Annotated in this window: 51 protein-coding genes (1 of these 51 running past the window's edge); 32 read left to right on the top strand and 19 right to left on the bottom strand. The window is 72.4% G+C overall.

Going from position 1 to position 57,671, the window contains the following annotated elements:
- On the bottom strand, nt 1-341 hold the 5' portion of the coding sequence (gene wrbA / locus ACXR2U_RS05810; protein ID WP_458823990.1) for an NAD(P)H:quinone oxidoreductase. It extends 280 nt beyond the left edge of the window; the window shows 341 of its 621 coding nt (coding positions 1-341); its start codon is at nt 339-341; its stop codon lies beyond the left edge, outside the window.
- A gap of 119 nt (nt 342-460) precedes the next feature.
- On the opposite strand from wrbA, the gene ACXR2U_RS05805 reads away from it, so the two are divergent.
- Nucleotides 461-1,120, top strand: a complete 660-nt coding sequence (locus ACXR2U_RS05805; RefSeq protein WP_458823989.1) for a hypothetical protein — start codon at nt 461-463, stop codon at nt 1,118-1,120.
- Nucleotides 1,117-1,677 (top strand): DNA-3-methyladenine glycosylase I, encoded by a 561-nt coding sequence (locus tag ACXR2U_RS05800; RefSeq protein ID WP_458823988.1) that lies wholly within the window; start codon nt 1,117-1,119, stop codon nt 1,675-1,677. The genes ACXR2U_RS05805 and ACXR2U_RS05800 overlap by 4 nt, the downstream gene beginning before the upstream one ends.
- A gap of 50 nt (nt 1,678-1,727) precedes the next feature.
- Here ACXR2U_RS05800 and ACXR2U_RS05795 read toward each other — a convergent pair whose 3' ends face one another.
- A complete protein-coding gene (locus tag ACXR2U_RS05795) occupies nt 1,728-2,528 on the bottom strand; it encodes an enoyl-CoA hydratase-related protein (RefSeq protein ID WP_458823987.1) in 801 nt (266 codons plus the stop codon).
- 144 nt (nt 2,529-2,672) lie between these two features.
- On the opposite strand from ACXR2U_RS05795, the gene ACXR2U_RS05790 reads away from it, so the two are divergent.
- Nucleotides 2,673-2,840: a DUF3117 domain-containing protein gene (locus ACXR2U_RS05790; protein WP_458823986.1), complete on the top strand. Its 168-nt coding sequence runs from the start codon at nt 2,673-2,675 to the stop codon at nt 2,838-2,840.
- Nucleotides 2,841-2,907: 67 nt separating this feature from the next.
- Complete coding sequence (locus ACXR2U_RS05785) at nt 2,908-4,407, top strand: leucyl aminopeptidase family protein (RefSeq protein WP_458823985.1); 1,500 nt, start codon at nt 2,908-2,910, stop codon at nt 4,405-4,407.
- A 12-nt stretch (nt 4,408-4,419) separates the two neighbouring features.
- On the opposite strand, the gene glgA is transcribed toward ACXR2U_RS05785, so the two are convergent.
- Nucleotides 4,420-5,586, bottom strand: a complete 1,167-nt coding sequence (gene glgA, locus ACXR2U_RS05780) for a glycogen synthase (protein WP_458823984.1) — start codon at nt 5,584-5,586, stop codon at nt 4,420-4,422.
- 71 nt (nt 5,587-5,657) lie between these two features.
- On the opposite strand from glgA, the gene glgC reads away from it, so the two are divergent.
- The 16 genes from glgC to ACXR2U_RS05700 all read left to right on the top strand — a co-directional run bounded on the left by glgC (nt 5,658) and on the right by ACXR2U_RS05700 (nt 26,261).
- Entirely contained in the window at nt 5,658-6,878 is a 1,221-nt protein-coding gene (gene glgC / locus ACXR2U_RS05775; RefSeq protein ID WP_458823983.1) for a glucose-1-phosphate adenylyltransferase, read from the top strand.
- A gap of 151 nt (nt 6,879-7,029) precedes the next feature.
- Nucleotides 7,030-7,959 carry an ABC transporter substrate-binding protein gene (locus tag ACXR2U_RS05770; RefSeq protein WP_458823982.1) on the top strand — a complete coding sequence of 310 codons (930 nt, stop codon included), beginning with the start codon at nt 7,030-7,032 and terminating at the stop codon, nt 7,957-7,959.
- Between the two features lies 1 nt (nt 7,960).
- Nucleotides 7,961-8,893, top strand: coding sequence for an amino acid ABC transporter permease (locus ACXR2U_RS05765; protein WP_458823981.1), 933 nt, complete (start codon nt 7,961-7,963; stop codon nt 8,891-8,893).
- An 83-nt stretch (nt 8,894-8,976) separates the two neighbouring features.
- The gene (locus ACXR2U_RS05760; RefSeq protein ID WP_458824056.1) at nt 8,977-9,729 is read left to right on the top strand and encodes an amino acid ABC transporter ATP-binding protein; all 753 of its coding nucleotides are present in this window, start codon (nt 8,977-8,979) and stop codon (nt 9,727-9,729) included.
- Nucleotides 9,730-9,738: 9 nt separating this feature from the next.
- Entirely contained in the window at nt 9,739-10,935 is a 1,197-nt protein-coding gene (locus ACXR2U_RS05755) for an NAD(P)/FAD-dependent oxidoreductase (protein WP_458823980.1), read from the top strand.
- Nucleotides 10,932-11,786, top strand: coding sequence for a hypothetical protein (locus tag ACXR2U_RS05750; RefSeq protein ID WP_458823979.1), 855 nt, complete (start codon nt 10,932-10,934; stop codon nt 11,784-11,786). Before ACXR2U_RS05755 ends, ACXR2U_RS05750 begins: the two co-directional genes overlap by 4 nt.
- A gap of 32 nt (nt 11,787-11,818) precedes the next feature.
- A complete protein-coding gene (locus ACXR2U_RS05745; protein WP_458823978.1) occupies nt 11,819-14,638 on the top strand; it encodes an FAD-binding and (Fe-S)-binding domain-containing protein in 2,820 nt (939 codons plus the stop codon).
- Nucleotides 14,635-15,744, top strand: a complete 1,110-nt coding sequence (locus tag ACXR2U_RS05740; protein ID WP_458823977.1) for an aminotransferase class I/II-fold pyridoxal phosphate-dependent enzyme — start codon at nt 14,635-14,637, stop codon at nt 15,742-15,744. Before ACXR2U_RS05745 ends, ACXR2U_RS05740 begins: the two co-directional genes overlap by 4 nt.
- A gap of 93 nt (nt 15,745-15,837) precedes the next feature.
- Nucleotides 15,838-16,674, top strand: a complete 837-nt coding sequence (locus tag ACXR2U_RS05735; protein ID WP_458823976.1) for a TIGR03084 family metal-binding protein — start codon at nt 15,838-15,840, stop codon at nt 16,672-16,674.
- Complete coding sequence (locus ACXR2U_RS05730; RefSeq protein WP_458823975.1) at nt 16,671-18,269, top strand: acyl-CoA carboxylase subunit beta; 1,599 nt, start codon at nt 16,671-16,673, stop codon at nt 18,267-18,269. Before ACXR2U_RS05735 ends, ACXR2U_RS05730 begins: the two co-directional genes overlap by 4 nt.
- Complete coding sequence (locus ACXR2U_RS05725; RefSeq protein ID WP_458823974.1) at nt 18,266-20,245, top strand: acetyl/propionyl/methylcrotonyl-CoA carboxylase subunit alpha; 1,980 nt, start codon at nt 18,266-18,268, stop codon at nt 20,243-20,245. Before ACXR2U_RS05730 ends, ACXR2U_RS05725 begins: the two co-directional genes overlap by 4 nt.
- Nucleotides 20,246-20,260: 15 nt before the next feature.
- Nucleotides 20,261-21,421: an acyl-CoA dehydrogenase family protein gene (locus ACXR2U_RS05720; RefSeq protein WP_458823973.1), complete on the top strand. Its 1,161-nt coding sequence runs from the start codon at nt 20,261-20,263 to the stop codon at nt 21,419-21,421.
- Nucleotides 21,422-21,440: 19 nt separating this feature from the next.
- Nucleotides 21,441-22,991, top strand: a complete 1,551-nt coding sequence (locus ACXR2U_RS05715; RefSeq protein WP_458823972.1) for a long-chain-fatty-acid--CoA ligase — start codon at nt 21,441-21,443, stop codon at nt 22,989-22,991.
- A gap of 13 nt (nt 22,992-23,004) precedes the next feature.
- On the top strand, nt 23,005-23,610 hold the full coding sequence (locus ACXR2U_RS05710) for a TetR/AcrR family transcriptional regulator (RefSeq protein ID WP_458823971.1): 606 nt from the start codon (nt 23,005-23,007) through the stop codon (nt 23,608-23,610).
- 86 nt (nt 23,611-23,696) lie between these two features.
- The gene (locus ACXR2U_RS05705) at nt 23,697-23,870 is read left to right on the top strand and encodes a CsbD family protein (protein ID WP_458823970.1); all 174 of its coding nucleotides are present in this window, start codon (nt 23,697-23,699) and stop codon (nt 23,868-23,870) included.
- 162 nt (nt 23,871-24,032) lie between these two features.
- Nucleotides 24,033-26,261: a SpoIIE family protein phosphatase gene (locus tag ACXR2U_RS05700; protein WP_458823969.1), complete on the top strand. Its 2,229-nt coding sequence runs from the start codon at nt 24,033-24,035 to the stop codon at nt 26,259-26,261.
- Nucleotides 26,262-26,286: 25 nt separating this feature from the next.
- Here the strand turns inward: ACXR2U_RS05700 and amaB are convergent, their stop codons facing one another.
- Both amaB and ACXR2U_RS05690 read right to left on the bottom strand, forming a co-directional pair.
- Nucleotides 26,287-27,819, bottom strand: coding sequence for an L-piperidine-6-carboxylate dehydrogenase (amaB, locus tag ACXR2U_RS05695; protein ID WP_458823968.1), 1,533 nt, complete (start codon nt 27,817-27,819; stop codon nt 26,287-26,289).
- A gap of 7 nt (nt 27,820-27,826) precedes the next feature.
- Nucleotides 27,827-28,930, bottom strand: a complete 1,104-nt coding sequence (locus ACXR2U_RS05690; protein WP_458823967.1) for a saccharopine dehydrogenase family protein — start codon at nt 28,928-28,930, stop codon at nt 27,827-27,829.
- A gap of 102 nt (nt 28,931-29,032) precedes the next feature.
- Here ACXR2U_RS05690 and ACXR2U_RS05685 point away from each other — a divergent pair, with 102 nt between their 5' ends.
- Nucleotides 29,033-29,947 carry a LysR family transcriptional regulator gene (locus tag ACXR2U_RS05685; RefSeq protein ID WP_458823966.1) on the top strand — a complete coding sequence of 305 codons (915 nt, stop codon included), beginning with the start codon at nt 29,033-29,035 and terminating at the stop codon, nt 29,945-29,947.
- Between the two features lie 162 nt (nt 29,948-30,109).
- A complete protein-coding gene (locus ACXR2U_RS05680) occupies nt 30,110-30,790 on the top strand; it encodes an FHA domain-containing protein (RefSeq protein WP_458823965.1) in 681 nt (226 codons plus the stop codon).
- Between the two features lie 62 nt (nt 30,791-30,852).
- Here ACXR2U_RS05680 and ACXR2U_RS05675 read toward each other — a convergent pair whose 3' ends face one another.
- The 5 genes from ACXR2U_RS05675 to ACXR2U_RS05655 all read right to left on the bottom strand — a co-directional run bounded on the left by ACXR2U_RS05675 (nt 30,853) and on the right by ACXR2U_RS05655 (nt 36,039).
- Nucleotides 30,853-31,662, bottom strand: coding sequence for an ATP-binding cassette domain-containing protein (locus tag ACXR2U_RS05675; protein ID WP_458823964.1), 810 nt, complete (start codon nt 31,660-31,662; stop codon nt 30,853-30,855).
- Nucleotides 31,659-32,726 carry an ABC transporter permease gene (locus ACXR2U_RS05670; protein WP_458823963.1) on the bottom strand — a complete coding sequence of 356 codons (1,068 nt, stop codon included), beginning with the start codon at nt 32,724-32,726 and terminating at the stop codon, nt 31,659-31,661. Before ACXR2U_RS05670 ends, ACXR2U_RS05675 begins: the two co-directional genes overlap by 4 nt.
- Nucleotides 32,716-33,807: a substrate-binding domain-containing protein gene (locus ACXR2U_RS05665; RefSeq protein ID WP_458823962.1), complete on the bottom strand. Its 1,092-nt coding sequence runs from the start codon at nt 33,805-33,807 to the stop codon at nt 32,716-32,718. The genes ACXR2U_RS05670 and ACXR2U_RS05665 overlap by 11 nt, the downstream gene beginning before the upstream one ends.
- 133 nt (nt 33,808-33,940) lie before the next feature.
- Entirely contained in the window at nt 33,941-34,600 is a 660-nt protein-coding gene (locus ACXR2U_RS05660) for an O-methyltransferase (protein WP_458823961.1), read from the bottom strand.
- Nucleotides 34,601-34,677: 77 nt separating this feature from the next.
- Nucleotides 34,678-36,039, bottom strand: a complete 1,362-nt coding sequence (locus tag ACXR2U_RS05655; RefSeq protein WP_458823960.1) for a pyridoxal phosphate-dependent decarboxylase family protein — start codon at nt 36,037-36,039, stop codon at nt 34,678-34,680.
- A gap of 169 nt (nt 36,040-36,208) precedes the next feature.
- On the opposite strand from ACXR2U_RS05655, the gene sigE reads away from it, so the two are divergent.
- The 3 genes from sigE (at nt 36,209) to ACXR2U_RS05640 (ending at nt 38,964) form a co-directional block, all read left to right on the top strand.
- Nucleotides 36,209-36,907: an RNA polymerase sigma factor SigE gene (gene sigE / locus ACXR2U_RS05650; protein WP_458823959.1), complete on the top strand. Its 699-nt coding sequence runs from the start codon at nt 36,209-36,211 to the stop codon at nt 36,905-36,907.
- A 66-nt stretch (nt 36,908-36,973) separates the two neighbouring features.
- Nucleotides 36,974-38,563 (top strand): S1C family serine protease, encoded by a 1,590-nt coding sequence (locus tag ACXR2U_RS05645; RefSeq protein ID WP_458823958.1) that lies wholly within the window; start codon nt 36,974-36,976, stop codon nt 38,561-38,563.
- A 17-nt stretch (nt 38,564-38,580) separates the two neighbouring features.
- Nucleotides 38,581-38,964, top strand: coding sequence for a sec-independent translocase (locus ACXR2U_RS05640; RefSeq protein ID WP_458823957.1), 384 nt, complete (start codon nt 38,581-38,583; stop codon nt 38,962-38,964).
- Between the two features lie 529 nt (nt 38,965-39,493).
- On the opposite strand, the gene ACXR2U_RS05635 is transcribed toward ACXR2U_RS05640, so the two are convergent.
- The 4 genes from ACXR2U_RS05635 to ACXR2U_RS05620 form a co-directional block, all read right to left on the bottom strand.
- Entirely contained in the window at nt 39,494-40,918 is a 1,425-nt protein-coding gene (locus tag ACXR2U_RS05635; RefSeq protein WP_458823956.1) for an HNH endonuclease signature motif containing protein, read from the bottom strand.
- Nucleotides 40,919-41,920: 1,002 nt separating this feature from the next.
- Nucleotides 41,921-42,448 carry an arsinothricin resistance N-acetyltransferase ArsN1 family B gene (locus ACXR2U_RS05630; RefSeq protein ID WP_458823955.1) on the bottom strand — a complete coding sequence of 176 codons (528 nt, stop codon included), beginning with the start codon at nt 42,446-42,448 and terminating at the stop codon, nt 41,921-41,923.
- A gap of 1 nt (nt 42,449) precedes the next feature.
- Nucleotides 42,450-43,037 (bottom strand): DJ-1/PfpI family protein, encoded by a 588-nt coding sequence (locus ACXR2U_RS05625; RefSeq protein WP_458823954.1) that lies wholly within the window; start codon nt 43,035-43,037, stop codon nt 42,450-42,452.
- Nucleotides 43,038-43,047: 10 nt separating this feature from the next.
- Entirely contained in the window at nt 43,048-44,187 is a 1,140-nt protein-coding gene (locus ACXR2U_RS05620; protein WP_458824055.1) for an Mrp/NBP35 family ATP-binding protein, read from the bottom strand.
- Nucleotides 44,188-44,381: 194 nt separating this feature from the next.
- Between ACXR2U_RS05620 and ACXR2U_RS05615 the strand changes: the two genes are divergently transcribed.
- The gene (locus ACXR2U_RS05615) at nt 44,382-45,731 is read left to right on the top strand and encodes an Rv0361 family membrane protein (RefSeq protein WP_458823953.1); all 1,350 of its coding nucleotides are present in this window, start codon (nt 44,382-44,384) and stop codon (nt 45,729-45,731) included.
- Here the strand turns inward: ACXR2U_RS05615 and ACXR2U_RS05610 are convergent.
- Both ACXR2U_RS05610 and ACXR2U_RS05605 read right to left on the bottom strand, forming a co-directional pair.
- Nucleotides 45,719-46,264, bottom strand: coding sequence for a DUF1003 domain-containing protein (locus ACXR2U_RS05610; RefSeq protein ID WP_458823952.1), 546 nt, complete (start codon nt 46,262-46,264; stop codon nt 45,719-45,721). The two genes, ACXR2U_RS05615 and ACXR2U_RS05610, sit on opposite strands and share 13 nt — an antisense overlap.
- Complete coding sequence (locus tag ACXR2U_RS05605; RefSeq protein WP_458823951.1) at nt 46,257-47,528, bottom strand: magnesium transporter MgtE N-terminal domain-containing protein; 1,272 nt, start codon at nt 47,526-47,528, stop codon at nt 46,257-46,259. The genes ACXR2U_RS05610 and ACXR2U_RS05605 overlap by 8 nt, the downstream gene beginning before the upstream one ends.
- A gap of 96 nt (nt 47,529-47,624) precedes the next feature.
- Between ACXR2U_RS05605 and ACXR2U_RS05600 the strand changes: the two genes are divergently transcribed.
- The 4 genes from ACXR2U_RS05600 to ACXR2U_RS05585 all read left to right on the top strand — a co-directional run bounded on the left by ACXR2U_RS05600 (nt 47,625) and on the right by ACXR2U_RS05585 (nt 51,642).
- Nucleotides 47,625-48,632, top strand: a complete 1,008-nt coding sequence (locus ACXR2U_RS05600; RefSeq protein WP_458823950.1) for an HpcH/HpaI aldolase/citrate lyase family protein — start codon at nt 47,625-47,627, stop codon at nt 48,630-48,632.
- A 68-nt stretch (nt 48,633-48,700) separates the two neighbouring features.
- Nucleotides 48,701-49,450, top strand: a complete 750-nt coding sequence (locus tag ACXR2U_RS05595) for a hypothetical protein (protein ID WP_458823949.1) — start codon at nt 48,701-48,703, stop codon at nt 49,448-49,450.
- Nucleotides 49,451-49,603: 153 nt separating this feature from the next.
- Nucleotides 49,604-50,803, top strand: a complete 1,200-nt coding sequence (locus ACXR2U_RS05590; RefSeq protein WP_458823948.1) for an acyl-CoA dehydrogenase family protein — start codon at nt 49,604-49,606, stop codon at nt 50,801-50,803.
- 17 nt (nt 50,804-50,820) lie between these two features.
- The gene (locus ACXR2U_RS05585) at nt 50,821-51,642 is read left to right on the top strand and encodes a PfkB family carbohydrate kinase (protein ID WP_458823947.1); all 822 of its coding nucleotides are present in this window, start codon (nt 50,821-50,823) and stop codon (nt 51,640-51,642) included.
- Here the strand turns inward: ACXR2U_RS05585 and ACXR2U_RS05580 are convergent.
- Nucleotides 51,633-52,661, bottom strand: a complete 1,029-nt coding sequence (locus ACXR2U_RS05580; RefSeq protein ID WP_458823946.1) for a questin oxidase family protein — start codon at nt 52,659-52,661, stop codon at nt 51,633-51,635. The two genes, ACXR2U_RS05585 and ACXR2U_RS05580, sit on opposite strands and share 10 nt — an antisense overlap.
- Before the next feature lie 60 nt (nt 52,662-52,721).
- Between ACXR2U_RS05580 and ACXR2U_RS05575 the strand changes: the two genes are divergently transcribed.
- Nucleotides 52,722-53,702: a glycosyl hydrolase family 18 protein gene (locus ACXR2U_RS05575; protein ID WP_458823945.1), complete on the top strand. Its 981-nt coding sequence runs from the start codon at nt 52,722-52,724 to the stop codon at nt 53,700-53,702.
- Here the strand turns inward: ACXR2U_RS05575 and ACXR2U_RS05570 are convergent.
- Both ACXR2U_RS05570 and ACXR2U_RS05565 read right to left on the bottom strand, forming a co-directional pair.
- Nucleotides 53,695-54,573 carry a hypothetical protein gene (locus ACXR2U_RS05570; RefSeq protein ID WP_458823944.1) on the bottom strand — a complete coding sequence of 293 codons (879 nt, stop codon included), beginning with the start codon at nt 54,571-54,573 and terminating at the stop codon, nt 53,695-53,697. The two genes, ACXR2U_RS05575 and ACXR2U_RS05570, sit on opposite strands and share 8 nt — an antisense overlap.
- On the bottom strand, nt 54,570-55,574 hold the full coding sequence (locus ACXR2U_RS05565) for a hypothetical protein (protein ID WP_458823943.1): 1,005 nt from the start codon (nt 55,572-55,574) through the stop codon (nt 54,570-54,572). The genes ACXR2U_RS05570 and ACXR2U_RS05565 overlap by 4 nt, the downstream gene beginning before the upstream one ends.
- Nucleotides 55,575-55,815: 241 nt before the next feature.
- Between ACXR2U_RS05565 and ACXR2U_RS05560 the strand changes: the two genes are divergently transcribed.
- Nucleotides 55,816-57,671 (top strand): MFS transporter (locus ACXR2U_RS05560; protein WP_458824053.1); only part of this gene is annotated, 1,856 nt, incomplete at its 3' end.

Raw genomic sequence — 57,671 nt, 5'->3', positions numbered from 1 at the left:
AGCTTGCCCTGGGCCCAGAGCGGGCCGAGGCCGTCGATGTACTGCTTGAGCTGGGCCGCGACCGCGCCGTAGCGGGTCGGGGTGCCGAACAGGACGACGTCCGCCCACTCGATGTCGTCGGGGGTCGCCTCGGCGACACCGTCGGACTCCATCTGGCGGGCGTTGGCCTCCCACGCGGGGTTGCTGGCGACGGCCTCGGCCGGGGCGAGCTCACGGGCGCGGACCAGGCGGACCTCGGCGCCGGCGTCCTTCGCGGACTGCTCGGCGGTCTTCGCCATCTCGTAGATGGTGCCGGTGGAGCTGTAGAAGATGATCGCGACCTTCACGGGCCTGTCGGCCATGAGGGGTCCCTTCGTGTCGTCGGATGGTTGCGTGCTCAACCAACTTACCCACACCCGGACCGGCTCGGACCACGACCTGCGTCCGGGTGAGAACATGACGCCGTGGTGAGGCGACCGTGGTGACGCTCTTCGTCTACATCGTCCTCGCGCTGGTGGTGGTGGCGGCGCTGGTCGCCCTCGCCGTGCTGGTGCTGCCGGCCAACGAGGAGCTCGCCCCCGCCGCCGCCGACCGCACCCCGTGGGCGCTCCCGGCCGAGCGGGCCATGACCGGACCCGACGTCACCCGGCTGCGGCTGCCGGTCACCCTGCGCGGTTACCGCTTCGCCGAGACCGACGCCGTGCTCGACCGCCTCGGCGAGGAGATCGCCCACCGCGACTCGGTCATCGCCACGCTGCGCGCCGAGCTCGAGGGCCGGGGTTCGCTCGCCGACCCGTCCGGTGAGGTCCTCGCCGACGCCGTCGTCCTGCACCAGGAACGCGACGACGACCTGGTCGAGCTGGGGGAGACGCCCGAGGAGACCGAGGCCGAGGTGGTGGTCGTGTCCGAGGTCGACGACGACGCGGTGCGGGTCGAGGTCGTCCAGGCGCCCGAGGTCGTCGAGGCGGCCGAACCCGTCGAACCCGTCGAACCCGTCGAACCCCTCGAGGTCGTCGAGGTCGTGGAGCCCGAGCCGGGGCCACAGGTGGTCGGGCTGGACGACGAACTGCCGGAACTCGACGACGACGGCTACGCGGCGCGCCCGTCCGACGGGACGGCCGAACGCCCCCCGCGGTCGTGACCGACACGCGGCCCCGCTGCACCTGGGCCGACCCCGCCGTCACCCCGCCGGACTACCTCGCCTACCACGACGACGAGTGGGGGCGGCCGGTCCACGGCACGGCGCCGCTGTTCGAGCGGCTCTCGCTGGAGGCGTTCCAGTCCGGGCTGTCGTGGCTGACGATCCTGCGCAAGCGCCCGGCGTTCCGGGCGGCCTTCGCCGGTTTCGACCCCGAGGTGGTCGCGGCGTTCGGCGAGCCCGACGTCGAACGGCTGCTGGCCGACGCCGGCATCGTCCGCAACCGCCGCAAGATCGACGCCACGATCACCAACGCGCGGCGGATCGCCGACGCCGTCCCCGAGGGCCTCGACGCGCTGCTGTGGTCGTTCGCGCCGCCGCCGCGGCCCCGCCCGGCCACCCCTGCCGACGTCCCCGCCGTCACGCCCGAGTCGACGGCGCTGGCGAAGGAGCTCAAGCGCCGCGGCTTCGCCAACGTCGGCCCGACGACGTCCTACGCGCTCATGCAGGCCACCGGCATGGTCGACGACCACCTGCAGCGCTGCTTCGTCCGGTTCTGACCCGCCGCCGGCGCCCGTCCGTCGGGGCGGGGGTGGAGCGGCCGGCGGGTTCAGGCGCCGGTGAAGCGGGGCTCGCGCTTCTCGACGAACGCGGCGGTGCCCTCGCGGTGGTCGGCCGAGACGCCCAGGGCGTTCTGCAGCCGGCCCTCGGTGGCCAGGGCCTCGTCCAGGGTCGCGGTGGCGGCGACGTGCAGGGACTCCTTGATCGCGGCGTAGGCGGCGGTCGGGCCCTTGGCCAGGCGGGCGGCGAGTTCCCACGTGGCGGTGGGCAGGGCGTCGTCGGGGAACACGCCGTTGACCAGGCCCATCTCCAACGCGCTCTCGGCCGACACCGGCTCGGCGAGCAGGGCGAGGGCGGTGGCGCGGGCCGAGCCGATGAGGCGGGGCAGGGTCCAGGAGGCGCCGGTGTCGAGCGTGAGGCCGACGCCCGCGAACGCCAGTAGGAACTTCGCCGACTCGGCCGCCAGCCGGAAGTCGCACGCGAACGTCAGCGAGGCGCCGGCGCCGGCCGCCATGCCGTTGACGGACGCGATGACGGGCTTGGGCATCGTCACCAGGGCCGAGCAGATCGGGTTGTAGTGCGCCTCGACTGTCGACAGCGGCGCGGGGTCGCCCGCCTCCAGCAGCGCCAGGTGCTCACGCAGGTCCTGGCCGACGCAGAACATCCGCCCGTTGGCGGTGAGGATCACCGAGCGCACCGCCGAGTCGTGCCGGATCTCGGCCAGGGCGTCGAGCAACGCCTCCTTGAGCGCGAGGTCGAGTGCGTTCATCGCCTGGGGGCGGTTGAGCGTGACGGTGGCGACGCCGTCGGTGCGGTCGACGGTGACGACGGGGGCGGCGGTGGACGTCATGGGCGTCAACCTACGCACGCGCTCGACCCGCCGGAGGGCGTCCGCGCCGCCCGAGTTGGGGCCGCGACGTGCGATCAGGGACAATGGACGTCCAGACCCGGCCCGTCCACGCGTGTCGGACGGTGCACTACGAGGAGGCAGCAGATGGCGGCCATGAAGCCGCGGACCGGCGACGGCCCGCTGGAAGTCACCAAGGAAGGGCGCGGCATCGTCATGCGCGTCCCACTCGAAGGGGGCGGACGGCTGGTCGTGGAGATGAACGCCGAGGAGGCCGCCGCGCTCGGCGACGCGCTCAAGAACGTGGTGAGCTGACCGCCGCCGTGCCCGTCGAACGCATCCGTCAGACCCCTTCCCGAGACCTCCGGGAAGGGGTCTGATGGTGTCCGCACCTGTCCTGCCGTCCGTCGAGGGCGGCGCCCCGCTGCTTGAGGTCCACGCCGTCTCCGCCGCGGCCGCGTCCCGCGACGCCGTCGTGATCGGCGTCCCCGACACCGGTGACTCGCCGGTCTTCGAGGACGGTCTGCTCGCCCCGGCCGACCTCGGCGCCGCCCGCGCCTTCCTCGGCACGCTCGGGGCCAAGGCCTCCGACCTCGGCGCGGTCCGCGACCTCGTCCGGCCGGGCGCCACGCCCGGGCGGCTGTTCTTCCTCGGCACCGGCACCACCGGTGAGCGCTCCGACGCCGACCTCACCACCCTGCGGCGGGCCGGGGCCGCGCTCGCCAAGGCCGCCCGTGACGTCCCCACCCTCACGTTGTGGGCGGGGCACGGCGGGCCGGAGTTGACGGCGCTGGTCGAGGGTCTGGTCCTCGGCGCGTACCGCTTCCCGGCCGGCTCCCACGCGACGCCGCCCGCGCTGACCCGCGTGGAGGTGGTGGGTGAGGGTGCCGACGAATCCGTCGCCGCCGCGCTCGTCGCCGCGCGCGCCGCCTGCTGGGCCCGCGACCTCACCAACACCCGCGCCTCCAGCAAGAGCCCGCAGTGGGTCGCGGACCGCGCCACCGAGTTGCTGACCCCGCTCGGGGTCGAGGTGGTCGTCCGTGACGACTCCTGGCTGCTCGAGCAGGGCTTCGGCGGCGTCCTCGCCGTCGGCGGCGGCTCCTCGCGGCGCCCGCGTCTCGTCGAGGCCCACTACCGGCCCGACGGTGTGACGACCGAGCCCGTCCTCGTCGTCGGCAAGGGCATCGTCTACGACACCGGCGGCTACAACCTCAAGCCCGGCACGTCGATGGCCACGATGTACACCGACATGGCCGGTGGCGCCGCGGCGCTCGCCGCGCTCGCGACGGTGGCGGCGCGCGGCCTGCCGGTCAACGTCACCGTGCTGGTGCCGCTGGCCGACAACGTGGTGTCGGCCGAGGCCTACCGGCCGGGCGACGTCGTGGTCCACCACGGCGGGCGCACCAGCGAGATCACCAACACCGACGCCGAGGGCCGGCTGGTCCTGGGCGACGCGCTGGCCTACGGCGTGGCGACGGTGTCGCCGCGGGCGGTCGTCGACATCGCGACCCTCACCGGGGCGATGAACGCGGCTCTCGGCGGCAAGATCGCGGGGGTGATCGGCGACGACCAGTCCGTGGTCGACGCGCTCGTGGCCGCGGGCGCCGCCACCGGTGAGCGGCTCTGGCAGCTGCCGTTGGGTCGCGAGGAGTACGCCTCGGAGATCGAGTCGCCCGTGGCCGACGCCGTGAACTCGGCGGGTGGCCCGCCCGGTGCGATCACCGCGGCGCTGTTCCTGCAGCCGTTCGCGGGTGGTCTGCCGTGGGCGCACCTCGACATCGCCGGGACGGCACGCGCGAAGTCCGACGACGGCGTGGCCGTCAAGGGCGCGACCGGCTTCGGTGCCCGCCTGCTCGCGGCCTGGCTCGCGACCCTCGCCTGAGGCTGGAGCGGCTCAGACCAGCAGCGTGCGGTAGAGCTCGACCGTCTGCCGGGCGATGGCGGCCCAGCCGAAGTCGTCGACCGCCCGGCGGCGGCCGGCCTCGCCGTAGGCGTTGGCGAGGGCGGCGTCGCGGCACAGCTCGTTGACGGCGGCGGCGAGGTCGGCCCGGAAGGTGTCGGGGTCGGCCTCGTCGTAGTGCACGAGCGTGCCGGTGGCGCCGTCGACGACCACCTCCGGGATGCCGCCGACGTCGCTCGCGACCACCGCGGTGCCGCAGGCCATGGCCTCGAGGTTGACGATGCCGAGCGGTTCGTAGACCGACGGGCAGGCGAACACCGTCGCCCCGGTCAACAGGGCGACCACCTGCTCGCGCGGCAGGTGCTCGCGGATCCAGATGACGCCGGTGCGGGTCGCGGCCAGCGAGGCGACGGCGGCCTCGGTCTCGGCGGCGATCTCCGGCGTGTCCGGGGCGCCGGCGCAGAAGACCAGCTGGATCTCGGGGTCGAAGGCCGCCGCGGCCGCGAGCAGGTGGCCGACCCCCTTCTGGCGGGTGATCCGCCCGACGAACACGACCGTCGGCCGGGAGGGGTCGACCCCGTACCGCTCGCCCACCGACGGGTCGTCGACCGGGCGGTACAGGGACGTGTCGATGCCGTTGTAGATCACGTGGACGCGCTCGGGCTCGACGAAAGGGTAGGCCGCGAGGATCTCGTCCTTCATGCGCGCGCTGACGGCCACGATCGCCCCGGCGTGCAGGTAGCCCTCCCGCTCGGCCCACGACGACACCCGGTAGCCGCCGCCGAGCTGCTCGGCCTTCCACGGCCGCGAGGGCTCGAGCGAGTGGGCCGAGAGCACGTGCGGTGCACCGTGCAACAGTGAGCCGATCACCCCGGCGAAGTTGGCGTACCAGGTGTGCGAGTGCAGGACGTCGGCGTCGCCGAGGGCCGCCGCCATCTCCAGGTCGACGCCGAGGGTCTGCAGCGCCGCGTTGGCGCCCGCCAGCCCGCTCGGGACGTCGTAGGACGTGACCCTCGCCTCGTCGCGCGGGGCGCCGAAGGCGTGCACGTCGACCTCGACGCCGGGCAGCTTGCGCATCTCCCGGACCAGGAACTCGACGTGGACGCCCGCACCGCCGTACACCTCGGGCGGGTACTCCTTGCTCAGGATCGCGACCCTCACGCAGGCGAACCCTAGGCCACGTCCGCGTGACCGCCACCACAAGCCTTGATCGCCCTGGCTAGGGTGAGGTCATGGCCTTGCAGCCGCGCATCCTCGGCATCGTCCTCGCGGGTGGTGAAGGCAAGCGGCTGTGGCCGCTCACCGCCGACCGCGCCAAGCCCGCCGTGCCCTTCGGCGGCAGTTACCGGCTCGTCGACTTCGTGCTCTCGAACTTCGTGAACGCGGGCTACCTGCGCATCTGCGTGCTCACCCAGTACAAGTCGCACTCCCTCGACCGCCACATCACCCAGACCTGGCGGATGAGCAGTGTGCTCGGCAACTACATCACCCCCGTGCCGGCGCAGCAGCGCCTCGGGCCGCGGTGGTACACGGGTTCGGCCGACGCGATCCTGCAGTCGATGAACCTGATCTACGACGAGAACCCCGACATCGTCGTGGTCTTCGGCGCCGACCACGTCTACCGCATGGACCCGCGCCAGATGGTCCAGCAGCACATCGACTCGGGCGCCGACGTCACGGTGGCGGGCATCCGGGTGCCGCGGCGCGAGGCGAACGCGTTCGGTGTCATCGACGCCGACTCCGACCGCCGGGTCAAGGCCTTCCTCGAGAAGCCCGCCCAGCCTCCGGGTCTGCCGGACAACCCCGACGAGACCTTCGCGTCGATGGGCAACTACGTCTTCACCACCAAGGCGCTCATCGACATCCTGCGCACCGACGCCGAGGACGAGAACTCGATCCACGACATGGGCGGCAGCATCATGCCGGCGATGGTCGACCGGGGGAACGCCTTCGTCTACGACTTCGCCGACAACGACGTGCCGGGCAGCGAGGCGCGCGACCGCGGGTACTGGCGCGACGTCGGGACCCTCGACGCCTACTACGACTCCCACATGGACCTCGTGGCGGTCCACCCGATCTTCAACCTCTACAACAGCCACTGGCCGATCTTCACCAACCACCCGCAGCTGCCGCCGGCCAAGTTCGTCGAGGGCGGGCTGGCGCAGGAGTCCATCGTCGGCGCCGGGTCGATCGTCTCGGGTTCGACCGTGCGCCACAGCGTGCTCGCGCCGAACGTCCGCATCCAGAACGGGGCGTACGTCGAGGGCTCGGTGCTCATGGACAACGTGTCGGTCGGCGCCGGGGCCGTCGTGCGGCGCGCGATCCTCGACAAGAACGTCGTGGTCCCGCCCGGCGCGCACATCGGGGTCGACCTCGAGAACGACCGGCTGCGCTACCACGTCACCGACAGCGGCGTCGTGGTCCTCGGCAAGAGCGAGATCGCCCACCTCTGACCGCGTGAAGTTCACGTGGGTCGACGCTCGGCGGCCCCAGGGTCCGCGTCACGGTTCGGTTCCGGGTCGGACAGGGCGCCGGGCGCACCACCGGGCGGGGGGTGCGCTCCGTTAACCTCCGTGCACCGATCGCACCGAGGGGGATCTCCACGTGTTCGTCCGTTCCGTACGCATCACCCGCGTCGCCGGCCTGCTGGCCGCCGGCCTGGTCGCCGCCGCCGGCCTCACCGCCTGCGCGGACAACTCCGACGACGAAGGGAGCGGCGCCGCACCGAGCAGCACCGTCAGCGTCGGGGCGGTCCAGAAGGACGACGCCCTGGCCGCCAAGGTGCCCGAGGCCATCGCCAAGCGGGGGACCTTCACGGTCGGGACCGACAACACCTACCCGCCCAACGAGTACGTCGACGGCTCGGGCAAGACGATCGGCTTCGACATCGACCTGTTCGACGCCGTCGCGGCCAAGCTCGGTCTGAAGACCGAGTACCAGAAGTCGACCTTCGACAACATCATCCCGAGCGTCGAGGGTGGCAAGTACGACGTCGGCGTCTCCTCGTTCACCGACAACGCCGAGCGCGAGCAGGTCGTCGACTTCGTGACGTACTTCAGCGCCGGCACCCAGTGGGCCGCGCCCGCGGGCAAGACCGTCAGCCCCGACGACGCCTGTGGCCTCACCGTGGCGGTGCAGACCGGCACGGTCCAGGACACCGACGACCTCCCCGCGCGTTCCAAGGCCTGCACCACCGCCGGCAAGAAGGCCATCACGGTCAAGAAGTTCGACGACCAGGGGCTGGTCAGCAACGCCGTGGCCCTCGGCCAGGCCGACGCCATGCTCGCCGACTCGCCGATCACCCAGTACCAGGTCAAGCAGAGCGACGGGAAGCTCCAGCTCGCCGGTGACGTCTACGACGCCGCGCCCTACGGCTACGCGATCGGCAAGAACCAGGGCACGCTCAAGGATGCCGTCCAGGGCGCGGTCAACGCGCTGATCAAGGACGGCACTTACACGAAGATCCTCGACAAGTGGGGTCTCGCCGACGGCGCGATCACCGAGGCGCAGATCAACGCGGCCTCGCAGAGCTGAGGTGGAGCCCCGCCAGCCCGCCCCGATCAAGGCCGTCCCCCTCCGACGGCCCTGGCGGTGGATCAGCGCCGTCGTCGTGCTGGTCGTCCTCGTGCTGTTCGGGTACGGGGCGGCCACCAACGACGCGTACGACTGGTCGACGTACGGCAAGTACCTGTTCGACCAGCGGGTCTCGGCCGCGGCACTGGTGACGATCGAGCTCACGGTCATCGCCATGGTCGGCGCGGTCGTGCTGGGCGTGCTGTTCGCCGTCATGCGGCTGTCGGCCAACCCGGTGCTGCGGGCGGTGGCGTGGCTCTACCTGTGGTTCTTCCGCGGGACCCCTATCTACGTGCAGTTGGTGTTCTGGGGTCTGGTCACCGTCATCTACAAGCAGTGGAAGCTCGGCATCCCCTTCGGGCCCACCTTCGTGACCCTGGACCTGCTGGACTTCGGGCGCGGCGAGTCCGCGATGGTCGCGGCGTTCACGTTCGCCTGCATCGGTCTCGCCCTGAACGAGGCGGCGTACATGGCGGAGATCGTCCGGGCCGGGATCAACTCGGTCGACGAGGGCCAGACCGAGGCGGCCGAGGCGTTGGGCATGACCCGCGTCCAGACGCTGCGGCGCATCGTGCTGCCCCAGGCGATGCGGGTGATCATCCCGCCCACCGGCAACGAGGTCATCAGCATGTTGAAGACCACCTCGCTGGTGGTGGCGGTGCCGCTGTCGACCGAGCTGTACTCGCGCACCCGTGACATCGCGGTGCCGCTCGCCCGGCCGGTGGCGCTGCTGCTGGTGGCGGCGACCTGGTACCTCGCCATCACCTCGGTGCTCATGGTCGGTCAGTACTTCCTCGAGCGGCGGTTCTCACGAGGGTCGTCGCGCACGGCGGGCGGAGCGGTGGCGGCGCAGGCCGTCGCGGTGCCGGCCCAGCAGGGAGCGGGTGGCGGATGAGCCCCGAGATGCGCAAGAACCCCGATCCCGACGGCGGTTTCTCCGACATCGCGCCCGTCAAGGCCGCGCGGGACCGCCGGGCCATCGTCTCGGCGCAGTCGGTGTGCAAGAACTTCGGGTCGCTGCAGGTTCTCAAGGGCATCACCCTCGACGTCCACCTCGGCGAGGTGCTGTGCCTGGTCGGGCCGTCCGGCTCGGGCAAGTCGACGTTCCTGCGGTGCATCAACCACCTCGAGACCGTCAACGCCGGACGGCTGTACGTCGACGGCGAGCTGATCGGCTACCACGAGCGCGGCGACAAGCTGCACGAGATGCACCCGCGGGACATCGCCAAGCAGCGTCGCTCCATCGGCATGGTCTTCCAGCGCTTCAACCTGTTCCCGCACATGACGGCGCTCGAGAACGTCATGGAGGCGCCGCTGCAGGTGCAGAAGCGCAAGAGGAAGGACGTCGCGGCGCAGGCCCGGGAGCTGCTCGACCGTGTCGGGTTGGCCGACAAGGCCGGCAACTACCCGATGCAGTTGTCCGGCGGGCAGCAGCAGCGGGTGGCCATCGCCCGTGCGCTGGCGATGCAGCCGCGACTGATGCTCTTCGACGAGCCGACCTCGGCGCTCGACCCCGAACTGGTCGGCGAGGTCCTCGACGTCATGCGGCAGCTGGCCAAGGACGGCATGACGATGATCGTCGTCACCCACGAGATGGGCTTCGCCCGCGAGGTCGGCGACCAGCTGGTGTTCATGGACGGCGGTGTGGTCGTCGAACAGGGCGACCCACGCGCGGTCCTCGCCAACCCGCAGCACGAACGCACCAAGGCGTTCCTCTCGGCGGTGCTGTAGACAGCAGGCATGGACGGTGCGCTGCGTCGGTCGCCCTGGGGTCAGGTCGGCTGGGACCGCGACCCCGCCGTGCGGGCGTGGGCGGGGCGGGCGCCGCTCGCCGGCGACGTCACCGCCGACGCCTGTGTCGTCGGGCTCGGCGCGTCCGGGCTCGCGGCGATCGAGGAACTCACCCGGCGGGGCCTCTCGACGGTCGGCGTGGACGCCGGCCGCGTCGGCGCCGCCGCGGCCGGTCGCAACGGCGGTTTCCTGCTCGCCGGGACGGCCCCGGGTCTGGTCGAGGCGGCCGAGACGTGGGGGCGCGACGCCGCCGTCGAGCTGTACCGGGCGACGGCCGACGAACTCGACCGGCAGGAGGACCTGCTCGGCCCGTCGGTGATCCGCCGGGTGGGCTCGTACCGGCTGGCGGGCCTGCCGGGCGCCGATCTGGACGACGCCGAGGCCGCCGACCGCGCGGCCGAGCTCGAGGACTGCGAGCGCCAGGCGGCGATGCTGGCCGAGATCGGCGCGCCGCCCGAGACCTACGACGGCCCGCTCGGGCGGGGTCTGCGCTTCCCCCGTGACGCCGCCTGCAACCCGGCCCGTCGCGTGGTCGAGCTCGCGGCGCGGTCGGCCGGAACGTTGCACGAGCACACGGTCGTCACGGGCGTCGGGCCGGGCGTGGTGGAGTGCCGGACCGGCACGGTGCGGGCACCGGTCGTCGTGGTCGCGACCGACGGCCGGCTCACCGCGCTGGTGCCCGGCGTGCCGGTGCGGACGGCGCGCCTGCAGATGCTCGCCACCGCGCCGCTGACCGACCGTCACCGGTTGCCGTGCCCGGTCTACGCGCGGTGGGGCTACGACTACGCCCAGCAACTGCCGAACGGGACGGTGTTCGTCGGCGGCGCCCGCGACCGTCACGAGGCGGCGGAGTGGACCGACGACCCCACGCCGACGTCGGACGTCCAGCGCGACATCGAGCAGGTCGCCGCGCGGATGGCGGGGGGACCGGTCACGGTGACCGACCGCTGGGCCGCGTCCGTCGGCTTCACCGCCGACGGCCGTCCCGTGACCGGTGTCGCGGCTCGCTCGGACGACGGTGTCGTCGCCGCGTGCGGCGGTTACAGCGGCACCGGCAACCTCGTGGGCATGGTCGCCGCGCGGGCCGCGGTCGCCGCCGCCGTCGACGGCACGCCCGTCCCGGCCTGGGCCCTCCCGCCCGCGTGACCGCACCCGGGCCGCGCGATCTCGCCGATCTCACGCAGGTCGCCGGGCGGGCGCAGCCGGACTGGCTGGTCTCGCTCGTGCAGCCGCAGCTCTCCGGCGGCCGGCTGGAGGCGGCGCAGCTGGAGACCCTCGGTGCCGGAGGGGAGGCGTCGACCCTGCGGGTGAGCGGTCTGGACCAGGCCACCTTCGAGACGTTGGTCGCGGACCACGGTCACCGCTTCACCGCCCTGCACTTCTGGAAGTGCCCGCGCCTCGCCGATCTCAGCCCGCTGGAGGATCTACCGCAGTTGGAGTACGTCGCGTTCTTCTGGAACCAGCGCGCGACCCGGCTCTGGGACTTCACCCGCACACCGCGGCTCCGGGGGCTGTCGTTCGAGGACTTCACCCGGGTCCGCGCGCTCGACGACCTGCGCGCGGCGACGACGCTGCAGGAGCTGGTCTGCGGCGATGTCACCGACCGGACGTCGGTGGTCGAGACGCTGGATCCGCTGGCGGGCCTGACCCGGCTGCGGCGCCTCGAGGTGCGGCCCCGCTCGGTCGCCGACGGCCGGATCGAACCGCTCGGCCACCTCACCGAGCTCGAGGTGGTCGACCTCCCCACGAACCTGTTCACCCGCCAGCAGTACGCGTGGCTGCGGGCCCGGCTGCCCGGCGCCGCCGCCGGTTCCCGCGTGCTGCACCCCCTGTTGGAGCTGGGGCGGCCGCTGAACGGCAAGGACGTCCTGCTGATCGGGCGGCGCCAACCGTTCCTGAACCGCGCGACCGACGCCGCCCGGATCCAGAAGCACGTGGACCGGTTCGAGGCCGAGGTCGCGGCCTTCCGCGCCGACCCGTCGCGCCTGCCGGACTGAGGGGCGGTCAGGGCGTCAGGGAAGATGAGGGCGTGACCGAACTCCTGGTGCCGGACGTCGTCGCGGCCCTGCGGCGGGCGGGGGTCGCCACCGACACCGTGACCCGGCGGCGGGCCGAGTACAGCTCCGACGCCGGCAACTACCGGGTGGTGCCCCAGGCCGTGGCGTTCCCCCGCCACGTCGACGAGGTCCTCGCCGCGGTCGAGGTGTGCCGGGCGACCGGGACCCCGCTGACGATGCGCGGCGGGGGGACCTCGATCGCCGGCAACGCGATCGGGCCGGGGCTCGTGCTCGACCTGTCCCGTCACCTCAACCGGGTGGTCTCGCTCGACCCCGAGACGGCGACGGCCGTCGTCGAACCCGGCGCCGTGCTCGACACCATCAGCGCGGCGGGACGCCCGCACGGGCTGAAGTTCGGTCCGGATCCCTCCACCCACGCGCGGGCCACGATCGCCGGGTCGATCGGCAACAACGCCTGCGGCGCTCACGCGATGTCGGCCGGGCGCACCGGTGACCAGGTGGTCGAGCTCGACCTCGTGACGATCGGCGGCGACCGGTTCACCGCGCGCCGTGGTGCGGCCGGGCCGTTCACCGCGCCGCTGCAGGAGCTCGTCGGTTCCGACCTCGCCACCGTCCGCACCGAGTTCGGCCGGTTCCGTCGGCAGGTCTCGGGTTACGCGCTGGAGCAGCTGCTGCCGGAGAACGGCTTCGACGCCGGCCGCTTCTTCTCCGGTACCGAGGGCACGCTCGCAGTGTTGCTGGGTGCAACGGTTCGCCTGGTGCCGGTCCCCGCGGCCACGGCGCTGCTCGTCCTGGGCTACGAGGACATGCCGGCCGCGGCCGACGACGTCCCCGTGCTGTTGCCGTTCGCGCCGCTGGCGGTCGAGGGGATGGACGCCCGGTTGGTCGACGTCGTCCGCCGGCGGCGCGGTGACTCGGCCGTCCCGGACCTGCCGCGCGGTGCGGGCTGGACGTTCGTCGAGGTCGGCGGCGACACCCCGGAGGCCGCCACGGCCGCCGCGGAGGAGATCGCCGCCGCGGCGCACGCGCTGGACCACGTGATCGCCCGCGGCACCACCGCCGCCGCGCTCTGGCGCATCCGGGAGGACGGCGCCGGACTCGGCAGCCGGACCCCGGGCGGCGACCTCGCCTGGCCCGGGTGGGAGGACGCCGCCGTGCCCCCGGAACACCTCGGCGCGTACCTGCGCGGGTTCGAGGCGTTGATGACGGCCCACGGACTCGACGCCCTCGTCTACGGCCACTTCGGGGACGGCTGCGTCCACGCCCGTCTGGACTTCCCGTTCGCGACCCGGCCCGGCGTGTTCCGTGAGTTCCTCGACGCCGCGGGTGACCTGGTCGCCTCGTTCGGTGGGTCGATGTCGGGTGAGCACGGCGACGGCCGGGCCCGCAGCGAACTGCTGCCCAAGATGTACTCACCGACCGCGATCGCGATGTTCGGCGCCGTGAAGAACCTCCTCGACCCGGACGACCTGTTGAACCCCGGCGTGCTGGTCGACCCGGCGCCGTTCGACGCCGACCTGCGCGTGCCGCGGACCACACCGTTGCTCAGCCGCGGGTTCTCGCTCGCACACGACGGCGGTGACCTCTCGCTCGCGGTCCACCGGTGCGTCGGGGTCGGCAAGTGCCGCGCCGACACCACCGCCACCGGCGGCGTCATGTGCCCGTCGTTCCTCGCCACCCGCGACGAGAAGGACTCGACCCGCGGCCGGGCGCGCGTGCTGCAGGAGGCCGCCAACGGCACGTTGGTGCACGGTCTGGCCGACCCCGCTGTGGCCGAGTCGCTCGATCTCTGCCTGTCCTGCAAGGGGTGTTCGGTCGACTGCCCCACCGGAGTCGACATGGCCACCTACAAGTCCGAGGCGCTGTTCCAGAAGTACAAGGGCAAGCTCCGCCCGCCGAGCCACTACTCCCTGGGGTGGCTGCCGCGGGCGGCGAAGCTCGCCTCGCGTGTCCCCGCCCTGGCGAACGCTGCACTCGGCAACGGTCTGCTCGCTCGCCTCGTCAAGGCCGCCGGTGGCATCGACCAACGTCGGCCGCTCCCGCGCTTCGCCGACCGCACCTTCCGGGCGTGGTTCGCCGCCCGCCCGCAACCCGCCACCGGCGACCCGGTCGTGCTGTTCGTCGACACCTTCACCGACCACTTCTCGCCCGAGGTCGGGCAGGCCGCGGTCGCCGTGTTGGAGGACGCCGGGTTCGCGGTGCGCGTCACCGACGAGCCCGTGTGCTGCGGGTTGACCTGGATCTCCACCGGTCAGCTCGACGGTGCCCGCCGGCAGCTGCGCCGCACCGTCCACGCGCTCGACGCCGCGGGCAGGGACGTGCCGGTCGTCGGCCTCGAGCCGTCGTGCACCGCGGTGCTCCGCTCGGACGCCGCCGAGCTGCTCACCGGGGCCGACGCCGAGCGGGCCGAGGCGCTCGCCGCCCGCACCAACACCCTGGCCGAGCTGCTCGCCACCCGCACCGACTGGCAGGCGCCGGATCTCACCGGGGTCACCGGCGTGGCCCAGCCGCACTGCCACCAGCACGCCGTGCTCGGGTGGGACGCCGACCGGCGCCTGCTCGCCGACGCCGGCGCCGAGGTCACCGCGGTCGGCGGGTGCTGCGGGCTCGCCGGGAACTTCGGGGTCGAGAAGGGCCATTACGAGGTGTCGGTCGCGGTGGCCGAGACCGCGCTGCTGCCGGCCGTCCGGGCGGCGGGGCCGGATGCCACGGTGCTCGCCGACGGCTTCTCCTGCCGCACCCAGCTCGACCAGCTCGCGGACCGCCGCAGCCGTCACCTCGCCGAGCTCCTCGCCGAACGGTTGCCCGCACGAGGAGAATCCCCCTCGTGACCGGCTTCGTCCCCCCGCCCTACCCCTACGAGCGGCTCGGTGAGATCACGGCGATCGCCGCGGCCCACGAGGGCGGCGCGGTCGACCTGTCGATCGGCACCCCGTGCGACCCGCCGCCCGCGGACGTCATGGCGGCGCTGTCGAGCGTCGGCGCGGCGCAGGGTTACCCGCCGTCGATCGGCACGGCGGCGTTCCGGACGGCCGTCACGGGCTGGTACCAGCAGCGGTTCGGGATCACCCTGGACGCCGCCACCGACGTCGCCGCGTGCGTGGGCAGCAAGGAGTTCGTGGCGTCGGCACCGCAGTACCTCCAGCTGCGCACCCCCGGCCGCGACACCGTGCTGTACCCCGCCATCAGCTACCCCACGTACGAGATGGGCGCGATCCTCGCGGGCGTGCGGGCCGTCCCGTACCTGACGCTCGACGACATCAGCGACGACGACGCCGCCCGCGCGCTCATGATCTGGACCAACTCGCCGGCCAACCCGACCGGGGAGCTGGTCGACCTCGCCGCGGTGGCGGCGTGGGGCCGAGCCCACGACGTGCCGGTGTTCTCCGACGAGTGCTACGTCGAGTTCACCTACGCCGCGGCGCCGCAGTCGATCGTGCAGTCCGGGCTCGAGGGTGTCGTCGCGCTGCACTCGCTGTCCAAGCGCGACAACTTCGCCGGTGCCCGCATCGGGTTCTACGTCGGCGACCCGGAGTTGGTGCACTACCTGCGCGAGGTCCGCAAGCACGCCGGGCTCATGCCGCCCGGACCCGTGCAGGAGGCCGCCGTCGTCGCCCTCGCCGACTTCGCCCACGTGGACGAGCAGCGCGAGCGCTACCGACGCCGGATGCAACGGTTGATCGAGGTCCTCGCCGCCCTCGACATCGAGGCCGAGCTGCCCGGCGGCGCGTTCTACCTCTGGGTGGCCGTCCCCGGCGGCGACGAGTGGAAGGCCGCCCGGCTGCTCGCCGAACGCGCAGGCATCGTGAGCTCGCCGGGTGAGTTCTACGGCCCGGCCGGCCGAGGCCACCTCCGCCTGGCCGCCGTCCAACCGGACGAGCGCATCGAGCTCGCCGCCCGCCGCGTCGGGCTGGAGCAACGACCGAATTCTGTGTAGTTCTGCGGCCCCACGCCGCAGGAGTACACAGAATTCGTCCCTAAACAAGCAGGCGTGCTTGCTTCGGGGTGGCGGGGGTGAGACGCTGCCCGCGTGACGGCGCACACCGACGTGCTCACCGGGCTGCTGGGCGACCTGGCGGCCGAGAGCGCGGACCTCGACGCACTGCTGGCGCACCTGCCGGCCGAGCGGTGGGCCAAACCGACCCCGGCCGAGGGCTGGACGATCGGGCACCAGATCGGCCACCTGACCTGGACCGACGAGATCGCGCTGCTGGCCGCGACCGACCCCGCCGCGTTCGGCGAGGCGCTGCGGGCCGCGGCCGCCGGTGACCCGCTGCGGTTCGTCGACGACGCCGCGGCCGCCCGCGCGGCGAACCCGCCGGAGCGGCTGCTCGCGGAGTGGCGCAGCGGACGCAGCACGCTCGCCGACGCCCTGAGCGCGGTCCCCGCCGGAGCGAAGCTGCCGTGGTTCGGCCCGCCGATGAGCGCGGCCTCGATGGCGACGGCCCGGCTCATGGAGACCTGGGCCCACGGGCAGGACGTCGCCGACGCGCTCGGGGTGACCCGGGCACCGACCGCCCGGCTGCGGCACGTCGCCCATCTCGGCGTCCGCACCCGCGACTTCGCGTACCTGCTGCACGACCGCACCCCGCCCACCGCACCGTTCCGCGTCGACCTGCTCGCGCCCGACGGCGTCGAGCACTGGACCTGGGGGCCGGACGACGCCGCGCAGCGGGTCACCGGCCCGGCCCTCGACTTCTGCCTGCTCGTCACGCAGCGACGCCACCGCGCCGACCTCGACGTCCGCGCCGAGGGGGCCGACGCCGACGCCTGGCTCGACATCGCGCAGGCGTTCGCCGGCGCTCCGGGACCCGGCCGGCCGGCGGCGGCCGCGCCCGCCCCACGGACCCCGGTGGCGTCGGCGTGACCGTCCTGACCTCGCGCCTCGACACCGCCACGCCCGAGTTCGCCGTCAACCGCGACGCGATGCTCGCGAAGCTCGACGACCTCGACGCCGCGCACGCCGAGGCGGTCGCCGGTGGCGGGGAGAAGTACGTCGAGCGGCACCACCGGCGCGGCAAGCTCCTCGCCCGCGAACGGATCGAACTGCTCGTCGACCCGGGTTCGGCGTTCCTCGAACTGTCACCGCTCGCGGCGTGGGGGAGCGAGTTCACGGTCGGCGCCAGCATCGTCACCGGCATCGGGGTGGTCGAGGGCGTCGAGTGCGTCATCGTCGCGAACGACCCGACGGTCAAGGGCGGCAGCAGCAACCCCTGGACGTTGAAGAAGACCCTGCGCGCCAACGACGTCGCGCTGCAGAACCGGTTGCCGCTCATCAGTCTGGTGGAGTCCGGCGGCGCGGATCTGCCGACGCAGAAGGAGATCTTCATCCCCGGCGGACGCCTGTTCCGCGACCTGACCCGGCTGTCGGCCGCCGGCATCCCCACCGTCGCGTTGGTGTTCGGCAACTCCACCGCGGGGGGTGCGTACGTCCCGGGCATGTCCGACCACGTCGTGCTCATCCGGGAGCAGTCCAAGGTCTTCCTCGGTGGTCCGCCCCTGGTCAAGATGGCGACGGGGGAGGAGTCCGACGACGAGTCGCTCGGCGGCGCCGAGATGCACGCCCGGGTCTCGGGGCTCGGCGACCACCTCGCGGCCGACGAGCAGGACGCCATCCGCATCGGCCGTCGCATCGTCGCCCGGTTCAACCGCACCAAGGCCGGACCCCCGCCCGCCGCGACCGTCCGACCGCCGCGGTTCGACGTCGAGGATCTGCTCGGCGTCGTCCCGCCCGACCTCAAGGCCCCGTTCGACCCGCGTGACGTCATCGCCCGCATCGTCGACGACTCCGACTTCGACGAGCACAAGGCCCGGTACGGCACCAGTCTGGTGACCGGGTGGGCCCGCATCCACGGCTACGCCGTCGGCATCCTGGCCAACGCGCAGGGCGTGCTGTTCGGCAGCGAGTCCGAGAAGGCCACGCAGTTCATCCAGCTCGCCAACCGGACCGACACCCCGCTCGTCTTCCTCCACAACACCACCGGCTACATGGTCGGCCGGGAGTACGAGCAGAGCGGGATCATCAAGGACGGCGCCATGATGATCAACGCCGTCTCGAACTCCACCGTGCCGCACCTGTCGGTGCTGCTGGGCGCGTCGTACGGCGCGGGCCACTACGGGATGTGCGGGCGCGCCTACGATCCCCGGTTCCTGTTCGCGTGGCCGAGTGCCAAGTCGGCCGTGATGGGCCCGGCCCAACTCGCCGGCGTGCTGTCGATCGTGGCGCGGGCCGCGGCGGAGTCGCGCAGCAACCCGTACGACGAGGACGCCGACGCTGCGATGCGCAGCTACGTCGAGAAGCAGATCGAGGCCGAATCGCTGCCGATGTTCCTGTCCGGTCGGCTCTACGACGACGGCGTCATCGACCCCCGCGACACCCGCACCGTCCTGGGACTTTGCCTCTCGGTGTTGCACAGTGCACCGGTCGAGGGGACGACGTCGTACGGGGTGTTCCGTCCGTGATCACGCGCGTTCTCTGCGCGAACCGCGGCGAGATCGCCCGCCGGGTGTTCGCGACCTGCCGCCGCCTCGACCTCGGCACCGTCGCGGTGTTCTCCGACCCCGACGTCGACTCCCCGCACGTCCGCGAGGCCGACCGGGCGGTGCGGCTGCCCGGCTCCACGCCCGCCGAGACCTACCTGTGCATCGACCTCGTGGTCGACGCCGCGCTGCGCTCGGGCGCCGACGCCGTGCACCCCGGTTACGGGTTCCTCTCGGAGAACGCCGAGTTCGCCCGCGCCGTCGAGGCCGCCGGGCTGACGTGGATCGGCCCGCCGCCCGCGGCCATCGAGGGCATGGGCCGCAAGGTCGAGGCCAAGGCGCTCATGGCCGCGGCGGACGTCCCCGTCCTCACGAACCTCCACCCCGATGCCGTGACGGCGGCCGACCTGCCCGTGCTCGTGAAGGCGTCGGCCGGAGGAGGCGGTCGCGGCATGCGGATCGTGACCGAGCTCGCCGCGCTGGCCGACGAGGTCGCCGCGGCCGGGCGCGAGGCTGAATCCGCCTTCGGCGACGGCACGGTCTTCATCGAGCCGTACGTCGAGCGGGGCCACCACGTCGAGGTCCAGGTCCTCGCCGACACCCACGGCAGAGTGTGGGCCGTCGGCGAACGGGAGTGCTCCATCCAGCGGCGCCACCAGAAGGTCGTCGAGGAAGCCCCCTCGCCCCTGGTGCTGCGCACCGCGGGCCTGCGCGAGCAGTTGTTCCGCGCGGCGCGCGCCGCGGCCGGAGCCATCGGCTACGTCGGTGCCGGCACGGTCGAGTTCCTCGCCGCGGACGACGGCCGTTTCTGGTTCCTCGAGACCAACACCCGCCTGCAGGTCGAACACCCCGTCACCGAGGCGACCACCGGCTTGGACCTGGTCGCGTGGCAGATCGCCGTGGCCGACGGCGAACGCCTGCCGGACCGCCCGCCGCCGACGGTCGGCCACGCCATCGAGGTGCGGCTCTACGCCGAGGATCCCGCCGCCGGCTGGACGCCGCAGAGTGGCACCGTGCAACGGTTCGACCTCGACGGCGTCGTCGCCCGCTTCGACCAGCTCCCGGGCGTGGCCGGCATCAGGCTCGACGCCGGTGTCGAGGCGGGCTCGGTCGTGGGCGTCCACTACGACCCGATGCTCGCCAAGGTCGTGAGCGTCGCGCCGAACCGCACCGCGGCCGCCGTCCGGCTCGCGGGCGCCCTGGCGGGCGCGCGGATCCACGGCCTGACGACCAACCGCGACTCCCTGGTGCGGATCCTGCGGCAACCGGCGTTCCTCGCGGGTGACACCGCCACCGACTTCCTCGACGTCCACGACGTCCTCGCGCCGCTGACGGGCGTCACCGCCATCCCGCCGGCGGCCCTCGCCGCGGCGCTCGCCGCCGAGGCGGCCGACCACGCCGCGTCGCCGGTCCAGAGCGGTCTGCCGACGGGGTGGCGCAACGTCGCGAGCACGCCGCGGCGTCGCGAGTTCGTCACCGCGGGCGGCGACGCCGTCACCGTGCGGTGGCGCACGACCCGGACCGGGCCGGTCGTGGAGGGCGACGGCAGTCCGGCACCGGTCGTCGTGTCGGTCACCCCGGACCTCGTGGTGCTCGAGACCGACGGTGTCCGCGGCCGGTACGCGGTCGCCCGGTACGACGACCTCGTGCACGTCGACGGCCCCGACGGCCCGGTGGTGCTGCGCGAGCGGCCACGGTTCGTCGACCCGGCCGACGTCGCCGCGCCCGGGTCGCTCGTCGCCCCGATGCCCGGCACGGTCGTGCGGGTCGGCGCCGCGGTCGGCGACGACGTCGTCGCGGGCCAACCGCTCGTGTGGCTCGAGGCCATGAAGATGGAGCACGTGGTCCGCGCGCCTGTCGACGGCGTGGTCGAGGAACTGGCTGTGACCCCTGGCCGCACGGTCGACGTCGGCTCCATACTGGCGCTCGTCTCCGCGCGCGCCGCCGATCCGCTCTAGTAGAGGGAGAGACTCGTGGACTTCGTGGAATCCGAGGAACGTCAGGCTTTGCGGAAGGCCGTCGCGGACCTGGGCGCGCGGTACGGCTACGACTACGCGGTCGAGCGCGCGCGGTCCGGTGAGCACCTGGACCAGTTGTGGAACGAGGCCGGCAAGCTCGGGCTGCTCGGGGTGAACCTGCCGGAGGAGTACGGCGGCGGGGGCGGTGGGATCTACGACCTCGCGCTGGTGCTCGAGGAGTTCGGCGCCGCCGGGTGCGGGCTGCTGATGATGGTCGTCTCGCCCGCGATCTGCGGCACGATCATCGGCCGGTTCGGCACCGAGGACCAGAAGCGCGGGTGGTTGCCCCGCCTCGCCGAGGGCTCGGCGATCATGGCGTTCGGCATCACCGAACCCGACGCCGGCTCCAACTCCCACAAGATCACCACCACCGCCACCCGTCGCGACGACGGCGGGTGGACGCTGAACGGCCGCAAGGTCTACGTCTCCGGTGTCGACCAGGCCGACGCGGTCATGATCGTGGGGCGCACCGCCGACGCCCGGACCGGCAAGCTCAAGCCCGCGCTGTTCGTGGTGCCGACCGACGCTCCGGGGTTCGAGTACCGCCCGATCCCGATGGACCTGGTCATGGCCGACCGGCAGTTCTCGCTGTTCCTCGACGACGTCCACCTGCCCGCCGACGCCCTGGTCGGCAACGAGGACGCCGCGCTGGCGCAACTGTTCGCCGGGCTCAACCCCGAACGGATCATGGCCGCGGCGCTCTCGGTCGGCACCGCGCGCTACGCGCTGGCCAAGGCGGCGGCGTACGTCAACGAGCGTCAGGTGTGGGGCGTGCCGATCGGCGCCCACCAGGGCCTCTCCCACCCGCTGGCCCAGGTCAAGATCGAGATGGAACTGGCCAAGCTCATGATGCAGAAGGCCGCGAGCCTCTACGACGCCGGTGAGGACATGGCCGCGGGGGAGTCGGCGAACATGGCCAAGTACGCCGCGGCCGAGGCCGGCGCCCGGGCGGTCGACCAGGCCGTGCAGAGCCTCGGAGGGAACGGCCTCGCTTCCGAGTACGGCCTGGGCACGCTGATCGCCACCTCCCGGGTCGCGCGGATCGCCCCGGTGAGCCGCGAGATGATCCTCAACTTCGTCGCCCAGTTCTCGCTCCATCTCCCCAAGTCGTACTGACACCCGAGGAAGGTCACCGATGACCCGACTGCTCGCCGACGACCTCGACCACTGGGCCGACACCACCCCGGACGCGCCGGCGATCACGTTCGGGGAACGTCGGTACACCTGGGCGCAGTGGCGCGAACGGGTCCGCCACACCATCGGTGCACTGTGCAACGACGGCGTGCAGCGCGGCGACCGGGTCGCGTTCTACGACAAGAACCACATCGCATGCGTCGAGCTCAACCTGGCCGCGGCGTCGATCGGCGCGATGAACGTCGTCGTCAACTCTCGGCTGGCGCCCGACGAGGTCGCGTACATCCTGCGCGACTGCGGGGCGCGCACGGTGTTCGTCGGCGCGGAGTTCGTGCCGGTGTTGGAGCAGATCCGTGCCGACCTGCCCGATCTGCAGCAGGTGGTCGTGGTGGGAGGTGACGACGACGGCTACGAGGCGTGGGCGGCGGCGGCGCCGACCACGCCCCCGGCCGACGGCGTCGCGTACGACGACCCCGCGCTGATCCTCTACAGCAGCGGCACCACGGGCTTCCCCAAGGGCGTCATGCTGACGCACCACAACTTCGACGCCCACACCACGGCCAACATGGCCGACTTCGACTTCGGCCCCGGCAGCGTCAACATGGTCGCGATGCCGCTGTTCCACGTCGGCGGCAGCAGCTACGTGCTGCTGGGCATCCGCGCCGGGGTGCCGAGCATCCTGGTCCGCGAACCCGACGCGCCGTCGCTGTTCGGCGCCCTGCAGCAGGGTGCCACCCACGCGTTCCTCGTGCCGGCCGTCATCGCGGGCATCCTGCAGGCGGGACCGCAGGCCATGCAGGCGTTCTCGGTGATGAAGCGGGTCGGCTACGGCGCGTCCCCGATGCCGCTGCCGGTGCTACGGGCGACGTTGGCGGCGTGGCCGGGGACCGAACTGCTGCAGGTGTACGGGATGACCGAGTGCGCGGGCGTCGTCACCACGTTGGACTCCGCCGCCCACCGCGACACCGAGCACCCGGAGCGGCTCGCGTCAGCCGGCACCCCGCTGCCCGGGGTGGAACTCCGGATCGTCGACCCGGTCACCGGTGACGACGTGCAACCCGGCGGAACCGGCGAGATCTGGGTGCGCACCGAGCAGCGGATGGCCGGCTACTTCGGCAACCCCGGCGCGACCGCCGACACCGTCACCGCGGACGGCTGGGTGCGCAGCGGCGACCTCGGCCGGGCCGACAGCGGCGGCTTCGTCTACATCGTCGACCGGTTGAAGGACATGATCATCACCGGCGGGGAGAACGTGTACTCGCCCGAGGTGGAACGGGTGATCGCCGAGTTCCCGGACGTCGCCGATGTCGCGGTGGTGGGCGTCCCGGACGAGCGGTGGGGGGAGGCGGTCATGGCCTTCGTGGCACCGCACCCGGGCGCCACCGTCGACGTCGAGAAGCTGCAGGCCTACCTGCGGGAGAACCTCGCGCACTACAAGTGTCCGCGGGCGGTCGAGGTGCTCCCCGCCCTGCCGCGCAACGGCACCGGCAAGATCCTCAAGCGTGACCTCCGGGCGCCCTTCTGGGCCGGGCACGACCGCAACGTCTCGTGACCACCGAGGCTTCGTGACCACGACCCGCGAACCGCAGCAGGACCGCAGCCGGGCCACCCGTGCCCGCCTGCTCGACGCCACCGTCGAGGCTCTCGCCGATCTCGGCTGGAGTGGCACCACGGTGAGCGTCGTGGCCGAACGGGCCAGGGTGTCGCGCGGGGCGGCGCAGCACCACTACCCGACCCGTGAGGACCTCGTCGCCGCGGCGGTCGCCCACATCGCGGCCGCCCGCATGGCCGACCTCGACCCGTCCCGCACGTTGCCGCCGGGGCCGGATCGCACCCTCGCCGTGGTGCGGGCCGCCGTCGACTTCTACCTCGGACCTCTCTTCCGGGCCGCGGTCCAGCTCTGGGGTGCGGCGGCGTCGGACCCGGTGCTGCGCGAGCAGATCCTGCCGCTGGAGTCCACGCTCGGCGCGGGCGCGCACCGGGCGGTGGTGGCGATGCTCGGGGTCGACGACGCGCGACCCGAGGTCCGTGAGGTCGTGCAGGCGACGTTGGACCTCGCGCGCGGTCTCGGCCTCGCCGACCTGCTCACCGACGACGCCGCCCGCCGGGAGCGGGTCGTGCGCCGCTACGCCGCGATGCTGCACGCCGAGTTGGCGGCCCTGGGCGCGTGAGCGCGCTGTGAGCGGACCGGTCCGATGTGAGGGAGGGGGGCCGGGCGGGCACGACGTCTGTGTCCGCCTCTGAAGGGAGCTCCACCATGAGCGCGATCGACAAGGCCAAGAACGCCGTCACCGACGCGGCCGGCAAGGCCAAGGAAGCCCTGGGCAACGCCACGGGCGACGAGTCCACGGCGAACGAGGGGCGTCGGGACCAGTCCGAAGCCGACCTCAAGAACGCCGGCGAGAAGGTGAAGGACGCCTTCAAGCACTGACCTGCGGTACGCGGCCCCGTCGGGCCGCGCACGGCGGTGAGCCCCGGTCCCGACCCACGGTCGGACCGGGGCTTCGTGCCGAACGGGCCGGAAGGCTGACGAAGCCTGCGCCGGAGACGTTTCCTTGCGAGAATGACGACGGCCGGCAGGACGGGGGGTCCCATGACGAACGGCACGGCTGGTGCACGACCGCGCGTCGCTCGTGACGCGGTGTTCGAGGTGCTGCCCACCCCCTACGTCGTGCTCTCGGCCGACCTGCGCGTCCTCGACATGAACAGCGAGTACCTGCGGGTGACCGGCCGGTCGCGTGCGGAGCTGCTCGAGCGCAACTTCCTCGAGGCGTTCCCCCCACCCGAGCACACCCTCGGGCCCGACGGCCGCTCCGAGCTGCAGACCTCGTTGGAGAAGGTCGTCGCGACCGGCGAGCGGGACACCCTCCCGGTGCAGAAGTACCCCATCGCCGATCCCGACGGCCGGATGGTCGAACGGCACTGGCTCGCGGTCCACGTGCCCGTGCTCGACGCCGACGGGCGGGTCGTGGCGGTCGTCCAGCGCACCGAGGACATCACCGAGTTCGCCCGGGAACGTGAACGCGTCGAGGCCCTCGCGGTCGAGGGCGGCGACGACGCCTGGCGCCGCCGGGCCGAACGGGTCGAGGCCGACCTGTTCGTCCGCGCCCGCGAACTCGCCGACGCCCTGGCCGCGAAGGACGCCGTGGCCCGCCAACTGGCGGCGCAGGCCGACGTCGCGCTCGCGCTCACCAACGCGACCGACTTCGCCGAGGTCGAGGCCATCGTGGTCGGCCGGGGGCTCCCGGTGCTCGGGGTCGACGGCGGCGGCATCGTCACGCCCGACCCCGACGGCGGCTGGCGGATCACCGTCAACGACGCCCTCGGCGAGCACACGCAGGCGACCTACCCGTCCGCGCCGTGGGACAGCATGATCCCGGGGTGCTGGTCCGCGCGGACCGGTCAGCGGTTGCTGCTGCCGAATCGCGAGGCCGGCCACGCCTACGACGCCGAGGTCATGGCGGGCATCTACGAGACCACCGGGCGCTCGGCGTGGGCGCTGATCCCCATGGCCGTCGGCGACGTGCGGCTGGGTTCCCTCGCCGCCGCGTGGATCGACGACCACGAGCTGGACCAGGACGAACTCGACCTGCTCGACGCGTTCGCCGCCCAGTGCGCCCAGGCGCTGCTGCGCATCCGCACCGCCGAGGAGCAGGAAGCCGCGCTCGTCGAGCTGCAGCAGTTGGCCGAGTCGCTGCAGCGTGCCCTGCTGACCCCGCCGCCGCAGCCCGACGGCCTGCAGGTCGCGGTGCGGTACCGGTCGGCCGGGCACCACGCCCAGGTCGGCGGTGACTGGTACGACGCCCTGGTCACGCCGTCCGGGGAGACGGTGCTGGTCATCGGTGACGTCGTCGGGCACGACAGCGCGGCCGCCGCGGCGATGGGGCAGCTGCGCGGTGTCCTGCGCACCCTGGCCTACGACGCCGACCGGGGTGGCACGGCCGACACCCCGGCGGCCATCCTCACCCGGCTCGAGCACGCCGCGGTCGGGCTCGCCGTCGACACCATGGCGACCCTGGTGCTGGCCCGGATCGACCCGGCCGACCCCGCGGCCGGCGGATCGCGCCGGATGCACTGGTCGAACGCGGGTCACCCGCTGCCGGTGCTGGTCCACGCCGACGGCCGGGTCGAGGTCCTCGACACCAAGCCCGACATCCTCATCGGCGTCGCGGCCGACGCCGAGCGCCACGACCACACCGTGGACCTGCCGCCGGGGTCGACGCTGCTGGGCTACACCGACGGCCTGGTCGAACGGCGCGACCTCAGCCAGGAGATCGGCCTGGACCGCCTGCGCGAGGTCCTCGCCCCGCTCGCCGGTCTCGACCTCGACGCGCTGCTCGATGCGCTGCTCGCCGAACTCGCGCCGGAGCCCGGGGAGGACGACACCGCGTTGCTCGCGGTGCGGGTCACCGGCACGCCGGCGTCGGGCCCGGGCGACCTGGAGGACGCCGCCGCGGTCGACCTGCCGTTCAGCGTGGACGCACCGGCCGTGGCACGGGCGTTCGTGGCCGATCGCGCGGCGTCACTGCCCGAGGACGTGCGCTCGGACGCGGTCGTCCTGGTCTCGGAACTGGCCAGCAACGCGGTCCGTCACGGTGCTCCCGGCGTCTGCCTGCAGGTGCGGGTCGACCCCGACCGCCTGGTCGTGGCCGTGCACGACGCCGGAGACCGCCTGCCGGTGACGCCCGGTGTCGACCACGCCCGCGCGTCGGGGCGCGGTCTGCTCATCACGGCCGCGCTGGCCGACGCGTGGGGTGTCCTCGACGCCGACGCCTCGACCGGAGGTCGCGGCAAGACGGTCTGGTTCGAGCTCCGTCACTGACCCGCGCCACCGGCCGGACGCCGGGTCAGACGTCGAACGAAACGCCCTGCGCGAGCGGCAGTTCCGTCGAGTAGTTCACGGTGTTGGTGGCGCGGCGCATGTAGGCCTTCCACGCGTCCGAACCCGACTCGCGTCCGCCGCCGGTGTCCTTCTCGCCGCCGAACGCGCCGCCGATCTCCGCACCGGACGGGCCGATGTTGACGTTGGCGATGCCGCAGTCCGAACCGTCGGCGGCGAGGAACCGCTCAGCCTCGCGCATGTCGAGCGTGAACACCGACGACGACAGACCCTGCGGGACCGCGTTCTGGAGCGCGATCGCCTCGTCGTAGCTGTCGTAGGTCATGACGTAGAGGATCGGGGCGAAGGTCTCGGCCTCGACGATCGCGGTCTGGCCGGGCATGCGCACCAGCGCGGGCTGCACGTAGTAGGCGTCCGGCGCAGCGTCCTCGTCGACGCGTACGCCGCCGACGACGACCTCGCCGCCGTCGGTGCGGGCCGTCTCCAGCGCCTTGACGAAGCCCGCGTACCCGGTCGCGTCGACCAGCGGGCCGACGAGGGTGCCGTCGGCGAGCGGCGAGCCGATCGGCAACGACGAGTAGGCGGCGCGCAGGCGCTCGACCAGGTCGTCGGCGATGGACGCGTGCACGATGACCCGGCGCAGCGAGGTGCAGCGCTGACCCGCGGTGCCGGCGGCCGAGAAGACGATGCCGCGCACGGCGAGGTCCAGATCGGCTGACGGTGCAACGATCGCGGCGTTGTTGCCGCCGAGCTCGAGCAGCAGCCGCCCGAAACGGCCGGCGACCTTCGGGGCGACCTGCCGACCCATGCGGGTCGACCCCGTGGCCGAGACGAGCGCGACGCGGGCGTCGTCGACCAGGGCCTCACCGACCTCGGCGCCGCCGAGCACGACCGACGACAGGCCCGCGGGCGCGCCGACCTCGGCGATGGCCTGCTGCAGCAGGGCGTGGCAGGCGAGAGCGGTCAGCAGGGTCTTCTCCGACGGCTTCCAGACGACGGCGTCACCGCAGACCAGCGCCAGCGCGGTGTTCCAGGACCAGACGGCCACGGGGAAGTTGAACGCGCTGATGACGCCGACGACCCCCAGCGGGTGCCACTGCTCCATCATCCGGTGGCCGGGACGCTCGGAGGCGATGGTGAGGCCGAACAGCTGCCGTGACTGACCGACGGCGAGATCGCAGATGTCGATCATCTCCTGGACCTCGCCGAGGCCCTCGGAGCGGATCTTGCCGGCCTCGATCGAGACCAGGGCGCCGAGATCGTCCTTGTGCGCGCGCAGTTTCTCGCCCAGCACGCGGACCAGCTCGCCGCGCACCGGACCGGGCACGACCCGCCAGGTGCGGAAGGCGTCGGACGCCTCGCCGACGATGCGGGTGACGTCGGCCGCGGTGTGCTGCGTGACGTGGCCCAGCGTGCCGCCGGTGATCGGCGTGCGGGCCGGGAGCGTGCCGTCGGCGGGCAGTTCGACGCCGAGGCGGCCGAGGATCTCGAGGGTCTCGCGGGTGAGGTCGTCGTGCGAAGGGATCGTTGCAGTGAGCATCAGAGCGTCACACCTGTCCGAGTTCGGCGAAGCGGGCGCCGTTCGCGGTGTCGAGCAGCGCGGTGAAGGGGATCTCCTCCTGCTTGACGAAGCCGCTCTGCTGCAGCCGGCCGTCGGCGACGAGCTCGACGACGGCGGCGGCCGACGCAGCGGTCGTCCAGGAGATGGCGCGCCAGAGCCGGCCGTCGATCTCCAACGGCTGGTAGGCGCGGACGTACTGCACGCGGTGGAGCTGGCCTGCGGCCGTGTCGCCCTCGCCGGTCGCGGTGCCCTCGACGCCCGCGTAGAGGTAGACGACGTCGTCGTCGACCGGCGGCTTGGCGTCGACGAGGATCTGGCCGGCGAGCTCGCGTCGGTCACGCAGACCCAGCTCGTCGAAGTAGAACTTCATGAGCTCGAAGTGGCCGGGGTAGCGCATCGTCTTGTAGTCCAGACGGTTCGTCGCGCCCTGGTAGGTCTCGCACATCGTGCCGAGCCCGCCGGAGGTCAGTGCCGCCTCGAGCTCGACGCCGCCGATGACGACCCGTTCGAGCTCGGTCATGGCGGGGACCATCTGCCGCACGCCGCCGCGCAGCACCTCGCAGTCGTTGAGGTACTCGTTGACGACACCCTCGGCCGACCAGTTGAAGGCGTAGCCGAGCAGGCCCGTGGGGTGGCGGGGGAGGGCGCCGACCTTGAGCTCCATCGACCGGATGGTGTCGAAGTGACGGGTCAGCGAGGCGCCGACGATGCCGATCAGACCGGGCGCGAGGCCGCACTGGGGCGCGAGCACGGTGTCGGCGCCCTTGGCGGCGAGCTCCAGCACCCGGGTGGTGGTGGGGACGTCCTCGGTGAGGTCGAAGTAGTGGACGCCGGCCTCGAACGCCGCCTCCGCGACGGGGAGGTTGAGGTGGTAGGGCAGGCACGCGACGACGGCCTGCTGCGAGGCGAGGGCGTCGCGGATCGCGGCGGGGTCGCGGACATCGAGCACGCCGGTCTCGAACGGCAGCCCCGGGCGGGCGCGCTGGTCGAAGGCCGTGACCGTGAAGCCGGACTTCGCGAGCAGGGTGGCGACGAGTTCGCCCACCTTGCCCAGGCCGATGACGGCGACGGAATCGAACGAGCGGGTCATGGACCATCCTCTGCTCATCGGGGTGGGTCGGGCGAGTCGACAGCTGTACTGTCGGCGCACACTACTCAGCCAGCAGTTGTGATGTCGACGTCGGGAGGCGGGATGGCGACACCGGACGCCCCGGCCCGCGCCGAGCCGACCCTCGACGTCGGTCGGCTGCGGCTGCTGCGTGCCGTCGCGCGCCACGGCAGCATCGCGGCCGGTGCCCGCTCGCTCGGCCTCACCGCGTCGGCGGTGTCGCAGCAACTCGCGGTCCTCGAACGCGAGACCGGGGCCGCCCTGCTCTCCCGGTCACCGCGGGGCGCCGTGCTCACCGCCGCGGGCGAGGCGCTGGCCGCCCGCGCCGGCGACGTGCTCGGCCTGCTCGAACAGGCCCGCGCCGAACTGGATCTCCTGACCGGCCGCGTGGCGGGTCCGGTGGTGGTGTCGACCGTGGCCAGTGCGGCCGCGACCCTGGTCGCCCGGGCGGCCGCGGCCGTCCCCGCCGACGTCGACCTGCGGGTCGTGGTGGCCGAACCCGGAGCCTCGGTCGACGCCCTGCTCGCGGGCGAGGCGGACCTCGCCGTGGTGGACGAGTACGACTACGTCCCCTGGGCCCGCCCGGAACTGGGCGCCCCGGTCGAGCTGGCCGTCGAGCCGTTGCTCGCGGTGCTGCCGGAGAGCCGGTCGTGGCCGCGGGAGGTGGCCCTGACCGCCCTCGCCGGCGAGGCGTGGGTCATGCCGCCCGACGACGCCGCCTGCGGTCGCGCCGTCCGGTCGGCCTGCCGGGCCGCCGGGTTCGAGCCCCGCGTGGCCTGGGAGACCGACGACATGTGGGTGCTCGCCACCGCGGTCGCGGCGGGTCACGGCGTCACCGTGCTGCCGCGCTCGGCCATCGCCCCCGCGCCCGGTCTGCGGCTGCGTCCCCTCGCCGCGGGGCTCGCCCGCCGGGTGCAGCTGCTCACCCGCCCCGCCGCCGCCGCCCGCCCCGCGGTCGTCGCCGTGCGCGACGCCATCGTCGGAGCTGCCAGGTCCTAGACCCGAATTCTGTGTACTCCTGCGCTCTGGCGACGCAGGAGTACACAGAATCGGCGGAAGGGGGTCGGCCGACCCGACGGTGTGCGCCTCCGGTCCGCCGATGGGAGACTCCGACGGACCTGGTCGACCGCCGGGGACGGCCCACCGGAGGAGTTCGCGAGCGTGCCCGACGACGTCCTCGTGGTGCGCACGGGCGACGCCGTCGTCGAGGCGCGGCCGGACACCCCAGTGACCTTCGGTCGGTCCCTCGACACCACCGTGTGCCTCGGCGCCGAGGACCGCGCCGTCTCGCGACGGGCCGGGGTGGTCGAGCACGAGTCCGGGCAGTGGTGGGTGCGCAACACCAGCGCGAGCCGGTCGTTCGCGGTGGCCGACGGCTTCGGGCTGCGCACGGTGGTCCCGCCGGGCCGGCGCGTGGTGGTCGAGAGCGCGCTGCGGGTGATCGTCGACGGCACCTCCGGCTCGTACGAGCTGGCCGTGGATCCGCCGACCGGCCGACCCGCCGTGGTGGCCGTCGACCCGCCCGCGGGTGACGACGCGACCGTGATGGGTGGCGAGGTCGTCGTCAACCGGCTGGACCGGGCCGCGATGGTCGCGCTGTTCGCGGGCTACCTCGAACAGGGGGAGCGGTACGAGCCGCACCCGAAGTCCTACGCCGCGGCGGCGGCCCGTCTCGGCTGGCCGCGCACCACGCTCGTGAAGCGCATCGAGTACCTGCGCACCCGCCTCACCGCCGCGGGCGTGCCCGGACTCACGGGCTGGAACGCCCTGGACGGTCTGGCCGAGTGGGCGTTGACGAACCGCATCGTCACGCCCGACGACCTCCGCCTGCTGCCGCGCTGACCAGATTCTGTGTACTCCTGCAGCCTGACGCCGCAGGAGTACACAGAATTCGGCGGTCCGGGTCAGCTGTCGACGGTCATGGCGCCCGTCATGATGGCCACGGCGTCCTGCATCGAGTGCGACTGCGGGGTGATGACGCCCGCCGAGCCGCCCAACCGTTGCACCTGGATGCGGTCGGCGATCTCGAAGACGTTCGGCATGTTGTGGCTGACCAGGATGATGCCGAGGCCACGGTCACGCATCTCGCCGATGAGCCGCAGCACCTGGTTGGTCTCCCGCACGCCGAGGGCGGCGGTCGGCTCGTCGAGGATGACGACCTTGCTGCCGAACGCCCCGGCCCGCGCGACGGCCACGGCCTGCCGCTGGCCGCCGGAGAGGGTCTCGACGGTCTGGTGGATGTTCTGCAGGGTCTGGATGCCGAGGTCCTTGATGTCCTGCTCGGCCTGCTCCCGCATGGCCCTCTTGTCCATCACCCGCAGCACCGAGCCCAACGGGCCCTTCTTGCGGATCTCGCGCCCGAGGTAGAGGTTGCTGGTGATGTCGAGCGCCGGCGCCACGGCGAGGGTCTGGTAGACGGTCTCGATGCCGGCGGCGCGGGCGTCGTTGGTCCGGCGGAAGGTGACCGGCCTGCCGTCGACGAGCAGCTCGCCGCTGTCAGGGGTCTCCGCGCCGGACAGACACTTCATCAGGGTCGACTTGCCGGCCCCGTTGTCGCCGATGACCGCCAGCACCTCGCCGCGGTACAGCGTGAGATCGACCCCGCGCAGGCCGACGACGCGGCCGTAGGTCTTGACCAGCTGGCGGGCCTCCAACACCGGAGTGTTGCTCGCTGCACCGTTCGCGGCGTCGCCCTTGGTCATGGAGGCGGTCATGCCCTCACCTTCCGGATCCACTGGTCGACCGACACCGCGAGGATGACGAGGATGCCGGTGGCGAGCACCTGGTAGTTCGGGTCGACGCCGGCGAGGGCCAGACCGCTGTTGAACGTCTGGACGATGAGCGCCCCGATGAGGCTGCCGACGATGACGCCGCGACCGCCGAACAACGACGTCCCGCCGATGACCACGGCCGTGATCGACAGCAGGTTGTAGTTGAGCCCGGCGTTGGGATCGCCGCCGCCGACGCGTCCGCACACGATCCAGGCCGCGACCGCCACGCAGAAGCCGGCGACGATGTACGCCGAGAGCAACACCCGCTTGGTGGCGATGCCCGCGAGCCGGGCCGCCTCGGCGTCGTCACCGGTGGCGTACAGGTGACGGCCCCACGCGGTGTTGCGCATCGCGAACCCGACCCCGACGTAGAGCAGCACCATGAGCACGACGCCGTAGGTGAGGCTGAAGCTCCCGAGCGAGAAGGTCTTCCCGGTCCACAGCAGGAAAGAGTTGGGGTCGACCGAGATCGTCTCGCCCTTGGCGTACAGCAGCGTCACCGCGGTGAAGATCGAGAACGTGCCGAGCGTGACGATGAACGGCGGCAGGTTGACCCGGGTGACCAGCAGGCCGTTCACCAGCCCGGTCAGCAGCGCGACGACCAGGCCGGCCAGGATCGCCAGGACGGCCGGGACCCCCGAGTTCGCCACGAGTTTCGCCATCACGAGTGACGAGAACACCATCGCCGAGCCGACCGACAGGTCGATGCCCGCGGTCAGGATGATGATGTTCTGACCGACCGCGAGGGTGCCGACCACCGCCATCTGCTGCACCAGCAGCGACAGCGCCTGCGGGCGGATGAAGTTCTCGGCGGCGAAGGCGAAGACCACCAGCGAGAGCACCAGCACGATGAGCGGGCTCAGCGCGGGCCGTTCGTGCAGGACGTGCTGCACCCGCTCGAACGGCGATCGGTCGCGCTGCCGCAGGCTCTCGGCGTCGTCGACGGTCTCGGTGCCGGCCGCGCGCTCGGTGGCCGGCCCGGAGGTCGTGGCGGGTTCAGGTGTCACTGGTGCTCCCCCAGCATCTCGAAAGACCTTCGTCGACGGTCTGGGCCTTCACGCCCTCGGGTACGTCGGTGGCGACCAGGTTGGTGCCGGTGTCGAGGAACGTCTTGCCGGGGGTGACGCCCGGCGGCTCCTGCCCCTGCGAGATCTTCACGACCGCCTCGACCCCGAGCGCCGCCATGTCACCCGGGTACTGCGTGGCGTCCGCGGCGAACACCCCGCTCTTCACGCTCTCCATGCCGCTGCAGCTGCCGTCGATCGTCACCACGAACGCCTTCTGCGTGGCCTTGGCCGCCTGCAGGGCGGCGTACGCGCCCCGGCCGGCCGGTTCGTTGACGGAGTAGACGACGTTGATGTCGGGATTGGCCGACAGGCACTGCTCCATCGCGGTCCGACCGCCGTCGACCGCGCCCTGCGTCGGCTGGTGGCAGGCGATCTCGTACTGGCCGCCCCCTCCGCCCCCGACACCCTTGTATTGACCGCTGCGGGGTTCCTGCGCGAGCTGGCTGGTGCTGCCGGGGTCGATGCCCATGCCCTCGAGGAAGCCGTGGTCGCGCTCGATGTCCACCGAGGCGACCTGGTCGTCGTAGAGGTCGAGCATGGCGATGACGGCCTTCTTGCCGCCCAGCCGCGCCGCCGTGTACTGCCCGATCAGCCGCCCGGCCTGGGTGTTGTCGGTCGCGTAGGTGTTGTCGGTGACGTCGGCCGGGATCGGCGGGGTGTCCAGGGCGATGACGTAGAGCCCGTTGTCGCGCGCCAGCCGGATCGCCGCGTTGACCGAGTTCCCGTTGCTGGCGATGAGGATCCCCTTGTCGCCACGGGCGATTGCCGTGTAGATCTCGTTGATCTGGTTCTGGGTGTCGCCGTCCATCGTGCCGGCGGCGACACTCAGGTCGATGCCCGCGGCGTCCGCCTTCTCCTGCGCCGCCTGCCGCATGGCCACGAAGTACGGGTTGGTCAGGGTCTTGAGGATGAGGGCGACCCCGACGGTGTCGTTGCTGGTCACGCACGCGGTCAGCGAGCCGACGGCCGTCGCGAGGACGACGACGGCGGACAGCAGGCGACTCCGAGCCGATCGGTGCATGCGCTCCCGTCCCGACGCCGGCACGCGGCCCCGTCGCCGCGCGCTCGACTGCATGCCTTGCCCGGAATCGGCGGGTTTCAACCCCCTTGGTCGCGCGAGATCCGGTGGGACCGGGCGCCGGGCCCGGGCGCCGTCAGCGGCGGGTGGCCAGCAGCAGGCCGTCGCCGACCGGGAGCAGGGCGGCGTCGAAGCGCTCGTCGTCGCGGATCAGCCGGGCGAGCTCGCGCAGGGCGAGGGTGGCGGGATCGCGCTGGCCGGAGTCGGTGATGCGGTCGCCGGAGAGCACGCCGACGAAGGCGACCACTCCACCGACCCGCAGCAGCCGGGCGGCCTGCTCGAGGTAGCCGGGGTAGCCCTCGCGGTCGGCGTCGACGACGAGGGCGTCGTACGCGCGGTCGGTGAGGCGCGGCAGCACCTCGGCGGCGGAGCCGTTGATGAGCCGGAAGCGGTTGGTCGGGGTGCCGGCCTCGGTGAAGGCCTGCCGGGCGGCGCGCTGGTGCTCGGCCTCGACGTCGACCGTGGTGAGGACGCCGTCCGGACGCATGCCGCCGAGCAGCCACAGCCCGGAGACGCCGGCGCCGGTCCCGGCCTCGACGACCGCGCGGGCCCCGAGCGCGCCCGCGAGCATCCGCAGCACCGCGCCGACCGAGGCGTCGACCGCGGTCACCCCCATCTCGTCGGCCCGGTGGATCGCGGCGGCGAGGACGTCGTCGGCCGCGGCTCCCTCGTGCGCCCACGCCTCGGCGTAGGCGAGGCCGGCCGGTCCGATGGGTGCGGGAGCAGCGGACGCCATGAGAGCGAGACTATCGGCGGTGGGCGCTCGCGCCCGCCCGCCTCACCGCAGTGTCGGCGTCCGCACGTCGCCGCCGGTCAGCGCATGCTGTCGACGATGAACCGGAGGTCGTCGACGGTGGTCATCGGGTTGACGATCGCGAACCGGGTGCACACCCGGCCGCGGTGCGTGGTCGGTGTGACGAAGGCCTGCTGGGCGTCGAGCAGCCGGGCCGTCCAGGCCGCGTAGTCGTCCGCCTCCCAACCCCGGCGGGCGAAGACGATGACCGACAGCTCCGGCTCGACCAGCAGTTCCAGGTGCTCGGCCTCGCGCACCAGTTCGGTGCCGGCGCGGGTGATCTCCAGGGTGCGCTCGACGGCCTCGCCGTACGCGGCCGTCCCGTGCACGGCGAGGGAGAACCAGAACGGCAGCCCCCGCGCACGCCGCGTCAACTGGATCGCGTAGTCGCTCGGGTTCCACTCGCCTTCCACCGTCACCGGGTCGAGGTAGCCCGCGTGCTGGGTGTGCGCCGCGCGGCCCAGCGCCGGGTCGCGGTAGAGCAGCGCACAGCAGTCGAACGGCGCGAACAACCACTTGTGGGGGTCGACGATGAACGAGTCGGCCCGTTCGACCCCGCGGTAGACCTCGCGGACCGAGGCCGCGGCGAGCCCCGCCCCGCCGTAGGCGCCGTCGACGTGCAGCCAGAGCCCGAAGTCGTCCGCGACGTCGGCGATGCCCGCGATGTCGTCGACGATGCCGAGGTTGGTCGACCCGGCGGTGGCGACGACGGCGAACAGGCCGTCACGGTCGAACTCGGTCATCGCCTCGACCGACGCCCGCAGCGCCTCGCCCGTCATCCGGCCGCGGGCGTCGCCGGGCACGTCCAGGACGTCGACGTCCATGACCACCGCGAGGGCGTGCTTGACCGACGAGTGGGTCTCGGCCGTCACCGCCACCGACCAGCGACCGCGCGGCGGGGCGCCCCGCCGCTGCCGGGTCGTCTCCCGGGCTGCCACCAGCGCCGACAGGTTGCCGATGGTGCCGCCCTGCACGAAGACGCCCCCGGCCTCCGGCGGCAGCCCGGCGAGGTCGGCGAGCCACCGCAGGGCCTGGTTCTCGGCGTAGACCGCGCCGGACCCCTCGAGCCAGGAACCGCCGTAGATGCTGGAGGCGCCGACGAGCATGTCGAAGGCCGCCGCGAGCTTCGTCGGCGCGCTCGGGATGAACGACAGGTACCGCGGGTGGTCGATGGACAGACACGCCGGTGCGAGGACGTCGTTCCAGAGCCGTACGGCCTCGTCGTGGCCGATCCCGTGCTCGGTGACGGTCACGCCGGCGACCTCGGTGAGCTCCTCGGGCGTCAGGGCGTGGTCGAGCGGGGCGGCCATCTCCAGCCGCTCGAGGCAGCTCTCCGCGAGCGCGCGCGCCGTGGCCTCGACGCGGGGTGTGTACGTGTGCACGCCCGCGAACCTAGCGCCGGGACGCGCGTCGCCGGATCGCACAGCAGACGGACAGCGGCGACAGCGGTGGCGCAGGGCCTGCGTCTGCCAGGATCACAGGGGCGGTGGGCGTCGGCCAGGCTGAGAACCCACCCAGGCACCGGGAAGCCGCACAGCGGACACTGGTGTTGTGGGTACACGGCGTACACCACCTGCACGTCCGACGTACCTGAGACAGAGGCCGCCCGTGACCACGCTCCGCCCCGACGACGCCCCCGCCGGCGTCCGCGCGGATGTCCCCGACCTGCCCGCGGATCCCGCCGCGGCAGCGCCCGCGGAGCTGTCCGCCGAGGCGCGCCAGAGCTGGGACGAGATCGTCCGCGAGCACGCCGACCGGGTGTACCGGCACGCCTACCGGCTGGCCGGCAACAAGGCCGACGCCGAGGACCTCACCCAGGAGACGTTCGTCCGGGTCTTCCGCTCGCTCGACCGGTACACGCCCGGCACCTTCGAGGGCTGGCTGCACCGCATCACCACCAACCTGTTCCTCGACCTCGTCCGCCGCCGGGCCCGGATCCGCTTCGACGCGTTGCCCGACGACGCCTCCGACCGGCTGCCCTCGTCGTCCGCGGGGCCCGAGCAGAGCTACGACGACAACCGCCTCGACCCCGAGATCCGCGAGGCGCTCGCCGCGCTGCCGCCGGACTTCCGGGCGGCCGTCGTGCTCGCCGACCTCGAGGAACTGTCGTACGAGGAGATCGCCGACACCCTCGGCATCAAGGTCGGCACGGTCCGCTCCCGCATCCACCGCGGCCGGGTCCTGCTGCGCACCGCCCTCGCCCACCGCGCCCCGGTACTGCGTCGCCGCCCCGGCACCGCCACGGTCTGACGCGTCGCCTGTGCGTTCGGGAGCGGACCGGCGTCCGCGCGCCGCATCGGGCAGACTCGGGTGGCGATGAGCGACGAATGGGGACGTCCGAGCGGCGTCGAGGGCGGCTTCGCCGAGCGCGCTCCTGACGAGGTCCCGACCTACACCCCGCCGCCGCGCACCGCGCCCCCGCCCGACGTCGCCGCGGCCTACGGTCGGCACGCCGCCGACGACCGGGCGTTCGACCCGCCGCCGAACCACCGGGTCGCCCCCCGCGCCGGTGTCATCACCCCGCCGGTGCGCCCCGGGGAGCCCGAGACCTTCGGCGCCCCTGAAGGCGTCGAGAGCTTCGCGCCCGCGCCCGGTGACCGGATCTCACCGTCCGGGCCGACGCCGGAGTCCCCGTGGTGGGTCGAGGGCGCCGAGCGCGACCCGTGGCGCGACCCGGGTTCGGCCTACGGCCTGGGCCGGCCGGCGGTGTTCGTCGACGGCCGTCCCGCCCCCGATCTCACCGACCTCGACCTCACCGACGACGACGACCTCCCGGCCGAGGAGACCGACGACGGCGAGGACGACCGCAAGGTCGTCCGCGGCCGGTTCGGCTGGTCGGCGCTGGCGCTCGCGCTGGTCATCGGCGTGGTCGCCGCCGTCGGCGGTGGGGCCGTCGGGTACTTCCTCACCGACCGCGCGGTCGGGGTGGTCACGGACGGCGGGGTCACGCTCGGCACCGCCGGAACCCCCGCGAACCGCCCGCCGGGCTCGATCGCCGACCTCGCCCAGCGGGTGACCCCCGCCGTCGTCTCGATCGAGGTCCGCACCGCGCAGGCGCTGGGCACCGGCTCGGGCGTGGTGGTCTCGAAGGTCGGCAACGGCAGCTACATCGTCACCAACAACCACGTGGTGTCCGCCGCGGCCGACAGCAACGCCGACGCCACCATCCGGGTCTCGTTCTCCGACACCACCACCGCCACGGCGGTCATCGTCGGCCGCGACCCGCTCACCGACCTCGCCGTCATCAAGGTCGACAAGACCGACGTCACCGTCGCCTCGCTGGGCGATTCGGAGAAGGTCGCCGTGGGCGACCCGGTCATCGCCATCGGCTCGCCGCTCGGCCTGCAGGGCTCGGTGACCTCGGGCATCATCTCCGCGCTGCACCGCCCGGTGCGGTTGTCCGGGGAAGGGTCGGACACCGACGCCGTCATCGACGCCCTCCAGACCGACGCCGCCATCAACCCCGGCAACTCCGGCGGCGCGCTCATCGACGCCAGCGGCGCGATCATCGGCATCAACTCGGCGATCGCCTCGCTCGGGTCGTCGGGCGCCGGCGGCAACATCGGCGTCGGGTTCGCCATCCCGGCGAACGAGGCGCGAACGATCAGCCAAGAGTTGATCCGCACCGGCAAGGCCACCCACTCCACCCTGGGCGTCTCCGCGCGCAGCGTCACCGACGGCACCCGCGACGGCGCCTACATCGTCCAGGTCGTCCCGGACGGCCCGGCGGCCAAGGCGGGGCTCAAGGAAGGCGACGTCGTCACGCAGTTCGGCGACCTCTCGATCGGCTCGGCCGACGAGCTCACCGTCGCCGTGCAGCAACTCGCACCTGGCGCGAAAGCCCCGCTGACGTACTTCCGGGGCGGGTCGCAGACCACTGTGACCGTCACCCTCGGCACCGCCTGAGGGGTTACGCTCGGGCCATGTTCCAGATCGGGCCGATGGAGCTGCTGGTCCTGGTCGTGATCGGGTTGGTCGTGATCGGGCCGGACAAGCTGCCGGGCCTCGCCAAGGACGCCGCGCGCCTCATCCGCGCGCTGCGTGACATGGCCACCGGCGCCCAGTCGCAGCTGCGCAACGAACTCGGCGACCTCGGTCCCGAGTTCCAGGACCTCGGCCTGGACGACCTGCGCTCGCTCAACCCCCGCGTCGCGCTCACCAAGATGATCTTCGACGACCCGGAGCCCGCCCGCCCGGCCGCGCCCATGGCGGCTCCGCTCGAGCCGGACCTGCCCGCCGTTCCCCGCCCCGGCCAGGCCCCGCTGGGCCGCGGCGAAGCCGTCCCGATCGACGACGACGCCACCTGACTGCCCGACCGGGCTGCACTCCGACCGGGCTGCTCTCCGACCGGGCTGCTCTCCGACCGGGCTGCTCTCCGACCGGGCTGCTCTCCGACCGGGCTGCTCTCCGACCGGGCTGCTCTCCGACCGGGCTGCCGCGAGGCGGGAGCGGTGGGGCGTCAACGGCCGCCGCCTGCGACCACGATCCGGACGTCATGGGAGTGGAGCACGGCGCCGGGCGCGGCGGATCACCGCTCGCTGGCCGCAACGTCGTAGCGGTCGAGCTGTGCGAGGTAGCCCGGGGACGCGGGCGAGCAGGTGGGTGGCTGACGCGCTGAACCAGCAGGTGACGAGCTGCGCCGGGGTGAACAGGTCGGGCACCACGGTGGTGGGGTCGGGGTACGCGGCGTCGAACCAGTCGTGGCTCGCGCGCTACCAGGTGTGGTCGTCGGTGGTGAGTCGGCCCGATCGGCCAAGGGTGTTGGCCAGGGCGAACACCCCGAGGTGTCGGCCTCGGGGGTCGGGAACGGCTGACTCCCAGCGCACGTAACGCACGTCAGACTGTTGCGTTGCGCAACGGTGTTCGGGTGGGGTCGACGTCGGGTGGTGGTGTCCACCACGGCACGCCGTCTTGCATGTGGCAGGTCCAGCCCCATCGCCCGAAGTTGCGGTGGTGGTGCCCGCAGAGCAGGGTGAGGTTGTCGATTTCGGTCTCGCCGTCGTACAGCCAGTCCAGGACGTGGTGTCGTTGGCACCACTGCGGTGGGATCCGGCAGTCGGGGAACGAGCAGTGAACGTCGCGGGCGATCAACGCTTTGGTCTGGCCGGCGCTGGCCAGGCGTTTCGTTCGGCCGTGGGACAGGACGCCGCCGGCGTCGTTGAGGACGACGGGGATGATCTCGGCTTCGGCCGCCAGGTTCAGCAGTTCCGCCACGGACATGTCGCCACCGTGGGAGGTGTGGACGCGTCCGGTCCGGGTCTCGAGGTCCTTGACGGTCATGGTGACGACGAGGGTGGTGGGGACGCCGCCGGAGTCGGGCAGGGTGCCGGAGCGCAGGAACCGGTCGCACAGTTCTTCCAGGGCGTCGTGCAGGCGGACGTCCGCGGCGCGGGTGTCGGGGCCGTGGCCGTCGTCGGGTCGCGGTGCCGCCAGCGGCGACAGCACGGTCTGCAGCTTGGCGAACAGCCCGGCGGTGAGGTTCCCGCGTAGGACGCCGGCACCGTCGTCGTTCTGGTGCAGCCGCAGGGACCGGCGGCGGCGGTGGGCTTCGTCGCGGGGTTTCGGTCCGTCCTGGTCGAGCGTGTCGCGCAGGTCGCGGCCGAGTGTGGCGACGTCGGTCGGGTCGTACTTCCGCGCCACGTCCAGTAGTTCGCGTTCGGCGGCGTCGACGACCTCGACCGGGAGTCCGACGGGCAGGGCGTCGACGGCCCGGTCGATGGTGTGGGCGTGGTCGGCGGTGATCAACCCGGCGGTCTGGGCAGCGGCGACGTGCGGTCGCAGCGGCGGCAGTGGTTCCCCGGTCAACGTAACCCGTGGGGCGCAGCCGTTGGCGGTGCGCACACGTCGTTTCGCTTCGGCGGGCCGGATGCGTAGGGCACCGGCCAGCCAGGCCGCGGTGGACCGGGCGCCCGTGCGTTCGATCGTGTCGGGTCGCCGTTCGATCTCGGCGATCAACGCCTGATCACACGAGGCGAGCACGTTCATCGCGGCCTGCAGTTCGTGGATTGCGCCGAGGACCTCATGACCTTCCGCCTCGCGTACCGCGGTGGGGATCAGCGCCGCGAGTGTGTCGACCTGCGCGCGGAGGGCCGCGACCTGGTCGAGCATCGACAGCGACTTCTCTCGCTTGCCGTGTTCGACATCGTCCATCGCGGTGAGGATGGCCTGCGCCTGGTCGGAGAGCACGAATCCGTCGTCGGTCTCGAGGAACACCGGCTCGCACGGCACCCACTCGTAGAGGATTGGGGCTGATTCGTGCATGTGTTCGAGTGTACTCATTGCGGTCGGAAAGTCAATGATTTGCTGCTGATTCTCCGGCCAGAAGTTGCGCGCGGGCTGGGTTCCGTGAGAACTGCGGTGAGGGTCCCCGACCTGCCGGGGTGGTCCCGTGGACCAGTCCGTCCTGCGTGCTCGGCTCGCGTTCCGCACGCCGTTCACCTGCCTGTGGTCACCCTGCGCTCTTCCCGAAAGGCAGGCACAAGCAGGCACACGGGAAACGGGACCGTCGGCCAACCGCGGGAGACGAACTGGTCCACCACACCACGCACGGGTGCCGGGTACCCCTACTCCGTACTTCTCTCGAAACCCGACCCCGCGCAACCGGGCGCTGGCGAACGGAGAACTGTTCACGCATCGCGTGTCCGCTGCGGTCACGCCGGGCACTAGTTCCGAGAGAACTGCGATGAGCGTCCCCCAGCTGATGGCGTGGTCGACGGGACCAGACCAGCTCTCGCTCTCGGCGCACCCGCCGCGCGCCGTCCGCCTGTCTGTGGTCACCTCCCGCTCTTCTCGGAACGACACCACAAGCAGGTAGACAGCCAGCGCAGGGTGACTCGACATCGCAGGGCGGACTGGTCCACGGCACCACCCACGAGGGTCGGGTACCCCTACTCGCACTTCTCTCGAAACCCGACCCGCGCGCAACCGGCGCCGGAGGAGGAGAACTGCTCACGCATCGCGTGTCCGTGGCGGTCACGCCGTGCACCAGTTCCGAGAGAACTGCGATGAGGGTCCCCGACCTGACGGCGTGGGTCGACTGGACCAGACCAGCTCTCGCTCTCGGCGCACCCGCCGCGCGCCGTTCGCCTGTCTGTGGTCACCCCCCGCTCTTCTCGGAACAACACCACAAGCAGGTAGACGGCCAGCGCAGGGTGACTCGACATCGCAGGGCGGACTGGTCCACGGCACCACCCACGGGTGTCGGGTACCCCTACCCGTAGTTCTCTCGGAACCGCCGCACCACGCAGCCGGCCTGCCTGGGACTCAGCGCAGCTCACCAGGCTGAACCGGAATCGAGACGAGAGATCGTTGCATCCAGCACACGTCGTGCCAAGAGCCGCCCTTGAACCCGATGTTCCGGTACACCCCGACGTCCTCGAACCCCATCGCCCGGTGCAGCCCGATGCTGGCAGGGTTCGGCAGCGCGATGCCGGCGAGCGCCGTGACGTACCCCCGGTCGGCGAGACGCGCGAACAACACCTCGTACAACCGACGCCCGATCCCTCGGCCGCGGGCGGATCCGGCGAGGTAGACGCTCACGTCGCACGCCCAGCGGTAGGCCGCCCGTTCACGGTGGCGCGTGGCGTAGGCGTAGCCCACCACCTCGCCGTCGACCACCGCGACGAGCCAGGCGTGCGCGGCGAGCGAGGCCTCGATGCGCGCCGCGACCGTCTCGACCGACGGCACGTCCTCCTCGAACGACACGGCGGTGTCGAGCACGAACGGGGCGTAGATGCCGCGGCAGCCGGCGGCGTCGGCGGCGGTGGCCGCTCGGATCGTTGCGGTGGACAACTCAGACCGGGGGTTCGGGGTCGTACTGGATGTACCGACGCGTCTCCCGCGCCCGGTCGTACGACGACAGCCGGGCGACCAGGTGCAACCCCATGTCGATCCCCGCCGACACCCCCGCGGCGGTGATCACCGAACCGTCGTCCACGAACCGCTGGTCGGGGCGGACGTCGACGGACGGGTCGAGCGCGACCAGCTCGTCCAGCTCCGACCAGTGCGTGGTGGCCGGCCGGTTCTGCAACAGGCCCGCCGCTGCATAGAGCAACGATCCGGTGCACACCGACGTCATCACCGACGCCGTGGCGGCCAACTCGCGGATCCAGGCCAGTTCTTCGGCGTCGTTGACGAGCTCGCGGGTGCCGCGCCCGCCGGGGTAGACGACCAGCGCGAGGGGCGGTGCCGACGCCCACGAGTGTGACGGGGTGATCTGCAGCCCCTTGGCGCCCGTGACGGCCGCACCGGACCGCGACAGCGTGATCAGGGCCCAGCCGTCCTCGGGATGGTGCTGCGTCCAGGCCGCGAGGACCTCGTACGGCCCGACGGCGTCGAGCTCCTCCATGCCGTCGAAGAACGCGATCCCGATCGTCGGCATGGAGCGGAACCTAGCGCCCGACGGGTGCGAGGCCCAACGATCGTCCGACCAGGGACCGCGAGCGTGCCGCCAACTGCTCGGCGACAGCTTCGAGGGCCTGAGCCGCGGGGGAGTCGGGCGCGCCGAGCACGACCGGGACCCCGGTGTCGCCACCCTCGCGCACGCGGGTGTCGAGCGGGATCTGGCCGAGCAGCGGGACCCGCGTGCCGGTCGAGGTGGCCAGCGAGTCCGCGACGGCCTGACCGCCTCCGCTGCCGAACACCTCGTTGCGGCTACCGTCCGGCATCTCGAGCCAGGACATGTTCTCGACCACCCCGACGATCTGCTGGTGGGTCTGCAGCGCGATCGAGCCCGCACGCTCGGCGACCTCGCGGGCGGCGAGCTGCGGGGTGGTCACCACGAGCAGTTCGGCCGACGGCACCAGCTGCGCGACCGAGATCGCGATGTCGCCGGTGCCCGGCGGCAGGTCCATGAGCAGGACGTCGAGCTCGCCCCAGTAGACGTCGGCGAGGAACTGCTGCAACGCCCGGTGGAGCATCGGGCCGCGCCAGACGACGGCGGTGTTGCCCGGGGTGAACATGCCGATCGAGATGACCGAGACGTCGTGGGCGACCGGCGGGACGATCATGGAGTCGACCTGCTGGGGCTTGTCGGCGGCGCCGATCATGCGCGGTACCGAGAAGCCGTAGATGTCGGCGTCGACCACGCCGACCCGCAGTCCGCGCTTGCTCAGTGCGACGGCGAGGTTGACCGTCACCGAGGACTTGCCGACCCCGCCCTTGCCGGAGGCCACGGCGTAGACGCGGGTCTTGGAGCCGGGCTGAGCGAACGGGATCTCCCGCTCGGGGGAGTCGCCGCGCAGGCCCTTGCGCAGGCCGGCGCGCTGCTCGTCGTTCATGACCCCGAACGACAGGTCCACCGACGTGACACCCGGCACCGTGGACACGGCCGCGGTCACGTCCTTGGTGAGCTTGTCGCGCATCGGGCAGCCCGCGACGGTCAACAGGATCCGCACGGCCACCCGGCCGGGATCGCCGTCGACGCCCGGGTTCACGGACTCGACCATGCCGAGGTCGGTGATCGGCTTGCGGATCTCCGGGTCGTCGACCGCATCGAGCGCGCGGCGCACCGCGGCTTCCTCGACCGTCACCGGCGCAGTCGCGGGTTCCTGCTTGCCTTCACCACCGAAGAGACGCACAGCGACGATGGTACGGAGGCGGCCGACGGGCTCGTGGTGTCCGTCGACACCCCCACCGGTCGGGCATCCGATTGGACAGCATCTCGCCAGGAACGCAAAGATCCGTCCTGTATGTCGTCAGCAACCGGTAACACCGAGGAGAACGTATGAGCGACCGCCCCCAGGACCAGGGCGGGTCGGACGGTCAGCCGTCCGGTCAGGGCGGTCCTCCGACTCCCTACCCCGGCGCGGGCGACCAGCCCCCGTCGCTGACCAAGGGCGGCGACTCCACCCCGGCACCGAGCTACGGCTACGGCCCGCCGTCGTACAGCGGCGACACGCCGCCGGCCCAGCCCGGCCTCGGCGACCAGCCCGGCTACGGCGGCCAGCCGTCGTACAGCGACCAGTCGGTGCCCTACGGCGCCGGTCCGCAGCAGACGAACTACGACGCCCCGACCGCCGGCTACGACCAGCAGGGCTCGTTCACCCCACCGCCGCCCGGCCCGGCCGGCGGCTACGGCGCGTACGGCCCGCCCGCGGGCACCGGCCCCTACGGCTCGCCGCCGCCGAAGAAGAAGCGCACCGGTCTGGTCATCGGCCTCATCGCCGGCGGACTGGTGGTCGTCATCGCACTGGTCATCGGTCTGGTCGCGATCCTCGCGGGCGGCGGCGGCAAGCCGTCGGAGACCGTGCAGGCCTACCTGCAGGCCCTCTCCGACGGCGACGCCGCGAAGGCCCTCGAGCAGGGCGAGAAGCCGCCGGACACCACCTTCGCCACGAGCGACGCGCTCAAGGCGCAGCAGGAGATCGCGAAGATCACCGACATCGACGTGAGCGAGGGCTACAGCGGCAGCCGCAGCGCCCGGGTGTCGGCCACCTACAAGTTCGGCGACAAGCAGGCCGATGAGTCGTTCACGCTGACCAAGATCGGCGGGAAGTGGAAGCTCGACGACGTCGTCTACCCGATCGACCTCACCGGCCTCGACGACGTCCCCGGGCTCACGCTGATGGGCATCGACGCGGGCGACAAGAACAAGGCCTACGTGTTCCCCGGCCCGCTCGTGTGGGGCTCGTCCAACGAGTACCTCAGCGTCACCGAGTCCGAGCCGGACGACTTCACCCTCAGCCCGGCCGACGGCTCGTTCTCGTTCTCCACGCTCGAGACCGGGCTCTCGGACGCCGGTGAGAAGGCGGTCGCCGAGGCCGTGACCACGTTCATCGACGACTGCGCCAAGGAGAAGTCGCTGACGCCGGAAGGCTGCCCGCAGCGCGAGTACGACTACGAGGCGGTCGACGGCACGGCGACCTGGAAGGCGCCCGGCGACCTCAGCGCGCTGGAGTACCGCACCAGCAGCCCGGTCACCGAGGTGTACGTCAGCGGAACGCTGACCTGGTCGGTGAGCTACACCGCCGAGGACTACGACGGCAAGCGCACCACCAAGACCGCGAACAACGTCGACGGGTCGCTCTACGGCACCGTCGACCTCACGCAGGACCCGCCGGTCTACTCGGAGTGAACGTCCGCCGCGTCCGGCGGTGGTGTGCGGTTCTTCTTCTTGCCGCCACCGCCGCCGCGCGCGGGTTCGGCCAGACGCTGGAGCTCTGAGCGCAGGAAGTCGCGGGTGGCGACCTCGCCCAGCGCGACGCGGATGGCCGCGATCTCGCGGGCGAGGTACTCGACCTCGGCCTTGTTCTGCGCCGCGACCTGCCGGTCGTCGTCCATGTTGATGCGGTCGCGGTCGTCCTGGCGGTTCTGGGCCAGCAGGATCAGCGGGGCCGCGTAGGCCGCCTGCAGCGACAGGATCAGCGTGAGGAACGTGAAGGTGTACGGGTCGAACTGCCAGGACTTCGGCGCCGCGACGTTGTAGACGATCCAGATCACGATGAGGATCGACTGGATCACCAGGTACCGGCCGGTGCCGAGGAACCGCGCGATCGTCTCGGTGGTGCGGCCGAAGCTCTCGGCGTCGTAGCTGACCAACGGCGCGCGCCGCTGCGTGACCGGCTGGTCGAGGCGCGTCCGGTTCCCCCGCCGCCCGCCGTCAGCCACGGATCACGTCCTGGTCGGAGTCGAAGCTCTCGCGCCAGTCCTCCGGCAGCAGGTGGTCCAGCACGTCGTCGACCGAGACCGCACCGAGGAGCCGGTCGTTGTCGTCGACCACCGGCACCGCCACCAGGTTGTAGACGGCGAGGTGACGGGTGACGACGTCGATCGAGGCGTCCGGCGACAACGCGCCGGTGTCGGTCTCGACGACCCCGCTCACCAACGACGACGGCGGCTCCCGCAGCAGCCGCTGCAGGTGCGCCACACCGAGGAAACGACCGGTCGGGGTGGCCTGCGGCGGGCGCGCGACGTAGACCTGCGCCGCCAGGGCGGGGGACAGGTCGGGGTTGCGCACCCGCGCGAGCGCCTCGGCCACGGTGGCGTCGGGAGCCATGATGACCGGTTCGGTGGTCATGAGCCCGCCGGCCGTCAGGTCGCCGTAGCTCATCAACCGCCGCACCGGGGCGGCCTCCTCGGGTTCCATGAGGCGCAGCAGGCGTTCCTGCTCGTCCGCCGGCATCTCACCGAGCAGGTCGGCGGCGTCGTCGTCGTCCATCGCCTCGAGGACGTCGGCGGCGCGTTCGTCGGCCAGGGCGCCGAGGATGTCCACCTGCTCGTCCTCGGGCAGTTCGGCCATGACGTCGGCGAGGCGTTCGTCGTCGAGCGCGGCGACGACCTCGCGCCGGCGCTTGTCGGTCATGTCGCCGAGCTGACTGGCGAGGTCGGCCGGACGCAGGCCGGCGAGGACCGCCAGCAGCGCGTCCGTGCCCTGCTGGCCGCCCCGCAGGTCCTCGTCGACGGCGAGCCCGCGCACCTCGTCCCAGTCGACCTGCCAGAGCTGGCGTCCGCGCCCCAGCCGACCGCCGGCGCGGCGCACCGCCAACCGGTCCAGCTGCCAGTCGCGGGTGCGGGTGAGTTCCATCCCGGCGTCGACGATGGTGACGCGGGAGCCGTCCTCGGCGAGGGTGACGGCGCGGTCGAGCAGTTCGCCCACCACCATCAGCTCGCCCGGACGCTGTTCGTAGCGGCGCATGTTGACCGTGCCGCTCGCGAGCACAACGGCGTCGTTCTCGATGCGGGTGACCCGGCCCATGGGCACGAACACGCGGTGGCGGTGCTGGATCTCGACCACGAGCCCGAGGACCCGCGGTGGCTGCGAGCCGAGTCGGAGGTTGACGGTGACGTCGCGGACCCGCCCCAGCTGGTCGCCTGACGGGTCGAAGACCCCGATGCCCGCGAGGCGGGCCACGAACACCCGCGTCGCAGTCACGCGGGCAGCCTACGGCTGGCAGGTTGCGACCGGTCGCATGTGAGGGTGGACGCAGGAAGGTGGCCTTCCGCGATGGGGTCGGGCACGGTGTCCGTCATGGTCGTTCCCGTCATCGCCGACGCCCCCGCACTGAATGGACTCGGCCCAGCCCGCACCCTGCGCCCGCGGCGCTCGTGCCTCGCGGTGCCGGGGAGCAACCCTCGCTTCCTGGAGAAGGCCAAGGGCCTCGACGTCGACCAGGTCTTCCTCGACCTCGAGGACGCCTGCGCCCCGCTGGTCAAGCCCGAGGCCCGCGGCAACATCGTCGCGGCGCTCAACGAGGGCGGGTGGGGCGAGAAGATCCGCGTCGTGCGGGTCAACGACCTCACGACGCACTGGACCTACCGCGACGTCATCGAGGTGGTCGAGGGCGCGGGCGCCAACCTCGACGCCATCATGCTGCCGAAGGTGCAGACGGCCGCCCAGGTCCAGTGGCTGGACATGCTGCTCAGCCAGGTCGAGAAGACCATGGGCTACGAGGTCGGCCGCATCGGCATCGAGGCCCAGATCGAGAACGCCACCGGCCTCATCAACGTCAACGAGATCGCCTTCGCCTCGCCCCGCATCGAGACCATCGTCTTCGGCCCGGCCGACTTCATGGCCTCCATCAACATGAAGACCCTCGTGGTCGGCGAGCAGCCCGCCGGCTACACCCAGGGCGACGCGTACCACTACATCTACATGCAGATCCTCATGGCGGCGCGGGCTCGCGGCGTGCAGGCCATCGACGGTCCGTACCTGCAGATCCGTGATGTCGACGGCTTCCGCGCGGTGGCCGAACGCTCGGCGGCGCTGGGCTTCGACGGCAAGTGGGTGCTGCACCCGGGTCAGGTCGACGCCGCGAACGAGGTGTACTCGCCCGGACAGGACGACTACGACCACGCCGAGCTCATCCTCGACGCGTACGAGTGGGCAACCTCCGAGGCGGGCGGCAAGAAGGGCTCGGCGATGCTCGGCGACGAGATGATCGACGAGGCCAGCCGCAAGATGGCGCTGGTCGTGGCGGGCAAAGGCCGCGCCGCCGGCATGCAGCGCACGACCACTTTCACCCCGCCCGAGAGCTGATCGAGGCGGCCGGCGGCACCTCGAGGTCTCGTCCGGCGCACGCCCGAACGTGCAGGTAACCTCTCCCGGTGCGCTCGCTGAAGATCGTCGTCCCGTCCCTGCTCGCGACCGGTGCCCTCTTGCTCACCGGCTGCTCGTCCACCGACGAAGGATCCGGTAGCCCCGCAGGCGCCTCGCGCGCCGCGAGCGGCAGCAGTTCGGCCTCCACTCCGCAGAAGCCCAGCGACGCCAAGTCGTTCGTGTCCGACTCGCTCGACGCGTTCGAGAAGGCGCCCGCGGCGCACGTGTCCGGATCGGGTGAGTCCGACGGCGAGTCGATCGCCCTCGACCTCAAGTACGGCGCGGACGTCGCGATCGGCACGCTGACGCTCGCGGGCAAGGAAGTCGAGATCAGCAAGGTCGAGGGCGGCACCGTGTACTTCAAGGCCGGCGCGGACTTCTGGACCAGCGTCGGTGTCCCCGACAGTGCGGTGGCCACGCTCGACGGCAAGTACGTCCAGATCGACTCGACCACGCAGGGCTTCTCCGACCTCGCCAAGCTGCTCGACCGCAACCAGTTCGCCGACGCGTTCCGTCCGGACGACAGCGACCTGGACGGCGCCGAGGTCGGCGGTCCGAAGGAGGTCAACGGCGTCTCGTGCTGGTCGGTCGAGGACTCCGACGGCAAGGGCGCGTTCTACGCCGCGGCGGAGGGCGACCCGCTCCCCGTCCAGCTCAAGGCCGGCACCGAGGGCACGTTCGACTTCGACGGCTACACCGACACCGTCGACGTTCCCACGCCGGATCCCGCCGACGTCGTCAAGCTCCCGTCCTCCTGACCTGCGCCGCGCTCGCCGACCGGAGCCGGTGTGACCTGACCGCGTGAGGCACCGGTCACGCCGCGGTGGTGGATCGGCGCTGTCCTCCGGATACTGCTCGGTAACTTCCGGGCGGTCGGACCGCCCCGACGCCGACGTCGAAGGAGCCCACCGATGGCCAAGCTCGCGCAGACCGCTGGTCTCACCGACATGCAGAAGGAGATCCTGTCGACGGTCAGGGACTTCGTCGACAAGGAAATCCTGCCGTACGCCACGGATCTCGAGCACAAGGACGAGTACCCGGCGGCCATCATCGAGGGCATGGCCGAGATGGGCCTGTTCGGCCTGATGATCGACGAGCAGTACGGCGGCCTCGGTGAGTCACTGCTGACCTACGCGCTGGTGGTCGAGCAGATCGCCCGCGGCTGGATGAGCGTGTCCGGGGTCATCAACACCCACTTCATCGTGGCCTACATGATCGCCCGCCACGGCACCGACGAGCAGAAGCAGCGGCTGCTGCCGAAGATGGCCACCGGCGAGGTGCGCGGCGCGTTCTCGATGTCCGAGCCGGACCTCGGTTCCGACGTCGCGGCCATCAAGACCAGCGCCAAGCCGGACGGTGACGGCTTCGTGCTCAACGGTCAGAAGATGTGGCTGACCAACGGCGGGCAGTCGCGGGTGGTGGCGACGCTGGTGAAGGACGACCTCGGCGCGGACTCGGTCTACCGGAACATGACCACGTTCCTCATCGAGAAGGAAGCCGGGTTCGGCGAGACCCGGCCCGGCCTGACCATCCCCGGCCGCATCGACAAGATGGGCTACAAGGGTGTCGAGACCACCGAGATGATCCTCGACGGCGTGCAGCAGACCGCCGACGACGTCCTCGGCGGACCCGACGCCCGGGGCAAGGGCTTCTACCAGATGATGGACGGCGTCGAGGTCGGACGCGTCAACGTCGCAGCGCGGGCCTGTGGCATCTCGATCCGAGCCTTCGAACTGGCCGTGGCCTACGCCCAGCAGCGGCGAACCTTCGGCAAGCCGATCGCGGAGCACCAGGCCATCGCGTTCAAGCTGGCCGAGATGGCCACCAAGGTCGAGGCCGCGCACCTGATGATGGTCAACGCCGCCCGGTTGAAGGACGCCGGACAGCGCAACGACGTCGAGGCCGGCATGGCCAAGCTCATCGCGTCGGAGTACTGCGCCGAGGTCACCCAGGACTCGTTCCGCATCCACGGTGGCTACGGCTACTCCAAGGAGTACGAGATCGAGCGGCTCATGCGCGAGGCGCCGTTCCTGCTCATCGGTGAGGGCACCAGCGAGATCCAGAAGACGATCATCAGCCGCGGCCTGCTCAAGGAGTACAAGGCACGGTGAGCAGTAGCGTCCTCCCGGTGACGGGCGGACGCGTGGTGGTCGTGGGATCGGCGAACGTCGACCTGGTGCTCCGGGTCGACCACGTGGTGGCGCCGGGGGAGACACTGCTCGCGGCCGGGTCCGCACGTGGCGCGGGCGGCAAGGGCGCGAACCAGGCGGTCGCCGCGGCACGGGCCGGAGCTGACGTCGCGTTCATCGGTGCAGTCGGCAACGATCCTGACGGCGGGCTCTCCCGGGACGCGCTCGACGCGGCCGGGGTCGACACCACCCGGCTGCGCGCCGTCGACGCCCCCACCGGGCTGGCCGTGGTGTCGGTCGCGGTCGACGGTGAGAACGCCATCGTCGTCGTGCCGGGCGCGAACCACACCCTCGACGAACTCGGTGACGGCGACCGCGACCTGCTCGCGACCGCAGCGGTAGCACTGTTCCAACTGGAGATCCCGCTGCCGTTCGTGACCGCGGCCGCCCGCCTGGTCGACGGTCTGGTCGTCCTCAACGCCGCCCCCGCCACCGCCCTGCCCGACGACCTCGTCGACGCCGTCGACGTGTTGGTCGTCAACGAGGGCGAGGCGGCGGTGCTCGGCGAGGCCGTCCTCGGTCGCGTGCCCGCGGTCGTCACCACGCTCGGCGCCGAGGGGTGTGTGCTGCAACTGCGGGGCGAGCCCGGACTGCGGGTGGCGGCCGAACGCGTCGAGGTCGTCGACACGACCGGGGCGGGCGACGCGTTCTGCGGTGCGCTCGCCGCGGCGCTCGCCGACGGCCGGGAGTGGCCCGACGTGTTGCACCATGCAACGACGGCGGCGGCGCGGGCCGTCGCGTCGGCCGGCGCTCAGGGCTGACGCAGCAGCGTCGCCGCGGCATCGGCCGCGGCGAGCGCTGTGCCGTTGCCCCGACGGTGCGACTCCATCGCCACCTCGGCGAACTTGATGGCGTGTTCGTCGCCGGTGTCGACCGCCGCCGCGACCACGTCGGCCGGGGTGACGCCCGGGGACGGCCACGGGTCGGCGGGCCGGCCGGGAGCCGGGCGGTACATGCCGGCTATCGCAGCGCTCGTCGCCCAGGCGTGGTGCAGGGTGCTCACCCACCGCTCGTGCGGCAACGACGGCAGCACGAGCAGCGCGGCGCGCGGCGCCGTGGCCATGTGCACGAGCATCGTCGGGTTCGAGGGCGCCCACGACGCGAAGCGCGTCACCGCGGTGTCGACGAGGTCAATCAGCGCAGCCGGGACCCCCGCCGGGTCGGGCACGTCGCGGGCGATGCCGACAGCGTCCGCCCAGGCCGGGTCGGACGTCAGGACCGCCGCGCGGGCCCGGACACCGCCGGTGTCGGGCACGCCGGGCAGGGCGTCGAACGCCGCGGCGAACGAGGAGTGCCCGGCCGGCCGGGTCGGTGGCAACGGCAACCACCGCGCCGCCCAGTAGCCCAGCGCCTGACCGAGTTCGCTGACGCGCTCGGGGGTCTCCCGCTCCCGCAGCGCCCGGACGACGTGCCCGGTGCGGATGAGCGGGTGGGTCGCGGACGCGACCGAACCCGGTGCGAGCCGGGGGAACCAGGTGACGAGGACGTCGGTCCACGACGCCTCGGCGAGGGCGCGGGCGAAGTACTGCAGCCAGTCACCCAGTCGCGACGGGTCCCCGAGCGGATCCCGCCAGGCATCGGGGGTGATCGCGAACCGCGCGGACGGCAGGTCCTCGAGCTTGCCGAGGTAGTCGTCGGCCCAGTGTTCGACGTCGTCGGCGTGGCCGGTGCGCACCAGTGCGTCGGCCGCCATGGGGCCGTGGTTGGACAACCAGCCCTCGAACTCCGGGCCGGTGCGGTGGAACCGGGTGAGGGCCTCGTCGTACTCGTCGCCTGGCATCGCCCCAGTAGACGACCTCCAGTGGGGTTGAGGTCAAGGCCGTTGAGTTACCGTCCGGGAGTGACCTGGCGGGTGCGGCTGGCCGTCGCCGCGGTGGTGGCCGCGGCGCTGCTCCCCGCTGTCGCCGCGGACGCCGCGCCGGCGCGTCCCCTGCTGGTCACGGGATACGTCGAGAGCGGTGACGGTCCCGCAGCCGTCACACCCAGCCTCGGCGCGCTCACGACGCTCGGCGTCGACGGCGTCAACATCAGCGCCACGGGCACGGCCGTCGGCGCACCCGACGCCGCCTCGAAGCGGCTGCTGAGCCAGGCCCACGCGCACGGCCGGTCGGCCGAGCTGCTGGTGGGCAACTTCTCCTCCGCGCTCGGCGACTTCGACGAGCGGGCCGCGCACCGGCTGCTCACCTCACCCACGAACCGGGCCGCCGTCGTCCGCGCACTGGTCGGGTACGCGGCCGCGGGCTGGGACGGCATCCACCTCGACTTCGAGTCCCTGGCGGCGGGCGACCGCGCCGGACTGACCGCGTTCTCCCGCGAGCTGCGGCAGGCGTTGCCCAGCGGCACGACCCTCGCCATGGCCGTCATGGCCGCGGACTCGATCGCCGGGTACCGGGCGACGGGGTACGACCTGCCGGCGCTCGCCCGCTCGCTCGACCGTGTGGTGCTCATGGCCTACGACCAGCACGGGCCGGGGTGGACCGCCGCCGGCCCGGTCGGCGGGCTGCCGTGGGTGCGCCGGGTGTTGACCGCCCTGCTGTCGCAGGTCCCCGCCGGGCAGGTCGATCTCGGCGTCGCGGGTTACGGCTACAGCTGGCCGACGTCGGGCGACGGCCGGCAGTGGTCCGACACCGGAGCCCGGGCGACGGCCGTCGACCCGCGGTGGGATGCACGACAGGGCGAGTGGCACGGCCGGCTCGACGGCGGCGGGCAGATCTGGTGGTCCGACCACCGGTCCCTGGTGCTCCGCGAACGCCTCGCGCGGCAGGCCGGCCTGCACGGTGTGGCCGTCTGGTCGCTCGGGCTCTCCGATCCAGTCAGCTGACGGTGACCTTCTTCCACGTCCCGGGAGTGCCGGCCCTGGTACAGAGGTAGAGGCCGCCGACCTGGTCGACGTACAGCTCGCCGATGGCGTGGGCGCCGGAGGTGGGTTTGCCGGTCTTCTTGCTCGGCACCAGCCGCAGCGGCGCGCGTCCTCCCTTCGCCTGGATGCCCAACCCCAGCGCCGAGTTCGCGTCGACGGCTGACCCGCCGCCGCCCGCGACGGCCTCGAGTCCGGTGCCCGACGTCGAGGCCGCCAACACCCCGGTACCGACCGGTGAAGACCCGACGACCCCGGCGTGGTCGGCGGAGTTGGTCGTCGCGTAGACGCCGTAGTAGGTCTCGGAGTCAGCTCGGACGGCCACGTCCTCCTGGCTGGCCGCCTTGAGGCCGTAACTGGTGAGGCTCTGGGCGTACACGCCACAGTTGTTCGCCGACAGGCCGGACACAGCTGACGAGTTCTTGGAGTCGCCCATGACCGCCGCGCGCTGACCGAACGTGCCGTCGAAGACCCCGGAAGCCGGACCGAGCCGACCGAAGAAGCCGATGCTGGTGCCGTTCGGGTCGTCGTTGACCACCGCGAACGGCGAGGAGTTCAGGCCGGTGTTCGACTGGACGGTCGTGATCGTCCCCCCGCCGTCGTTGATCGCGCCGAGCACCACCGCGTTGCCGGGGGCGGCCGCGGCGGGGGCGGCCGTCGTCACCTGGGTGGCGACCAGGCCGGCCGCGCCACCCACGGCCGCGGCGAGCAGCCCGCGGCGACTCACCGGCTTCGGGGCCGGCTCGCTCGGTGGCGGCGCGTCGAGTCGGGCTTCGAGGTCGGCGAGACGGGTGCGTAGTGCAACGATCTCGGCGCGGAGGTCGTCGTCGGTCATACGAGAGCCACCTTCTTCCAGGTGCCGGGCGTGCCGGCGACGGTGCAGAGGAACAGGACGCCCGCCTTGTCGACGTAGAGCTCGCCCAGGACGTGGCTGCCGGTGGTGGGCTTGCCGGCCTTCGCGCTCGGCACCAACCGCAGCGGCGCCCGGCCGCCCTTGGCGACGACGCCGTAGCCCTTGTTCGACGTGGCGTCGACGCCCGGTGCGGTGCCGTCGCCGGTCGCCTGGACCCCGGTGCCACTGGAGGAGTAGGCGTGCACCCCGGTGCCCGAGGTCGAGCGGCCGTAGGCGCCGTCGCCCGTGGAGCTGACGCCGTGCACGCCGACGAGCGGGGCCTCGCCGTAGACGCCCTCCCCGGCGGCCGAGCTGCCGTCGACACCCCGGCCGGAGGTCGAGAAGCCCTGCACACCGGCGGATCCGCTGCCGCCGTCCGCGTACCCCCGGACCCCGATCGCGAGCCCGGCACCCAAGATGCCCGGCTCGACGGTGCTCGAGGTCGTGCCGTAGACGCCCGACGCGCTCACGGACTTGCCGAGGACGCCGTCGTTGAACTGGCTCAGCCCCGTGACGCCCCGGCGGAAGCGGCTGTCACCGGTGACTGCGCCCGTGGCGCTCGGCACGACGAGCCCGCTCTGGTCGCCCAGTTGCCCGTACACGGCCAGGCTGCCACCACCCGTGTCCGGGTTGATGACACCGAGCGCGGCCGCGTTGGTGCCAGTGGCCGAGGTGATGATCGTGACGGCCGTGCCGCCGTCGTTGGCCGCGCCGAGGACGACGCTGTTGCCGGGCGCGGCCGCGGCGGGCGACGCCGTCGTCACCTGGGCCGCCACCAGACCGGCGCCGCCGGCGACGGCCGCGGCGAGCAGGCCCCGACGACTCACCCGCCCCGCCGCGGTCGCGGGCGGGATGGTCGTCGCCGGTTGCGGCTGGTGCGCCTCGAGCGCGGCGAGTCGGGTCCGCAGCGCGTCGATCTCCGCGCGCAGGTCGTCATCGGTCATCACGGACCGCCTTCCCTCGGGTGCCGGGTCGCGCGGACGGTAACCCGCCGCCGATGTCAGGCACCAGGAAGCGAAAGGGCAGCATCCTGCAAACCGGGGCTCGGTTCGTGACGTACCAGACGCCGGAGGGTCGCTCGGGCGGCGACCTCGCGGGTAAAGTTAGTTCCACTAACTAATCGCTACGTCTCGAACCGAGGATGCCGTGACCTCGTCCACCACCACCGCGCCGCCGAAGCGCCGGATGACCGTCGACGCCGACCACCCCCGCTACAAGTGGGTCGCGCTGTCCAACACCACGCTCGGCGTGCTGATGGCGACGATCAACAGCTCGATCGTCATCATCAGCCTCCCCGACATCTTCCGGGGGATCGGCCTCAACCCGCTGGAGCCCGGCAACGTCAGCTACCTGCTCTGGATGCTCATGGGCTTCCTGCTCGTGACGGCCGTCCTGGTCGTCTCGCTCGGGCGTCTCGGCGACATCTACGGTCGGGTCCGCATCTACAACCTAGGCTTCGTGGTCTTCACCATCGGCTCCATCGCCCTGGTGTTCGACCCGTGGAAGGCCGGTGGCGGCGCGCTGTGGCTGATCCTCTGGCGGGTCGTGCAGGGCGTGGGCGCCGCGATGCTGTTCGCGAACTCCACCGCGATCCTCACCGACGCGTTCCCCTCGAACCGTCGCGGTTTCGCCCTCGGCATCAACCAGGTCGCGGCGATCGGCGGGTCGTTCATCGGCCTCATCGTCGGCGGGTTGCTGGCGCCCATCAACTGGCGCCTGGTGTTCTTCGTGTCCGTCCCGTTCGGCCTGCTCGGCACCATCTGGTCCTACAAGAGCCTCCGGGAGACCTCGACCCGCAGCAGTGCGCGCGTCGACTGGTGGGGCAACGCGCTGTTCGCCGTCGGACTCACGGCGCTGCTCGCCGGGATCACCTACGGCATCCAGCCCTACGGCGGTCACAACATGGGGTGGACCAACCCGTGGGTGCTCGCGGGCCTCATCGGCGGCGCCGCCGTCCTCGTCGTGTTCGGCGTGGTCGAGACCAAGGTCGTCGACCCGATGTTCGACATGAGCCTGTTCAAGATCCGCTCGTTCGCCGCCGGCAACCTCGCGGGCCTGCTCGCCTCGGTCGGTCGCGGCGGTCTGCAGTTCATGCTGATCATCTGGCTGCAGGGCATCTGGCTCCCGCTGCACGGCTACTCGTTCGAGAAGACCCCGTTGTGGGCGGGCATCTTCCTGCTCCCGCTGACGGTCGCGTTCCTCATCGTCGGGCCGGTGTCGGGCACGTTGTCCGACCGGTTCGGGGCCAAGTGGTTCTCCACCGGCGGCCTGGTCCTCGTCGCGCTGAGCTTCCTCGGCCTCATGCTGCTGCCGACCGACTTCAACTACTGGGCCTTCGCCGGGCTGCTGGTGCTCAACGGCATCGGCTCGGGCATGTTCTCCTCGCCGAACACCACCGGGATCATGAACAGCGTCCCGGCCAGGAGCCGCGGTGCGGCCGCAGGCATGCGCGGTACGTTCTTCAACGCCGGAACCTCCGTGTCCATCGGCATCTTCTTCACGCTCATGATCATCGGTCTGAGCTCGACGCTCCCGAAGGCGCTGTCAGGTGGCCTCGCGGGGCAGGGCGTTCCGCAGGGTGTCGCCGACCAGATCGGGCAGGCCCCGCCGGTGGGATCGCTGTTCGCCGCGTTCCTCGGCTACAACCCGATCCAGACGCTCCTGGGTGACGTGCCGGCGAGCCAGCTGCAGGGCGCCGACACCGCGACCCTCACCAGCAAGACCTTCTTCCCGAACCTCATCGCGGGCCCGTTCCACCACGGCCTGGTGATCGTGTTCCTCGTGGCGATCGTGATCTCGCTGATCGGTGCGGTGGCCTCGCTGTTCCGCGGCGGGCGGTACGTGCACGAGGAGCCGGTGTCGACCGATGCCGTCGAGGCCGATGCCGTCGAGGCCGAGGCCCTGCCGGACTCCGCGCCCGCGGTGCACGCCGCGAGCGAGGGCCCGGGGCGGCACGAGGTCCCCGACAGCCCGCACCCCGGTCGGCACGAGGCGCCCGGGCGACACGAGCCGGGCCAGCCGCCCGCGCGCACCGGCCGACC

Source organism: Jatrophihabitans sp. YIM 134969 (assembly GCF_054456675.1).
Note: the sequence above shows the minus strand (reverse complement) of the source record. Positions and strands in the feature narration are given on the sequence as shown.

What these genes read in the sequence shown, in the direction of transcription:
- ACXR2U_RS05795 (WP_458823987.1), bottom strand. Translation starts at nt 2,528, where the DNA reads ATGACGTCCACCGCCGCCCCCGTCGTCACCGTCGACCGCACCGACGGC.
- ACXR2U_RS05790 (WP_458823986.1), top strand. Translation starts at nt 2,673, where the DNA reads ATGGCGGCCATGAAGCCGCGGACCGGCGACGGCCCGCTGGAAGTCACC.
- glgC (WP_458823983.1), top strand. Translation starts at nt 5,658, where the DNA reads ATGGCCTTGCAGCCGCGCATCCTCGGCATCGTCCTCGCGGGTGGTGAA.
- ACXR2U_RS05755 (WP_458823980.1), top strand. Translation starts at nt 9,739, where the DNA reads ATGGACGGTGCGCTGCGTCGGTCGCCCTGGGGTCAGGTCGGCTGGGAC.
- ACXR2U_RS05715 (WP_458823972.1), top strand. Translation starts at nt 21,441, where the DNA reads ATGACCCGACTGCTCGCCGACGACCTCGACCACTGGGCCGACACCACC.
- ACXR2U_RS05705 (WP_458823970.1), top strand. Translation starts at nt 23,697, where the DNA reads ATGAGCGCGATCGACAAGGCCAAGAACGCCGTCACCGACGCGGCCGGC.
- ACXR2U_RS05700 (WP_458823969.1), top strand. Translation starts at nt 24,033, where the DNA reads ATGACGAACGGCACGGCTGGTGCACGACCGCGCGTCGCTCGTGACGCG.
- amaB (WP_458823968.1), bottom strand. Translation starts at nt 27,819, where the DNA reads ATGCTCACTGCAACGATCCCTTCGCACGACGACCTCACCCGCGAGACC.
- ACXR2U_RS05690 (WP_458823967.1), bottom strand. Translation starts at nt 28,930, where the DNA reads ATGACCCGCTCGTTCGATTCCGTCGCCGTCATCGGCCTGGGCAAGGTG.
- ACXR2U_RS05685 (WP_458823966.1), top strand. Translation starts at nt 29,033, where the DNA reads ATGGCGACACCGGACGCCCCGGCCCGCGCCGAGCCGACCCTCGACGTC.
- ACXR2U_RS05675 (WP_458823964.1), bottom strand. Translation starts at nt 31,662, where the DNA reads ATGACCGCCTCCATGACCAAGGGCGACGCCGCGAACGGTGCAGCGAGC.
- ACXR2U_RS05665 (WP_458823962.1), bottom strand. Translation starts at nt 33,807, where the DNA reads ATGCACCGATCGGCTCGGAGTCGCCTGCTGTCCGCCGTCGTCGTCCTC.
- ACXR2U_RS05660 (WP_458823961.1), bottom strand. Translation starts at nt 34,600, where the DNA reads ATGGCGTCCGCTGCTCCCGCACCCATCGGACCGGCCGGCCTCGCCTAC.
- ACXR2U_RS05645 (WP_458823958.1), top strand. Translation starts at nt 36,974, where the DNA reads ATGAGCGACGAATGGGGACGTCCGAGCGGCGTCGAGGGCGGCTTCGCC.
- ACXR2U_RS05640 (WP_458823957.1), top strand. Translation starts at nt 38,581, where the DNA reads ATGTTCCAGATCGGGCCGATGGAGCTGCTGGTCCTGGTCGTGATCGGG.
- ACXR2U_RS05635 (WP_458823956.1), bottom strand. Translation starts at nt 40,918, where the DNA reads ATGCACGAATCAGCCCCAATCCTCTACGAGTGGGTGCCGTGCGAGCCG.
- ACXR2U_RS05625 (WP_458823954.1), bottom strand. Translation starts at nt 43,037, where the DNA reads ATGCCGACGATCGGGATCGCGTTCTTCGACGGCATGGAGGAGCTCGAC.
- ACXR2U_RS05615 (WP_458823953.1), top strand. Translation starts at nt 44,382, where the DNA reads ATGAGCGACCGCCCCCAGGACCAGGGCGGGTCGGACGGTCAGCCGTCC.
- ACXR2U_RS05600 (WP_458823950.1), top strand. Translation starts at nt 47,625, where the DNA reads ATGGTCGTTCCCGTCATCGCCGACGCCCCCGCACTGAATGGACTCGGC.
- ACXR2U_RS05590 (WP_458823948.1), top strand. Translation starts at nt 49,604, where the DNA reads ATGGCCAAGCTCGCGCAGACCGCTGGTCTCACCGACATGCAGAAGGAG.
- ACXR2U_RS05580 (WP_458823946.1), bottom strand. Translation starts at nt 52,661, where the DNA reads ATGCCAGGCGACGAGTACGACGAGGCCCTCACCCGGTTCCACCGCACC.
- ACXR2U_RS05570 (WP_458823944.1), bottom strand. Translation starts at nt 54,573, where the DNA reads ATGACCGACGACGACCTCCGCGCCGAGATCGTTGCACTACGCACCCGT.
- ACXR2U_RS05565 (WP_458823943.1), bottom strand. Translation starts at nt 55,574, where the DNA reads ATGACCGATGACGACCTGCGCGCGGAGATCGACGCGCTGCGGACCCGA.